36 protein-coding genes are annotated in these 45,150 nt (G+C 73.0%); 15 read left to right on the forward strand and 21 right to left on the reverse strand.

Annotation, left to right across the window (positions count from 1 at the left end; translation table 11 throughout):
• The 3 genes from DKL51_RS11470 to DKL51_RS11480 form a co-directional block, all read left to right on the forward strand.
• The coding region (locus tag DKL51_RS11470; RefSeq protein ID WP_124812028.1) for a ferritin-like domain-containing protein at positions 1–311 on the forward strand (311 nt) is incomplete at its 5' end.
• A gap of 86 nt (positions 312–397) precedes the next feature.
• Positions 398–892: a nitroreductase/quinone reductase family protein gene (locus tag DKL51_RS11475; RefSeq protein ID WP_109942686.1), complete on the forward strand. Its 495-nt coding sequence runs from the start codon at positions 398–400 to the stop codon at positions 890–892.
• Between the two features lie 62 nt (positions 893–954).
• Positions 955–1,692 carry a nucleotidyltransferase domain-containing protein gene (locus tag DKL51_RS11480; RefSeq protein WP_260428464.1) on the forward strand — a complete coding sequence of 246 codons (738 nt, stop codon included), beginning with the start codon at positions 955–957 and terminating at the stop codon, positions 1,690–1,692.
• Positions 1,693–1,795: 103 nt separating this feature from the next.
• Here the strand turns inward: DKL51_RS11480 and DKL51_RS11485 are convergent, their stop codons facing one another.
• A complete protein-coding gene (locus DKL51_RS11485; RefSeq protein WP_109942687.1) occupies positions 1,796–2,512 on the reverse strand; it encodes a VIT1/CCC1 transporter family protein in 717 nt (238 codons plus the stop codon).
• Complete coding sequence (gene map / locus DKL51_RS11490) at positions 2,509–3,366, reverse strand: type I methionyl aminopeptidase (RefSeq protein WP_109942688.1); 858 nt, start codon at positions 3,364–3,366, stop codon at positions 2,509–2,511. The genes DKL51_RS11485 and map overlap by 4 nt, the downstream gene beginning before the upstream one ends.
• Before the next feature lie 95 nt (positions 3,367–3,461).
• Between map and DKL51_RS11495 the strand changes: the two genes are divergently transcribed.
• Positions 3,462–3,776, forward strand: coding sequence for an STAS domain-containing protein (locus tag DKL51_RS11495; RefSeq protein WP_165823017.1), 315 nt, complete (start codon positions 3,462–3,464; stop codon positions 3,774–3,776).
• 18 nt (positions 3,777–3,794) lie between these two features.
• On the opposite strand, the gene DKL51_RS11500 is transcribed toward DKL51_RS11495, so the two are convergent.
• From DKL51_RS11500 to pcaF, 12 genes are all read right to left on the reverse strand, one after another.
• The gene (locus tag DKL51_RS11500) at positions 3,795–7,460 is read right to left on the reverse strand and encodes a SpoIIE family protein phosphatase (RefSeq protein WP_124812029.1); all 3,666 of its coding nucleotides are present in this window, start codon (positions 7,458–7,460) and stop codon (positions 3,795–3,797) included.
• Between the two features lie 258 nt (positions 7,461–7,718).
• On the reverse strand, positions 7,719–8,417 hold the full coding sequence (locus DKL51_RS11505) for a gamma-glutamyl-gamma-aminobutyrate hydrolase family protein (protein WP_109944715.1): 699 nt from the start codon (positions 8,415–8,417) through the stop codon (positions 7,719–7,721).
• Between the two features lie 55 nt (positions 8,418–8,472).
• Positions 8,473–9,240, reverse strand: a complete 768-nt coding sequence (locus tag DKL51_RS11510; protein WP_109944716.1) for a 3-oxoacyl-ACP reductase — start codon at positions 9,238–9,240, stop codon at positions 8,473–8,475.
• 5 nt (positions 9,241–9,245) lie between these two features.
• Positions 9,246–10,601, reverse strand: a complete 1,356-nt coding sequence (locus DKL51_RS11515; protein WP_109944717.1) for an aldehyde dehydrogenase family protein — start codon at positions 10,599–10,601, stop codon at positions 9,246–9,248.
• A gap of 105 nt (positions 10,602–10,706) precedes the next feature.
• Positions 10,707–12,071, reverse strand: a complete 1,365-nt coding sequence (locus DKL51_RS11520; RefSeq protein ID WP_124812030.1) for a glutamine synthetase family protein — start codon at positions 12,069–12,071, stop codon at positions 10,707–10,709.
• Positions 12,072–12,134: 63 nt separating this feature from the next.
• Complete coding sequence (locus DKL51_RS11525) at positions 12,135–12,953, reverse strand: FadR/GntR family transcriptional regulator (protein ID WP_124812031.1); 819 nt, start codon at positions 12,951–12,953, stop codon at positions 12,135–12,137.
• Between the two features lie 69 nt (positions 12,954–13,022).
• Positions 13,023–14,588, reverse strand: coding sequence for an amino acid permease (locus DKL51_RS11530; protein ID WP_124812032.1), 1,566 nt, complete (start codon positions 14,586–14,588; stop codon positions 13,023–13,025).
• Positions 14,589–14,954: 366 nt separating this feature from the next.
• On the reverse strand, positions 14,955–15,869 hold the full coding sequence (locus DKL51_RS11535) for a UbiA family prenyltransferase (protein WP_124812033.1): 915 nt from the start codon (positions 15,867–15,869) through the stop codon (positions 14,955–14,957).
• 135 nt (positions 15,870–16,004) lie between these two features.
• Positions 16,005–16,505, reverse strand: coding sequence for a DUF456 domain-containing protein (locus DKL51_RS11540; protein ID WP_109944722.1), 501 nt, complete (start codon positions 16,503–16,505; stop codon positions 16,005–16,007).
• A 79-nt stretch (positions 16,506–16,584) separates the two neighbouring features.
• Positions 16,585–18,753 (reverse strand): putative bifunctional diguanylate cyclase/phosphodiesterase, encoded by a 2,169-nt coding sequence (locus DKL51_RS11545; RefSeq protein ID WP_124812034.1) that lies wholly within the window; start codon positions 18,751–18,753, stop codon positions 16,585–16,587.
• Positions 18,754–18,759: 6 nt separating this feature from the next.
• A complete protein-coding gene (locus DKL51_RS11550; RefSeq protein WP_109944723.1) occupies positions 18,760–19,578 on the reverse strand; it encodes an SAM-dependent methyltransferase in 819 nt (272 codons plus the stop codon).
• A gap of 195 nt (positions 19,579–19,773) precedes the next feature.
• Complete coding sequence (gene pcaF, locus DKL51_RS11555; protein ID WP_109944724.1) at positions 19,774–20,979, reverse strand: 3-oxoadipyl-CoA thiolase; 1,206 nt, start codon at positions 20,977–20,979, stop codon at positions 19,774–19,776.
• 108 nt (positions 20,980–21,087) lie between these two features.
• Between pcaF and DKL51_RS11560 the strand changes: the two genes are divergently transcribed.
• A complete protein-coding gene (locus tag DKL51_RS11560) occupies positions 21,088–22,053 on the forward strand; it encodes a glutathione S-transferase family protein (protein ID WP_124812035.1) in 966 nt (321 codons plus the stop codon).
• A 98-nt stretch (positions 22,054–22,151) separates the two neighbouring features.
• Here DKL51_RS11560 and DKL51_RS11565 read toward each other — a convergent pair whose 3' ends face one another.
• From DKL51_RS11565 to DKL51_RS11580, 4 genes are read right to left on the reverse strand one after another with little or no spacing between them, the layout of a single operon-like run.
• Positions 22,152–22,541 (reverse strand): universal stress protein, encoded by a 390-nt coding sequence (locus tag DKL51_RS11565; RefSeq protein WP_109965207.1) that lies wholly within the window; start codon positions 22,539–22,541, stop codon positions 22,152–22,154.
• A complete protein-coding gene (locus DKL51_RS11570; protein ID WP_109965206.1) occupies positions 22,538–24,070 on the reverse strand; it encodes a tripartite tricarboxylate transporter permease in 1,533 nt (510 codons plus the stop codon). The genes DKL51_RS11565 and DKL51_RS11570 overlap by 4 nt, the downstream gene beginning before the upstream one ends.
• 8 nt (positions 24,071–24,078) lie before the next feature.
• On the reverse strand, positions 24,079–24,699 hold the full coding sequence (locus DKL51_RS11575; protein ID WP_109965205.1) for a tripartite tricarboxylate transporter TctB family protein: 621 nt from the start codon (positions 24,697–24,699) through the stop codon (positions 24,079–24,081).
• Positions 24,696–25,703 carry a Bug family tripartite tricarboxylate transporter substrate binding protein gene (locus DKL51_RS11580; RefSeq protein ID WP_109944729.1) on the reverse strand — a complete coding sequence of 336 codons (1,008 nt, stop codon included), beginning with the start codon at positions 25,701–25,703 and terminating at the stop codon, positions 24,696–24,698. Before DKL51_RS11580 ends, DKL51_RS11575 begins: the two co-directional genes overlap by 4 nt.
• 139 nt (positions 25,704–25,842) lie before the next feature.
• Between DKL51_RS11580 and DKL51_RS11585 the strand changes: the two genes are divergently transcribed.
• The 10 genes from DKL51_RS11585 (at position 25,843) to DKL51_RS11630 (ending at position 38,553) form a co-directional block, all read left to right on the forward strand.
• Positions 25,843–26,736 carry a LysR family transcriptional regulator gene (locus tag DKL51_RS11585; protein ID WP_109944730.1) on the forward strand — a complete coding sequence of 298 codons (894 nt, stop codon included), beginning with the start codon at positions 25,843–25,845 and terminating at the stop codon, positions 26,734–26,736.
• Between the two features lie 134 nt (positions 26,737–26,870).
• Positions 26,871–27,785 (forward strand): 5-dehydro-4-deoxyglucarate dehydratase, encoded by a 915-nt coding sequence (kdgD, locus tag DKL51_RS11590; protein ID WP_109944731.1) that lies wholly within the window; start codon positions 26,871–26,873, stop codon positions 27,783–27,785.
• 28 nt (positions 27,786–27,813) lie between these two features.
• Positions 27,814–29,145, forward strand: coding sequence for an enolase C-terminal domain-like protein (locus tag DKL51_RS11595; protein WP_109944732.1), 1,332 nt, complete (start codon positions 27,814–27,816; stop codon positions 29,143–29,145).
• Between the two features lie 27 nt (positions 29,146–29,172).
• Entirely contained in the window at positions 29,173–30,318 is a 1,146-nt protein-coding gene (locus DKL51_RS11600; protein WP_109944733.1) for an L-talarate/galactarate dehydratase, read from the forward strand.
• A 32-nt stretch (positions 30,319–30,350) separates the two neighbouring features.
• Complete coding sequence (locus DKL51_RS11605) at positions 30,351–31,865, forward strand: aldehyde dehydrogenase (NADP(+)) (protein ID WP_109944734.1); 1,515 nt, start codon at positions 30,351–30,353, stop codon at positions 31,863–31,865.
• 96 nt (positions 31,866–31,961) lie between these two features.
• Positions 31,962–32,888: an AEC family transporter gene (locus DKL51_RS11610; RefSeq protein ID WP_109944735.1), complete on the forward strand. Its 927-nt coding sequence runs from the start codon at positions 31,962–31,964 to the stop codon at positions 32,886–32,888.
• Positions 32,889–32,966: 78 nt separating this feature from the next.
• The gene (gene mqo, locus DKL51_RS11615; RefSeq protein ID WP_207783845.1) at positions 32,967–34,496 is read left to right on the forward strand and encodes a malate dehydrogenase (quinone); all 1,530 of its coding nucleotides are present in this window, start codon (positions 32,967–32,969) and stop codon (positions 34,494–34,496) included.
• Entirely contained in the window at positions 34,493–35,911 is a 1,419-nt protein-coding gene (locus DKL51_RS11620) for an FAD-binding oxidoreductase (RefSeq protein WP_124812036.1), read from the forward strand. The genes mqo and DKL51_RS11620 overlap by 4 nt, the downstream gene beginning before the upstream one ends.
• Before the next feature lie 209 nt (positions 35,912–36,120).
• On the forward strand, positions 36,121–37,422 hold the full coding sequence (locus tag DKL51_RS11625; RefSeq protein ID WP_185734777.1) for a dicarboxylate/amino acid:cation symporter: 1,302 nt from the start codon (positions 36,121–36,123) through the stop codon (positions 37,420–37,422).
• 63 nt (positions 37,423–37,485) lie between these two features.
• Positions 37,486–38,553, forward strand: coding sequence for an NADH:flavin oxidoreductase/NADH oxidase (locus DKL51_RS11630; protein ID WP_124812037.1), 1,068 nt, complete (start codon positions 37,486–37,488; stop codon positions 38,551–38,553).
• Between the two features lie 121 nt (positions 38,554–38,674).
• On the opposite strand, the gene DKL51_RS11635 is transcribed toward DKL51_RS11630, so the two are convergent.
• The 3 genes from DKL51_RS11635 to DKL51_RS11645 form a co-directional block, all read right to left on the reverse strand.
• The gene (locus DKL51_RS11635) at positions 38,675–42,175 is read right to left on the reverse strand and encodes an ABC transporter ATP-binding protein (protein WP_124812038.1); all 3,501 of its coding nucleotides are present in this window, start codon (positions 42,173–42,175) and stop codon (positions 38,675–38,677) included.
• A gap of 83 nt (positions 42,176–42,258) precedes the next feature.
• A complete protein-coding gene (locus tag DKL51_RS11640) occupies positions 42,259–42,852 on the reverse strand; it encodes a TetR/AcrR family transcriptional regulator (protein WP_124812039.1) in 594 nt (197 codons plus the stop codon).
• 89 nt (positions 42,853–42,941) lie between these two features.
• Entirely contained in the window at positions 42,942–45,092 is a 2,151-nt protein-coding gene (locus DKL51_RS11645; protein ID WP_124812040.1) for a YhgE/Pip domain-containing protein, read from the reverse strand.
• Positions 45,093–45,150 lie beyond the last annotated feature (58 nt).

Genomic DNA, 45,150 nt, shown 5'->3' on the forward strand with positions numbered 1-45,150 from the left:
GTCCGCGGGGACCTGCCCGCCGGGACGCCCTCATCCTCCAGCTCAGCAGCGGCGGCGGGCAGGTCCCCGCGGACCGGGCCCGCTACGCGCTGCCGTACCCGGTGGCCGACCGGGCCAGCGCGCTCAAGCTGGCGATCGAGATCGAGGAGCGGACGGCCGGGTTCTGGCGGGCGGCGCTGCCGCACACCACCGGCGCCGACCGGAACCGGGCGCTCGCCGCGCTGACCGACTGCGCGCTGCGGGCCACCCGGTGGCGGCGGACCGCCGGGGTGACCCCGCTCACCGTGCCCTTCCCCGGCCGACCCGCCTGAGCGACGGCGACACCTTGCGGGCACCCGCGTGTCGAGGGGGCCGATGAGGGGTGCCGCCGCGGCCCGGGAGACGGCAGACTGAGCGGGTGTCCGTCCTGGGAACCCTCACCCGCCGCCTCGGTCACCACAAGTGGTTCGGCGCCACCATGCGCCTGCTCGTCCCCGCCGACCGGCTGGTCGGCCGGCTCACCCGGGGCCGGGTGGTCGCGCTCGGGCTCGTGCCGTCCCTGGTCATCACCACCACCGGTCGCCGCTCCGGCAAGCCCCGCAGCAACCCCCTCCTGTACGTGCCGGACGGCGACGCGTACGTGGTGATCGGGTCGAACTGGGGGCAGCAGCACCAGCCCGGCTGGGCGATGAACCTGCTGGCCCAGCCGGCCGCCGAGGTGGACGTGAAGGGCCGCCGGATCCCGGTACGCGCCGAGGTGGCCACCGGCGCCGAACGAAAGCGGCTCTGGCAGTTGCTGGTCACCGAATGGCCCGCGTACCGGACGTACGTCGAGCGGGCCGGCAACCGGGACATCCGCATCTTCCGGCTGGTCCCGGTCGGCGAGCCGCCCACCGGGGACGACCGGTCCTGACCCGGGCGCGGCACGCCGGTGCCGGGCGGGGTCGTGGCTAGGGTGGAGCGCGGAGGTGGGCCGTGGACGGGAGCAGCCGCGAGCTGGAGACCGACCCGCACCTGGACGATCCACGATGGCGGGTCGCCGAACGGGTTGCCGCGGCGGCGCTCCGGCGGTTCCCGGCCGACATCCTCGCCGTCGCGGTGCACGGCCCGCTGGCCCACGGTGACGACGACGGCGGCGGGGACGCCGAGGTCGGGCTGCTGCTGGCCACCTACCGGGCGGGCGTCGGCCCGGTGCCGGCCACCCGGCGGGTGGACGGCGTACTGGTCGACCTCACCGTCGCCGGGGCGGACGACTACCTGCGGCAGACCCGTACGCTCACCCCGCTCTGGCCGTTGGCCGCCGACCGGTACGTCACCACGCGTGCCCTGCACGACCCGACCGGCTGGCTGCGGACGCTGCGCGACGAGCACCTGGCCCGGCTGGCCCGGGCCCGGCCCGCGGAGTTCAGCACCGCCGCCCGGCAGGCGTGGTACCGGGGCAGCGCGGCGCACTCCCGGGCCGCCCGCCTCGCCGAGTGGTACGAGACCGACCAGGCGCTGCTGATGCTCGGCGAGGCGCGATTGGCGGCGGCCACGGTGAACGGGCTGCTCACCCGCACCTACTTCCGCGATCCCGGGGACGCGGTCCGGCGGACCGGGCTGGCCGGCGCGGACATGACCGAGGTCGGCACGGTCCTCGCCCGCCAGGCCGAGGAACTGGCCGCCCGCGGCCGCCCCGTCGACGGCACGGTCGACGACCTGCTAGACGGCTGACCTCGGCCAGGGAGGCCCCTGTTGCACGGAAAGAGTGGCCATCCGACGCGGAATGGCCACTCTTTCCGGGAAAGTGCGCGCGAGACGCGGCGGCGGGGCGGCGTCAGCCGATGCCGCCCTGGATGCCGATCATGGCGCCGACCAGGTACGTCGCGCCGGCCGCCGCGGCGCCCAGCACCAGCTGCCGCAGCCCGCTCGACCACCAGGACCGGTAGGTGAACCGGGCGACGATCGCCCCGGCCACGAAGAGCCCCACCCCGCCGACGCCGAGCGCCAGCCAGAGGCTGGTGAAGCCGATCAGGTAGCTCAGCAGCGGGACCAGGGCACCCAGCGAGAAGCACAGGAACGACGAGATCGCCGCCGCCCACGGGCTGGGCTGCTCGTCCGGGTCGACGCCCAGCTCCTCGCGGACGTGCATTCGCAGGGCCTCCTCCGGGTTGCCCCGGACCGCCTCGGCGACCTGGATCGCCAGGTCTCGCGGCAGGCCCCGGGCGACCCACGCCTCGGCCAGCTCCCGGGCCTCCGCCTCGGGGTGCCGCTCCAGCTCACGGCGCTCCTTGGCCACCTCGGCGGCCACCTGCTCGTTGGACGACCGGACGCTGGTGTACTCCCCCAGGCCCATCGAGATGGCGCCGGCGACCAGGCCGGCCATGCCGGTCAGCACGACGCTCTTCGGTGACACGCCGCCACCGCCGACGCCCGCGATCAGGGCGATGTTGGTGACCAGTCCGTCCATCGCGCCGAACACGGCCGGCCGCAGCCAGCCGCCGGACACGTCGGCGTGGTGCGCCTCGCGCAGCGCAGCAGGGGTCTCGGTCACGGCAGCGTCAGGATCTCGTAGCCGTCGTCGGTCACGACGATCGTGTGCTCGAACTGGGCCGTCCACTTGCGGTCCTTGGTGACCACCGTCCAGCCGTCGTCCCACATGTCGTACTGGTAGGTGCCGAGGGTGATCATCGGCTCGATGGTGAACGTCATCCCCGGCTCCATCACCTCCGTCGGGCGGGGGCTGTCGTAGTGCGGCACGTAGAGGCCGCTGTGGAAGGACTCGCCGATGCCGTGGCCGGTGAAGTCGCGGACCACGCCGTAGCCGAACCGCTTGGCGTACGACTCGATGACCCGGCCGATCACGTTGATCTGCCGGCCCGGGGCGACCACCTTGATGCCCCGCATCATCGCCTCGTGGGTCCGCTCGACCAGCAGCCGGGCCTCCTCGCTCACCTCACCGACGCAGAAGGTGGCGTCGGTGTCCCCGTGCACCCCGTTGAGGTACGCGGTGACGTCGACGTTGATGATGTCGCCGTCCTGGAGCACGGTCGAGTCCGGGATGCCGTGGCAGATCACCTCGTTGAGGCTGGTGCAGCAGGACTTCGGGAAGCCCTTGTAGCCCAGGGTCGACGGGTAGGCCCCGTGGTCGCAGAGGAACTCGTGCACCACCTTGTCGATCTCGTCCGTGGTCACCCCCGGCTTGCAGTGCTCCCCGGCGAGCTGGGTGGCCTGGGCGGCGAGGCGGCCGGCGATCCGCATCTTCTCGATGGTCTCCGGCGTCTGCACGTGCGAGCCGCGCCACTCCTGTGGGCGCTTCTTGCCCACGTACTCCGGGCGGGGGATATCGGCAGGCACCGGTCGCCACGGGGAGAGCGTGCCTGGGGTCAGCGGCGCACGGACGGTCATGGTCACAGCCTATCGCCGAGGGCCCGGGTGACCCCTGCCACGGGCCGCTCGCGCTGGTTGTTGCCGCGCCCGGCCCGCTGTGCCATTGTGGCTCCGTGGATCAAGGGGGCGCACCTCCCGTCTTCTCCGCCACCGCGGAGGTCGACGGTGATCAGGTCCGCGTGGTGGTGACCGGCGAGGTCGACATGGCCACCGCCGACACGATGCTCCAGACCGCCCTCCGCGAGCCCGCCGCGCACGTGACGCTCGACCTCCGCGGGGTCACCTTCTTCGACTCGGCGGCCATCCACGCGCTGGTCCGGCTCGCCCAGCGCTTCCCCGACACGCTGACCGTGCTGCCGTCCCGGCAGGTCCACCGGGTGCTGGAGATCTCCGGACTCGGCGAGCAGGGCTGGCTCCGCCCGGCCTGACCCCGCCCGCCGGCCCGGTCAGTCCTGCAACTCCCGGCGCAGCGTCACCTCGGTGCCCTCCGCGGTACGGTTCACCGTCAGATCGCCGAGCGCCTTGATCAGCTTCAGTCCGCGGCCCCGGAAGCCCGAGCCGGTCGACTCCCGCCACTGCCCGCTGTCGCGAACCGTGGCCGTCACGGTGCGGTCCTCGATGGTCACCTCGACGCCGATCGTCGACTCGGCGGGCGACACCGGGTGCTCGATCGCGTTCGCGGCCGCCTCGGAGATCGCCACGGTCAGGTCGAACAGGTCGTTCTCGCCGACCCGGTGGGCGACCAGGAAGTCCTCCAGCCGCTTGCGGAGCACGCTGAGCCGGGTCGGGTCGGCCGGCAACCGCAGCGCGAACCGGTTCAGCTCGGTCGCCTCCAGGGCCAGCACCGCGACGTCGTCGTGGCGGGTCCGCCCGGCCACCCGCTCGACCACCGCGTCGACCAGGTCGGCGACGTGCTCACCCCGGGTCCTCGCATCCGCCCGGAGCTGGCCGAGCGCGGCGTCGATGCCGAGCTGGCGGTCCTCGATCAGACCGTCGGTGTACAGCAGCAACCGACCGCCGGGGGCCAGCTCGCCCTCGACGGTCCGGTACGACGCGTGCGGAATGGCGCCGACGGGCGGCCCGAGGGCTCGATCGTGCAGGAACGCCACGTCGTCTCCTCGGATCAGCAGTGGCGAGGGATGACCCGCGCTGGCGTACCGGAGCCGGCCCGTGCGCGGGGAGAACCAGATACAGACGACGGTGGCGAAGGAACCGCCCTCGGTGGAGCCGACCAGCCGGTTCAGCCGGGTCAGCGCCTGGCCGGGGTCGAAGCCCTCCAGGACGTACGCCCGCAGCGCGTTGCGCAGCTGACCCATCGCGGCGGCGGCCCGGACGCCCTTGCCGACCACGTCGCCGATCACCAGCACCAGCTCGTTGTCGACGGCGCCGATCACGTCGTACCAGTCGCCGCCGACCTCCACGTCGGCGCTGCCGGGCAGGTAGCGGCTGGCCACCACGGCGCCGGGCAGCTGCGGGAGGGCCCGCGGCAGCAGGCTGTGCTGGAGGGTGGTGGCGATCCGGTGCTCGGCCTCGTAGAGCTGGGCGTTCTCCAGCCGTACGCCCACCAGGCGGGCCAGCTCGGTCAGCGCGGCCTGTTCGGTGCCGTCGCCGTCCCGGCGCCAGACCCGCAGCTGGCCGAGCTGTTCGCCGTTGGTACCGGTGAGGGGCAGCACCACCGACGGCTCGGCGGGTGCCTCACCACCGGCGTCAACCTCGTACCGGGCCCCGGTGGCGGCGACCGCCACCCGGGCGGCCTCGGCCAGGCTGAGCGCGTGCCAAGCGGCGACCTGCACCACCTCGGCGGTGGACCGGGCGGTGTTGATCGCCACCGCCGCGTCGGCCAGCGCCCGGAGCCGGCGGATGATCTGGCCGCGCAGCTGGCCCAGCTCGACGTTGGCCCGGACCCGGGCGATGAGTTCCTGGCTGGAGAAGGGCTTGGTGAGGTAGTCGTCGGCGCCGACGGAGAGCCCGGCGACCGCCTCGGCCGAGCCGGCCCGGGCGGTCAGCAGCACGATCGGCACATGCCGGGTACGCGGGTTCCCGCGCAGCGCGGTGACCAGGCCGAAGCCGTCCAGCCGGGGCATCATCACGTCGGTCAGCACCAGGTCGAACGGGGTGTCCACGGCCAGCCGGAGCGCCTCCACGCCGTCCGGCACGGCGACCACCTCGTAGGAGGGGGCGAGCAGGCGGGTGACGTGCTCGCGCAGGTCGGCGTTGTCGTCGGCGACCAGGATCCGCCCGGCTCCCCCGACCGCCCCGGCCGGTTCGGGCAGGCCGGTCGGCGTCTCGACCTCGTCGGTCCAGAGGGCGGTCTCGGCGACGTAGAGCGAGGCCTGCTCCGGCTCGCTCAGCGGCACCGGCGCGAGGGTGGCGACCCGGTCGGCGGGCAGGTGGGCGTACCCGAAGGGCACGGTGACCGTGAACGTGCTGCCCTCGTCGACCCGGCTGTGCGCCGCCACGGTCCCGCCGTGCATCTCGACCAGCTCGCGGACCAGCGCGAGCCCGATCCCGGTGCCCTCGTGGCTGCGCGAACGGACGCCGGGCACCCGGTGGAACCGCTCGAAGATGTGCGGCAACTCCTCCGGGACGATGCCCACACCGGTGTCGCTGACCTCGAGCTGGGCGGCGCCGTCGACGGCCCGGATCCGGACCTGGATCTCGCCGTGGAAGGTGAATTTCACCGCGTTCGACACCAGGTTGAGGACGATCTTCTCCCACAGGTCCCGGTCGACGTGGACCGGCGCGGGCAGCGGCGGGCAGTCCACCACCAGGCGCAGGCCGGCCCGCTCGGTCGCCGAGCGGAAGGTGCTGGCCAGCCGGGAGGTGTAGTCGGCCAGGTCGGTGGGCTGGTAGCGGGCGGCCAGCCGGCCGGACTCCAGGCGGGAGAAGTCGAGGACGGTGTTGACCAGCTTGAGCAGGCGCAGCGCGTTGCGGTGCATCACGGTCAGCCGCTCGGTGTACGCCGAGGGCAGCTCCGGATCGGCGAGCAGATCCTCCAGCGGACCGAGCACGAGGGTCAGCGGGGTGCGGAACTCGTGGCTCACGTTGGCGAAGAAGTTGGTCTTGGCGCGGTCCAGCGCGGCGAGCTCGGCGGCCCGGGCGCGCTCCTGCTCGTACGCCCGCTGCTTGCTCGCCGCCCGGGAGATCTGGGCCGCGACCAGGTCGACGAAGTCCCGGTACTCGGCGGTGAGCGGGATTCGGCGGGCCAGCCCGACCACCAGCACGCCCACCGGTTCGTTGGTCGCGGTGATCGGCAGCACCAGAGCCTGGTCGGCCGCCTCCGGGGGCACCGTGCCGAGCAACTCCTCGACCGGCAGCGTGGCGACACCGGCTCCGCCCGCCAACCGGGCCAGCTCCTTTGGAAGCCGGCCCGCGACCCGGCCGGGGTCGACCCCGCTGCAGCCGGCCAATCCGGGGCTGCCGTCGGAGTCGTGCAGCCAGATCAGGCTGAACGGCACGTCGGCCCGGTGCCCGTCGAGCACCCGGGCCGTGACCCGGCCCAGCTCCAGGGTGCTCTGCACGTCGGCGAGCCGGCCGCCGAGCTCGGCCAGCGCGCGCAGCCGCCGCTCCCCGAGCACCCGGCCGGTGGTCTCGTTGACGAAGCAGAAGACGCCGTGGACCGTCCCGTCCGCGTCCCGGATCGGGTCGTACGAGACGTCGAAGTAGACGTCCTCCAGGAAGCCGTGCCGGTCGATCACGAAGGGGTGGTTCTCGCCCCGGTACGGCTCGCCGGTGCGGCGTACCCCGTCCAGCAGCGGCCCGAGGACGTCCCAGGTCTCCACCCAGTGCTCGCGGGCCGGCTGCCCGATCGCGGCCGGGTGCTTGTCCCCGATCGTCGGCCGGTAGGCGTCGTTGTAGAAGGCGCGGTGGTCCTCGCCCCAGAACATCGCGATCTGGGCGCGGGAGGAGAGCATCATGCTCACCGCGTAACCGAGAGCCGGCGGCCAGGTCTCCGGCCGGCCGAGCGGGCTGGCGGACCAGTCGAAGGCGCGCAGCCGCTCCCCCATCACGCCACCGGCGGCGAACGCCGCGGCCAGCATCGGTGGAAGCTCCGCCTCGCCGGTCCCCGAGGACGAGCCCCGCCCGCCCTCGCCCCCCTGGGCCGAGCTCATGCAGCCTCCCGCTCCGGCCATTCGTCGACTGCCGACGAAGATCCGCCGGTCGTCCCCGCCTACTACCCAGACGGACGAGCAACGTAACGCACACCTGCCGGCGGTCGCTGGTTACCTGGGCCTCATCCTGACGCAACCACCGGCGCCGGCGACTCCACCCGCCCGGCGCCGGCGCGGAACGCCGTGCAACCCACACGTTTCTCATCGTGACGGGACCGCCGGCCGCAACAGGGAGTGTCGTCGGCCACGGCCGGGGCGTCAGGCGCCACCAGCGGCCGCGGCCCGGACCAGGGCCGCCACCGGGCGGGGATCGGCGTCGTTCTCCGGATGCCACTGCACGCCCAGCACGAAGCGCCGCGCCGGGTCCTCCACCGCCTCCACCACCCCGTCGTCGGCCCACCCGGTGACGGTCAGGCCGCCCGGGTCGGCCACCGCCTGATGGTGGTACGAGTTGACCCGATCCACCCCGGCCATCACCGCGCCGGCCCGGCTACCCGCGGCGAAGCGCACCGGGTGCGCCCCGTACACGCCCGGCGCCGGCCGGTGCCCGTCGTGGCCGACCACGTCCGGCAGGTGCTGGTGCAGCGTGCCGCCGTAGGCGACCGCGAGCAGCTGCATGCCCCGGCACACCCCGAGCACCGGTAGGTCGGTCGCGAGCGCGGCGGTGAGCAGGGTCAGCTCCCCGGCATCCCGATCGGGGCGGCTCTCGGTACGCGGATCGGCCGGCTGGCCGTACCGACCCGGGTCGAGGTCGGCGCCGCCGGCCAGCAGCAGCCCGTCGAGCACCCCCAGCACGTCCGCGTCGAGGTCGTCCGGGGGCAGCACCACCGCCCGCCCGCCGGCGGCGGTCACCGCCCGGACGTACGCCTGGGGCACCAGCGTCGCCGGTACGTCCCGCCACACCGCCCAGCCGGCCGGCTCGACGTACGCGGTGATCCCGATCAGCGGCCGGCTCACAGGGCCGGCACCGTTCGCGACTGCGGGGCTCGCAAACCCGGCTCACTCCTCGCGCTCACAGGGGGGTCACGTACGCGCCGGTGATCCCGCCGTCCACCACGAACTGGGCGGCCGTCATGAACGACGCGTCGTCGCTGGCCAGGAAGGCCACCGCGGCGGCGATCTCCTCCGGCTGGCCGAACCGGCCCATCGGCACGTGCACCAGCCGGCGGGCGGCCCGCTCCGGGTCCTTGGCGAAGAGCTCCAGCAGCAGCGGGGTGGCGATCGGGCCCGGGCAGAGCGCGTTGACCCGGATGCCCTCCCGGGCGAACTGCACGCCCAGCTCCCGGGTCATCGCCAGCACCCCGCCCTTGCTCGCGGTGTACGCGATCTGCGAGGTGGCCGCCCCCATCAGCGCCACGAACGACGCGGTGTTGATGATCGAGCCCTTGCCCTGCCGGCGCATGTGCGGGATGACGTACTTGCAGCAGAGGTAGACGCTGGTGGTGTTGACCCGCAGCACCCGTTCCCAGGCGTCCAGCCCGGTCTCCAGGATCGAGTCGTCGTCCGGCGGCGAGATGCCGGCGTTGTTGAACGCCACGTCCACCCGCCCGTGCCGCTCCACGACCCCGTCGAAGAGGTCCCGCACGGCCGTCTCGTCGGCCACGTCGCAGGCGACGAAGTCCCCGCCCACCTCGTCGGCGGCCCGCTTGCCCGCCTCCGGGTCGATGTCGACGCAGACCACCCGGGCCCCCTCGGCGGCGAACCGTCGCCCCGTCGCCAGCCCGATCCCGCTGCCCGCCCCGGTCACCACGGCGATCCGGTCCTGAAGCCGACCCTGCACTCTGCTCACTCCTCTGTAGCGATGAAGACGTTCTTGACGTCGGTGAAGGCGTGCAACGCGTCCGGGCCGAGCTCACGGCCCAGGCCGGAGCGCTTCATCCCGCCGAACGGGGTCCAGTAGCGCACCGAGGAGTGCGAGTTGACGCTGAGGTTGCCGGACTCCACCGCCCGCGCCACCCGGACCGCCCGGCCGACGTCCCGGGTCCAGATAGAGCCGGAGAGGCCGTACTCGGTGTCGTTGGCCAGCCGGATCGCGTCCGCCTCGTCGTCGAACGGGAGCACCGAGACCACCGGACCGAAGATCTCCTCCCGCCAGTGCCGGTCGTCCGGCGAGTCGGCGAGCAGCACCGTCGGGGCGTACCAGAAGCCGGGGCCGTCGGGGCAGGAGCCGGTGAAGGCCACCTTCGCGCCGTCGACGTACCCGCCGACCCGGTCCCGGTGGCCGGCGGAGATCAGCGGGCCCATCTCGGCGGTGTCCCGGGCCGGATCCTCCACCCGGAAGCCGCGCACCGCCGGTTCGAGCAGTTCGAGGAAGCGGTCGTACACAGGTCGCTGGACCAGGATCCGGGACCGGGCACAGCAGTCCTGGCCGGCGTTGTCGAAGACCGCGTACGGCGCGGTGGCCGCCGCCTTCTCCAGGTCGGCGTCGGCGAAGACCAGGTTGGCCGACTTGCCGCCCAGCTCCAGGGTCACCCGCTTCACCTGCTCGGCGCAGCCGGCCATGATCCGGGTGCCGACCTCGGTGGAGCCGGTGAAGCAGACCTTGCGGACGGCCGGGTGGGTGACGAACCGCTCCCCCACCACGCTGCCCTTGCCGGGCAGCACGGTGAAGACGTCCGCCGGCAGGCCGGCCTCCCGGCCGAGTTCGGCCAGGCGCAGCGCGGTCAGCGGGGTGAGCTCGGCCGGCTTGAGCACGACGGTGTTGCCGGCGGCGAGCGCGGGGGCGAATCCCCAGCCGGCGATCGGCATCGGGAAGTTCCACGGCACGATCACGCCGACCACGCCGAGCGGCTCGTGGAAGGTGACATCCAGCCCGCCCGGCACGGGGATCTGCCGCCCGGTCAGCCGCTCGGGGGCGCCCGCGTAGTAGTCGAGGACGTCCCGGACGTTGCCCGCCTCCCAGCGCGCGTTGCCGATGGTGTGGCCGGCGTTGCGCACCTCGAGTTGCGCCAACTCCTCCAGATGCGCGTCCACCACGGCCGCGAACCGCCGCAACACCCGCGCCCGATCCCCGGGCGCCACGTTCCGCCACGTCTCGTGCGCCCGCGCCGCCCGCTCGATCGCCGCATCGGTCTCCGCGAGCGACGTCGCCGCCACGCTGGCCACGACCTCCCCGGTCGCCGGGTTGACCACCTCACTCACGCGCCCGTCCCCCTCTCCGCGATCTTGCAGTTCTGGTGCCGGCGTTCCATGCCTATCCGGGCATCTGGCCTCCCGCAAGTGCAAGATTGCGGCGACAGGGTGAGGTCAGAGGCGTTCGAAGCCACGGGTCAGTTCCCAGTCCGTCACGGCGGCGTCGAAGGCGGCGAGTTCGACCCTCGCCTGGTTGGCGTAGTGGGCGACGACCTCGTCGCCGAAGGCGTCCTTCGCCACCGTGGAGGACTCCCAGAGGGTCAGGGCGTCGCGCAGGGTGCCGGGAACGCGCTCGGCGGCCACGTCGGCGTACGCGTTGCCGGTGCACTCGTCGCCCAGCTCCAGCTCCCGTTCGATGCCGTGCACCGCCCCCGCCACCAGGGCCGCGATCGCCAGGTACGGGTTGACGTCCGCCCCGGGCACCCGGTTCTCCACCCGCATGCCCTGCCCGTGCCCGACGAGCCGCAGCGCGCAGGTGCGGTTGTCGGTGCCCCAGCGCAGCGCGGTCGGGGCGAACGAGCCGGGCTGGTACCGCTTGTAGGAGTTGATGTTCGGGGCGAAGAAGAGGCTCATCTCCCGCATGGTGTCGAGCAGCCCGGCGAGGACCCGCTGCCCGGTCACGCTCAGGTGCGCCGGCCCGTCTCCGAGCATCGCCGACCGGCCGTCCCGGTCCCGCAGCGAGAAATGGATGTGGCAGGAGTTGCCCTCCCGCGCGTTCGGCTTGGCCATGAAGGTGATCGCCATGCCCTCCTGGGCGGCGATCTCCTTGGCCCCGTTCTTGTAGATCGCGTGGTGGTCGGCGCAGGCGATCGCCTCGTCGTACCGGAAGGCGATCTCGTGCTGGCCCAGGTTGCACTCGCCCTTGGCGCTCTCCGGCGTCAGCCCCGCACCGGCCATCTCGGTGCGGATCCGGCGCAGCAGCGGCTCCACCCGGGCGGTGCCGAGCAGTGAGTAGTCCACGTTGTACTGGTTGGCCGGGGTGAGCTCGCGGTAGCCGCGCCGCCAGGCGTCCTCGTACGAGTTGCAGAAGAGGACGAACTCCAGTTCGGTGCCGGCGTACGCGGTCAGCCCGTGGGCGGCCAGCCGGTCGAGCTGCCGACGCAGGATCTGCCGGGGCGAGGCGACCACCGGGCCGGAGCCGTCCAGCCACTCCAGGTCGGCCAGGAGCATCGCGGTGCCCGGCTGCCAGGGCACCCGGCGCAGGGTGGCGAGGTCCGGTTTCATGGCGAAGTCGCCGTAGCCGCGTTCCCAGCTCGACATCGCGTACCCGTCGACGGTGTTCATGTCGACGTCCACCGCGAGCAGGTAGTTGCACCCCTCGCTGCCGTGCGCGACCACCTGGTCGAGGAAGTAGGGGGCGTGGAACCGCTTGCCCTGCAACCGGCCCTGCATGTCGACCAGGGCCAGCACCACCGTGTCGATCTCGCGCTCGGCGACGGCGACCCGGAGTTGTTCCAGCGTGAGCGGGGCTTTCCTCATCGGCGCGCCTCCATAAGAAAGGTCTACTACCGAACCATTGCATCGGTCAATGGTCGGCCCGGCTCACGCGAGCAGTCCGCGCAGCAGCTCCGCCGTGCCGTCGCAGTGCTCCTCCATCACCAACCGAGCGCCATTCGGGTCTCCCGCCAGGATCGCATCGATGATCCGAGTGTGCTGGGCGTCGGAGTGGTCGAGGTTGCGGGCGATCACCGGGATCGCGGCGAGGAGTCGGTCGAGGGTCAGCTGCACGTCGGCGATCGCCGCGGCCAACGACGGGGAGCCGCTGGCCGCCGCGACCGCCAGGTGCAGGCGGGAGTCGGCGACGCGACGGGTCACCGGATCACGGTCGCGGGAGGCGGCCAGTGCGCCGACGAGATGCTGCCGCTCGGTCGCGGACAGGCTGCGGTTGGCGGCCAGGGCGGCCGCGCCCGACTCCAGTACCCGCCGGAAATCCAGCGCGTCGGGCAACCTGTCGCCCATCTCGCGGGCCAACTCTCCCGCGTCGGGACTCCCGCCGCCGGCACCGCGAGCAGGCAGCGCCGAGAGGACGAACGTCCCGCCGGACCGCCCTCGGCGGGACTCCAGATACCCGGCGTCCCGTAAGGCCGCTATCGCCTCCCGTAGCGTCACCCGGCTGACCTGAAGTCGTTCGGCCAACTCGCGCTCGGCGGGCAGCCGCTCGCCGACCCGGACCATGCCCAGCTTGATCGCCTGGACGAGCCGGGCAACGGTGATCTCGAAGGCGTTGCCGCCGCGCACCGGACGCCACACCGGAAATGCCGGTACGGCTGTCGCGTTCGCGTCCGGTATCGATGCCGCCTCGCCGCTCGCCGCCCGAGCGGCGGCGACACCCGACTCGGCGGTCCCGGCATTGATCGGCATCGGCCGTCCTTTCTCCACCGTCCGGTCCGGGTGGCGGGTGCCCACCGGAGCACCCGCCACGCCGGCAACCTAGTCGGCGGTCGGCTCGGTGACGGGCTCGGCGCCCGCCGCCGGCCTGGGGATCACCGGATCCGGCACGTTGTGGCGGGGGCCGGTGAACCAGTGCCGCGCGCTCAGCATCCACCACAGCCAGGCCCCGCCGAGCACGACGCCGACCGCGACGATCGTGTAGTTGAAGGTGCTGGCGGTGACGGGGCTGCTGGTGGGCAGCACGAACAAAACGCAGATGATCACAACCCAGGCGATCGCGATCCACCCGACCGGCGCGCTCCACCGACCCAGGTTCCACACGCCGACCTGGAAGTCCGGCGTCCGCCGGCGCAGGAAGACCGGTGCCACGTACGCGATGTAGAGGCCGATCACCGCGATGGAGGTGGCCGCCAGGTAGGCGGTGGTGTTCCAGAGCGACGGCAGGACCAGCAGCGAGGAGCACACCACGCAGAGCCAGATGGAGTTCGTCGGCGTACCCGTGCGCGGGTTGACGCGCTTCCAGATTCGGGAGCCCGGCAGCGCGCCGTCCCGGCTGAACGCGTAGGCCATCCGAGAGTTCGCCGTGACCGAGGCCATGCCGCAGAAGAACTGGGCGACCACGCAGATGAAGAGCAGGAAGGTACCGAGGTCGTGGCCCACCGCGTCGATGAAGATCTGCGCCGGGGGCAGAGCCAGGTCGGTGGTCCGCTCCGCGTCGTAGTCCTGGATGGACCAGGTGATGGCGAACAGCAGCACGAATCCGGCGATGACCGACACCACCACCGACATCACGATGCCGCGCGGCGCGGACCGTGCGGCGTCGTGGGTCTCCTCCGCCACGTGTGCGCTGGCGTCGTAGCCGGTGTAGGTGTACTGCGCCATCAGCAGGCCGATGAGGACCGCGTACACCGCCGCGCTGCCGAAGGTGAATCCGGTCTCGTTGCGCACCTCGACGAAGACCTCGGAGATCGGCTTGTGCTGTTCCGGCACGATCGCCAGCACGGCCACGATGACCGCCACGCCGACCAGGTGCCACCAGGCGCTGATGTCCGACAGCACCCGCACCAGGTTGACGCCGAAGGTGTTGAGCAGACCGTGGGCGATGATGATCAGCAGGAAGATCAGGAAGGTCCGCCCTGCCGTCACCTCCATGTCGAAGGCGAGGCCGAGGAAGGCGGACGTCGTGATCGCCGCGCCGAAGTCGATCGCCGCGGTGACCGCCACCTCGCCGAGGAAGTTGAACCAGCCGACGAACCAGGCCCAGGCGGGCTTGTTCCGCTTGGCCAGCGCGGCGGCCCACCAGTAGAGGGCCCCGGCGGTGGGATAGACCGAGCAGATCTCGGCCATGGCCAGCGCCACGAAGATCACCATGACGCCGACGAAGAGCCAGCCCAGGGTGATCGCCAGCGGGCCGCCCGCCGTCATGGCGATGCCGTACGACGTGATGGCGCCGGCGAGGATGGAGATGATGGAGAACGAGACTGCGAAGTTGGAGAAGCCGGACAGCTTTCGACGCAGCTCCTGCTTGTATCCGAGCTGCGCGAGCCGTTCCTCGTCGGTGATGGGGGAATTCGGGGGTACGCCGTCCTGGATCGTTGAGCTCATCGGTGTCTCCCTTGGACCGCGGAGGGTGGAGACTGTGACCCGGGCCACTGTCTGACGGGATAATCGCGCCCACGCTCAACGAGGTCAATGGAGATCGACCGAAAATTCGATCAGGACCAGACCTTTAACCGATGTCCGCCGCGCTAAATGCGTTGCCGCACCCGTCGCCCCACCGCATCCTTGAGCCAGCGACCAGGCCCGATCGCGACGGGCCACCGCCGGGCGCTCGGCAACGCCCGGTCCGCGACGGCGCGGGGCGGCCAACCTCTCTCTCACTCGTACGGCGATCCGCCGTACCCTCCGGACGCCCCGCGCCGACGCCCCAGGCCAACGGCGCGACGCCGTCGGACGTGGCATCTTTTGCCGTCACGACCCTCTGCCGGCGGCGACGCAGGCCATCAGGAAGTCGGTCGCCGGCACGGCGAAGACCAGGCAGACGGCCGCCATCCGGGGGATCGACGGCCGCCGCGCGGCGACCGCGTAGACCGCGACCAGGAGCGGCGCCGCGATCGTCTGCGTCGTCCAGGACTCCCGCCGCACCAGCAGGTCCAGGTGACAGCAGGCCAGCCACGCCGCGGTGGCCCCGACCCAGAGGGCAAGCCCGACGCGGTGACAGAACCGCGGCGTCCAGCGCACCGCCGCCGTCGTGTCACCGGCCGCCTCGTCCGCGTCGACGTCCAGCACCGTCGTGGGCAGGTAGAGCGCGGCCGCCAGCAGCAGGCCCAGCACGGCCAGGACGACCGGGTAGTCAGCGATCGGCCGGTGCAGCGACCAGCCCGCCACCGGCGCGAGCACGCCCACCACGACGGCGTTGACCACGACGTCGGCCCCGGCGCGGGCCTTCAGCCGAATCGGTGGGGCGCTGTAGAGCCGGCCGAGCAGCAGCACGGCGGCGGTGCCCGCGCCGAAGACCGGCCCGATGGCCAGCGCGAGGACCATCGCCCCCACCGTGCACCCGGCGTGCCACCGGACCAGGTCGGTCTTGGTCAACACGCCGGTGACCAGCGGAGCCGTCGCCTTGCGCGGGTTGCGCCGGTCGCTGGGCAGGTCGTGCAGGTCGTTGACGGCGAGGACCGCACCCCAGACCAGCGGCCCGAGCACGACCAGCGCGGCGAGCGAGCGGGGAACCGCCTCGGCGGGCGGCAGCCAGCTCCGCGTCGCCAGAACGGCACCGAGATAGCCGGCGCCCCAGCCGAGCGGCCAGAACCAGGGTCGCGTCATCCGGACGAACGCCCAGGCCCGGGCCCGCTGCCGGGTGGTTGACCGAGTCAGGAGGACCATGACCCGACGCTAGGAATCCGGCGGACACCGGGCCTCCCACCTGCGGGTCGGTCGCCTCCCGCTCGGGAGGGAACCCGACGTGGTGGTCAGGGATGGTGTCGACGGAGGTGCCGCCGCGCCGGACGATGGCCGGGATCAGGTCAGCAGCAGGCCGGCGACCCAGAGGGCGGCGATCACCAGGCCGGCGAGGAACTCGACCAGCATGGACAGACCGGCCGCCTTGAGGGCCTGCACGGTGGCCGGCCAGGCGAGCTGGTTGCTGCCCAGCCGCAGCCGTTCGGCGCCCCACACCCCGCCGACGAAGCCGAGCAGCAGGCCGACCACCGGGATGACGAAGAACCCGACCAGCCCGAGCAGACCCCCGGCGAGCAGGGACGAGGTCGGCACCCCGGTACGTTTCAGGTTCCGCCCGGGCCAGAGGTACTTGACGACGGTGGCGCCGGCGGCGACCACGGTAGCGGCGGCGAGCACCGCCCAGCGGGCCGGGCCGGCACCGCCGAAGATCGCCCAGACCAGCACCCCGCCCCAGCAGAGCGGCAGCGCGGGCAGCCCGGGGACCACCACCCCGGCCAGCCCGGCCAGGATGGCCAGCGCGGCGACCACGGAGACCGCCGCCTGCGTGTCGGTCAGATCCATGCCGGCAACTCCCGATCGGTGCAGGCCCGACGCGTCGTCGGTCCGGTCATGCGACCGTCATGCCCCACGAGCGGCCCCCTCATGCCGCCGCCTCCCCTTTCGCGAGCCGGCCTCGGATTTGATCGGCCGGTACCGGCGGGCCGAACCAGCGCCCCTGCCCGGTGTCGCAGCGCAGCGCCCGGAGCCGTTCCGCCTGCACCCCGGTCTCCACCGCCTCGGCGGTCACCCAGAGCTCCAGCGCGTGCGCCAGCCGGACCAGCGCGTCGACGATCCGCTCGTCCCGGTGATCGGCGGCCGCGTCGACCCCGTCGGCCCGGATCCCCTCGACGAACGGTCCGGCCAGCTTGACGCAGTGGATCGGCAACCGGCGCAGGTACGCCAGGTTCGAGTACCCGGTGCCGAAGTCGTCGATGGCCAGCCGTACGCCGAGGTCGGCGAGCTGGTGCAGCGCCCGCAGCGGCTCCCCGGCGGTCCCCATGACGGCGCTCTCGGTCAGCTCCAGCTGGAGCAGGTCGGCGGGAAGGCCGGTGGTGCGCAGGCCCTCCGCCACCGTCTCGACGATCGCCGGGTCGTCGGCCTGCCGGGCGGCCAGGTTGACGCTGACCACCAGTCGGGTGTCCGGGCACGCCCGCCGCCAGCTCTCCGCGTCCCGGCACGCCTGCCGGAGCACCCACGCGCCGAGCCGGACGATCAACCCGGTTTCCTCGGCCAGGCCGATGAACCGGTCCGGCCCGATCAGCCCCAGCTCCGGGTGCTGCCAGCGGACCAGCGCCTCCACCGCCACCATCGCACCGTCCAGCAGCGACACGATGGGCTGGTAGTGCAGCACGAACTCGCCCCGGTCCAGCGCCGCGGGCAGCCCGGCGGCCAGGGCGGAACGGGCGATGTCGGCGGCGCTGCGCTCCGGGTCGTACACCGCCCACCGGCCGCGCCCCTCGGCCTTGGCCCAGTAGAGCGTCGTATCCGCGGCCTTCATCAGCTCCGACGCGCTGGTCTCCGCGGCCGGGCACTCCACGATGCCGATGCTGGCCGACACGGCGAGCTGCTGATCGCCGACGTGCACCGGGGCGGAGACGGCGGCCAGCGCCAGCTCGGCCACCTCCACCGCGTCGTCGATGCCGTCGCCGGAGTCGACCAGGATGACGAACTCGTCGCCGCCCATCCGGGCGACCAGGTGGCCGCGCCCGGCGACGCAGTCGGCGAGCCGCCGGCCGATCACGATCAGCAGCCGGTCACCGAGGTCGTGGCCGAGGCTGTCGTTGATCGCCTTGAAGCCGTCCAGGTCGAGGAAGCAGATCCCGACCCGCTGCTCCGGGCGGGCCGTCTCGAAGACGTGCCCCAGCGTCTCGAAGAAGAGCGTCCGGTTGGGCAGCCCGGTGAGCGGGTCGTGCAGCGCCTGGAAACGCAGCCGCTGCTGGAGTTCGTACCGCTCGGTGATGTCCTCGATCATCGCCACGGTGAACCGCGGCCGGCCGTCGTCGTACCGGATCAGCGAGACGGCCAGGTCGGTCCAGACGATGCTGCCGTCCTTGCGGTAGTAGCGCTTCTCCACCCGGGCGCGGTCGTGCTTGCCCTCGATCAGCTCCTGGTAGAGCTCCCACATGCCGGCCGCGTCGTCGGGGTGGAAGAGCGACGCCACGTTGATCTCGCGCAGCTCCTCCATGGTGTAGCCGAGCATGTCGGCGAAGGACTGGTTGACGTCGAGGATGGTCCCGTCGATGCCGGCGATCCCGATGCCGATCGCCGCGCCGATGAAGACCGCGCGGAACCGCGCCTCGCTGTCCCGCAACGCCTGCTCGACGGCGTCCCGGGCCTGCCAGGCCGAGCGCGCGATCCGCTCCTGCTGGCTGAACGTGCGGCCGCGCAGGGCCCGGGCGAAGCCGGCGGAGAGCGCGCCCTGCAACGCCGCCACCCGCTCCCGGGCGACCGGTGACGCCGCCCGGGCCGGCAGCACCTCGGGCAGAAAACGCTCGCCGAGCGCGCGTACCGACCAGTCCAGCACGCCGGGCTCGGTGAGGTGGGCCTCCACCAGCGCCCGCCCGACGTCCTCCCCCGGCTCGGCGGAGAACGTCCCGGCGAGCAGGCCCTGGGCCAGCCGTACGGTGTGCACGAGCAGCAGCCGCTCGGTCTCGGCCGCGCTCAACGGCACGAACCCGAGTCGGCGTACCACGCGGGCCCACTCGGCGGCGTACGCCTGGGCGCCGGACCGGCTGAAGTCGTCCCCGCTGGGCTCCGGGACGGCGGGCATGTCGGCTCAGCCAGCAGGCTCGTCGTACCGGGCGACGCCGCCGAAGGCCCCGAACCGCTCCGGGTGCTCGTCCACGTCGGAGGGCGAGTCGGGCCGCCAGAGCGGCATGTGCACCACGCCCGGTTCGAGGATGGTCCAGTCGCCGAAGAAGCTGCTGATCTCGGCGCGCGAGCGGAGCGTGATCTCGGTGGCGGTACGCGCCGAGAGCTTCTGCGCGTCGAGCATCTCCTGCGGCTGGTCCTCGAAGGTGGAGTGCGAGATGACCAGGTAGCTGCCCGGGGCGGCGGCGGCCCGCAGGGTGGCCAGGATGTCGCCCGGACGGTCGGCGTCCGGGATGAAGTGGACCACCCCGGCGAGCAGGATGCCGAGCGGCCGGTCGAAGTCGATCAGCCCGCTGGCCCGCGCCTGGTCCAGGATCAGCTTCGGCTCGCGCAGGTCGGCGTGGATGGCCGTGGCGCGGTCGTTGCCGGCGAGCAGCTCCCGGCTGTGCGCCACGGCGACCGGGTCGATGTCCACGTAGACGACCCGCGCCTCGGGGTTCGCCGCCTGGGCGACCTCGTGCACGTTGCCGACGGTCGGGATGCCCGAACCGATGTCGAGGAACTGGTCGATGCCGGCGTCCAGCAGCGCGCGCACGGCCCGGCGCAGGAACTCCCGGCCGGAGCGCATGGTGGCGGCCAGGTTCGGGGTCATGGCGGCGATCTGCTCGGCGAGCTGCCGGTCGATCTCGAAGTTGTGCGCCCCGCCGAGGAAGTAGTCGTAGACCCGGGCCGCGCTCGGCCGGCTCAGGTCGATCTCGGCGGGAAGTCCGTCCGGCGTCTGCATCGCTCGGTCCCCCAGGTCGTCGCCGCGGTGCGGGAGGGTGTGGGTCGCGTGCGGGCACGCGCAGGCGACACCGGCCGACCCGCGGATCGTGTGGTGCTGACTACTCTAGGCGCGTGCGGGCGGGTTCGGCAGATCCACTTTCGACGGAGCCGGCCGGTGGCCCGCCGTCGCCGGTCGACGGCAGGCCGACACCGGTCAGGCCGCCGACTCCAGCAGCAGCGACATGCCCTGGCCCACCCCGACGCACATGGTCGCCAGCGCCCGCCGGCCGCCCCGCCGGCGCAGCTCCAGCGCGGCGGTGAGCGCCAGCCGCGCTCCGCTGGCGCCCAGCGGGTGGCCGAGGGCGATCGCCCCGCCGTTCGGGTTGACGTGCTCGGCGTCCTCCGGCAGCCCCAGCTCGCGCAGCACGGCCACGGACTGAGCGGCGAACGCCTCGTTCAGCTCGATCACGTCGAGGTCGGCCAGGCCCAGGCCGTACCGGTCGAGCAGCTTGCGGGTGGCCGGCACCGGGCCCATGCCCATGATCCGCGGCGGTACGCCGGCCGCCGCCGCGCCGCCGATCCGCGCGAGGGGGGTGAGGTTGTACCGGGACACCGCGGCCTCGGAGGCGACCAGCAGCGCCACCGCGCCGTCGTTGACGCCGGAGGAGTTGCCCGCGGTCACCGTCCCGCCCTCGCGGAACGGGGTGGGCAGCGCGGCCAGCTTCTCCAGCGAGGTCTCCCGCGGGTGCTCGTCGACCTCGACCAGCTTCGTCTCGCGCCGCCCGGCGGGCACGGTCACCGGCACGATCTCCTCGGCGAACCGGCCGTCGGCCTGCGCCTTGGCGGCCCGCTGCTGGGAGCGGAGCGCGAACTCGTCCTGGGCGACCCGGTCGATGCCGTACTCGGCGGCGACGTTCTCCGCCGTCTCGGGCATCGAGTCGATGCCCCAGCCCTTCTTCATCAGCGGGTTGACCAGTCGCCACCCGATCGTGGTGTCGTACACCTCGGCGGTGCGGGAGAACGGCGTGGTCGCCTTCGGCATCACGAACGGGGCGCGGCTCATGCTCTCCACCCCGCCGGCGACCACCAGGTCGGCCTCGCCCGCGACGATGGAACGCGCGGCGGAGGCGAGGGCGTCCAGGCCGGAGCCGCAGAGCCGGTTGACCGTGCTGCCCGGCACCTCCTCCGGGAGCCCGCCGAGCAGCGCCGCCATCCGGGCCACGTTGCGGTTGTCCTCGCCGGCCTGGTTGGCGCAGCCGAGGATCACGTCGTCCGTCCGGGCCCAGTCCACCGAGGGGTGCCGGGCGACCAGTTCGCGGATCACGTGCGCGGCGAGGTCGTCGGGGCGTACCCCGGCGAGGGCGCCGGCGTACCGGCCGATCGGGGTGCGGATTCCGGCCACGAGGTATGCCACGGTCATCGGCGCTGTCCTTCGGGGGTGGGAAGGGGCTGGCGGGGTGGCGTCCGCCGGGTCGCGGGGACGCCCGGCAGCCAGAATATCCAGGCCGGAAACGGATAGGTTGACGGCATGGCCCGGGCCCAGTTCAGTGCAGAGAGCACCGGCAGCGGTGCGTTCGTCCGCCAGCCCAACCGGTTCACCGGTCGGGTCACCCCGCACTCCACGTCCCCGGAAGGCGGCGGCCCGGACGATCAGGACCGCTGGCCGCTGGAGGCGGGCCGGTACCGGTTGATCTGGTGCCGGGCCTGCCCGTGGGCGCACCGGGCCCGGATCGTCCGCAGCCTGCTCGGCCTGGAGGACGTGATCTCGCTCGGCACGGTCGACCCGATCCGGGACGAGCGGGGCTGGCGGTTCGCCCTCGACCCGGACGGCTTCGACCCGGTGCTCGGCATCGGCTTCCTCTCCGAGGCGTACCTGGCGACCGACCCGGACTACACCGGCCGGGTGACCGTGCCGGCGCTGGTGGACACCCGCACCGGGCGGGTGGTCACCAACGACTATCCGCAGCTCACGCTGGACTTCTCCACGGAGTGGCGGCGGTTCCACTCCCCCGGCGCGCCGGACCTGTACCCGGTCGAGCTGCGCCCGGAGATGGACGCGCTGATGGCCGAAATCCACCGGGACGTCAACAACGGCGTCTACCGGTGCGGCTTCGCCACCTCGCAGGAGGCGTACGACGAGGCGTACACGGCGCTCTTCGCCCGGCTGGACGCGCTGTCGGAACGGCTGTCGGGGCGACGCTACCTGATGGGCTCCTCGATCACCGAGGCGGACGTGCGGCTCTTCACCACGCTGGTCCGCTTCGACGTGGCGTACCACGGGCACTTCAAGTGCAACCGGCACAAGCTGACCGAGATGCCGGTTCTCTGGGCGTACGCCCGGGACCTGTTCCAGACCCCGGGCTTCGGCGAGACGGTCGACTTCGACCACATCAAGCGGCACTACTACGGCACCCACGAGGCGATCAACCCGACCCGGATCGTGCCGCTCGGTCCGGACACCTCGGGCTGGACGACGCCGCACGGGCGGGGCTGACCCTGCGGCGCACGGGCGCTCCCGGGTGCGTCGCACCCGAGTCGGCATATCCCCGGACAGCGAAAGGCCCCTCTTTCGCCGGCGCCGGACCGCCGGCGTCAGGGCTTGACGGCGAGGACGGGTCGGTCGGCGTCGAGCAGGATGCGCTGCGCCGCACTGCCCATGATCAGCTTGCCGACCGGTGAGCGGCGGCGCAGACCGATCACGATCACCGAGGCGTCGACCGTCTCGGCGACCCGCACGACCTCGTCGGCGAGCTCGCCGGCGTGCGGATCCTGGCGGACCTCGACGTCGACCCCGGCGGCTGTCGCACGCTGGACCAGCGCCTCCACCGTGGCGTCGCTCGCGACGGCCGCGCTGACCGGGGCACCCTCGCGCGGAGTGTTGAGGACCACCAGCGGTTCCTGTCGGCGGCCGGCCTCCTCGACGGCCGCCGTGAAGGCCGCGTTCCCTTCCGGCGTGGGGACGTAGGCGACGAGAACGGTCACACGAGCTCCTTGGTGGTGTCGTGGGATGCGGTATCGGGGTCGGGCACCGCCCGCCGGTGCCGAAGGGCTGCCCGGATCGGCGGGAGCAGGGCCACGAGCAGGAACACGACGAGCAGGGTCCCGGAGATCGGCCGGGTGAAGAAGCCGGTCGCGTCACCGTCGAAGATCAGCAGTGACCGGCGCAGCGAATCCTCCAGCAGCGAGCCCAGCACGAAGGCCAGCACCAGCGGGCCCGGGTCGAAGCCGGACTTCTTCATCAGGTACCCGAGGGCACCGAAGACGATCACCAGCACGATGTCGAAGACGTCGTTGTTCACCGTGTAGACGCCGACCAGCGTGATCAGCACCGTGATGGGCGCGAGGATCGTGGCGCGTACCCGCAGGATCTTCACGAACAGGCCGACGAGCGGGATGCTCATGATCAGCAACAGGATGTTGCCGATGTACATCGAGTTGACCACGCCCCAGAACAGCTCCGGTTCCTGGCTGACCAACTGCGGGCCGGGGCTGACGCCCTGGATCAGCAGCGCGCCGAAGATGACCGCCATCGTCGCGTTGGCCGGGATACCGAGCGTCAGCAGCGGGATGAACGACGACGTCGCGGCTGCGTTGTTCGCCGTCTCCGGCGCGGCGACGCCCTCGATGGCGCCCTTGCCGAACCGCTCGGGGTTCTTGGACCGCCGCTTCTCAAGCGCGTACGCGGCCAGCGAGGAGAGCGTGGCACCGCCGCCCGGCAGGATGCCCAGGACGAAGCCGAGGACGGATCCGCGGCCGATGGCGCCCGACGCCTCCCGGAGGTCCCTGCGGGACGGCCACACGTTGGCCACCGCCGTGGGCGCCTGGACCGCCCGGTGGCGCTCCTCGAGGTTGTAGAGGATCTCGCCGAGGCCGAACAGGCCCATGGCGATCGGGACGAAGTCCAGGCCGTCGGCGAGCGACAGGTTGTCGAAGGTGAACCGCTCCGCACCGGTGAAACTGTCCCGGCCGACCGTGGCCAGCAGCAGGCCGACGCAGGCGGCGATCAGCGCCTTCAACCGTCCACCGCTGCTCACCGTGGAGACCAGCAGGATGCCGAGCAGGGCGAGGGCCGTGTACTCGGGCGGGCCGAAGTCCAGCGCGAACCCCGCCACCAGGGGCGCGACCAGCGTGAGCGCGATGATCGAGACGGTGCCGCCGATGAACGAGCCGACGGCGGCGATGCCGAGGGCGCTGCCGGCCCGCCCCTGGCGGGCCATCGCATGGCCGTCGAAGACGGTCACCACCGAGGACGCCTCGCCGGGGAGCTTGAGGAGGACCGAGGTGATGGTGCCCCCGTACTGGGCTCCGTAGAAGATGCCGGCCAGCATGATGATCGCGGTCACCGGCTCGATGCCGAAGGTGACCGGAAGCAGGATCGCGATGGTCGCCGCGGGGCCGAGGCCGGGCAGGACGCCGATCAGCATGCCGATGACGACACCGATCAGGCAGTAGAGCAGGTTCGTCGGTTCGAGTACGACGCCGAAACCGTCGAGGACAGGGGCGAAGTCCACGGACCCTCCTAGAAGAGGTGCGGAATGGGGACGGAGAGGGCCGCCACGAAGATGAGGTAGAACGCCACCACCACGGCGAGGCTCGTGACGATCGACGTACGCCAGCCCTCCCGGCCGAGGAACCGCAACCAGACGAAGGTGAGCAGGGTCGCGGGGATCTCGAACCCGATGATCTGGATGACCGCGACGAACACCACCATGGTGGCCAGGCCGGCGAGGACCAGCCAGCTCGCCCCGGAGAAGCGCTCGGCGTCCGTCGTCCGCCTGGCCGCGGCGAGCAGGCCGAGGCCCAGCGCGACCAGCGCGGCGCTGACCAGCAACGGCCAGGTGCCGGACTCGGGGCTGCGGACGGTCCCGAGTCCGAGGCGGGTGGAGCCGACGAGCGCGGCGATACCGAGTGCGACGACAGCGGCGGCGGTGAGGACGTTGCTCAGCGGTCCGGCCGCGGGCGGCCGGCCCTCGTGCTCGGCCTCCTCCACCCGGTGGATCGCCTCCTCGAGGCTGAGTTCCTCGAGGGGAGTCGCCGGGCCGTCGGGCCCGCTGGACAGAACAGTCCCCGAGGGGGGCCCGGCGACCGGCTGGCCGCCGGGGCTCCCCTGGGTCGGCGCCCCACCGTGGGCAGCGGTCACTTCGCCCCGCCGAGGTTGATGCTGTACTTCTGGATCACGCCGCGGTACTTGTCCAGGTTTCCGGTCCACTGCTTGCGCAGCTCCTCGCCGTCGACCTCGTTCGGGGTGAGCTGGTTGTCCTCGTTGAACTTCTGGTACGCGTCGGCCTGGAAGGCCTTCTGGAACGAGGCGCGGAGGGCGTCGATGACCTCCTTCGGCGTGCCCTTCGGGGCGAAGATCGCCCGCGACTGCTGCACCGGCACGTCGTGGCCCGCCTCGACGGCGGTCGGGGTGTCGGGCAGGTACGACGGCCGCTTCTCGGCGAAGGTCACGATCGGGGTCAGCTTGCCGGCCTTGATCTGCTCGATGGCCTCACCGAGCTGGATCGAGCCGACGTCCACCTGGCCGCCGAGCACCGCGGTCAGCGTGGGCGACCCGCCGTCGAACGGGACGGCCTTGGCGTCGATGTCGGCCTGCGCGAACAGCAGCTCCTGGGAGAGCTGGCTGCCCGTGCCGACACCGGTGGTGCCGAAGGTGATCTGCCGCCCGGCCTTGGCCAGGTCGTCGACGGTCTTGAAGCCGGACTTGGGCGCCGTCACGAGTACGTAGTCGTCCTGGCTGATGCCGGTGACGATCTCGTAGTTGGCGATGTCGGGCGCCTGTCCCGGCGCGACGGCCAGCGGCGTGATGTAGGCCAGGCTGCCGTTGTAGACCATCAGGGTGTGCCCGTCGGCCTTCTCGCCGGCCAGCTCCTTGGCGGCCAGGGCGCCGTTCGCGCCGGGCTTGTTCTCCACGGTGACGGGGACACCGAGGTCGCCGGAGACCTGCTCGGCCAGCGCGCGGGCGATGAGGTCGGTGCTGCCGCCCGGGTCCTGGCCGACGAGGATCGTGATCGGGGACTTGCCCGGGAACTTCGCCTCGTCGCTGGATCCGGCGCCGACGTTTCCGCCACAGGCGGCGAGCGAGAGGGCCAGGGCGAACCCGGCACCCGCCGTCGCCCACCGGCGCACGCGGTTGATGCTCATGTCGTTCTCCTCTTAGCAGAGCCATGTTTCAGCAGTGGGCGCTGTGAGTGGGGTCACCGACGCCTGGATGACGGGAGCCTAGGAACCTCGGCTCATGCCTGTCCAAATCCAATGGAGCATCAATTGATACCTTCTTGACATGGCGTTCACGCTGGAGCAACTTCGCGGTTTCGTGGCCGTAGCCGACGAGCTGCACTTCGGCCGCGCGGCCGCCCGGCTGCAGATGACGCAGCCACCCCTGAGTCGTCAGATCCAGAAGCTCGAACGGGTGGTGGGTGCCCAGCTGCTGGAACGGGACAACCGCCGGGTCACCCTCACGGCGGCGGGCACGGCGTTCCTGGTCGAGGCCCGCCGCCTGCTCATTCTCGCCGACTCGGCACCGGAGCTGGCCCGGCGGGTCTCGTCCGGGGCCAGCGGCGTGGTCCGGATCGGCTTCACGGCCGCGTCGGCGTACGGGGTCCTCGGAGAGCTGCTCAACGACCTGAGCCGCGAGCTGCCCGACGTCGACGTCGACCTGACCGAGATGGTGACCCGCGAGCAGGTGGCCGGCCTACTCAAGGAGGAGGTCGACCTCGGGCTGGCCCGTCCGCCCTTCGACGAGGAGGCCTTCGGCTCGCGGCTGCTGCACCGGGAGGCGCTGCTCGTCGCCGCGCCCGTGGGTCACCGGCTGCTCGACCTGGGCCGGCCGGCGACGGCGGCGGACCTGGCGGGCGAGCCCGTCGTCATGCACTCGCCGACCAAGGCCAAGTACTTCTACGACCTGGTCGCGGGCGTCGTACCGATCGCCGCCGAGAACACCGTGCACACCGTGAGTCAGGTGCTCACCATGCTCTGGCTCGTGGCAGCCGGTCGTGGAGTCGCGTTCGTTCCCGCGTCCGCCGCCCGCCTGCCCATCGAGGGGGTGGGGTTCGTCCGGCTGGAGACACCCACACCCGAGCCGGTCGAGCTCCACCTGCTGTGGGCCAGGAGCTCGAAGAACCCGGCCCTGTGGCGGGCGCTCGCCGTGCTGGAGCAGCGAGACACGGTCTTGTGATACCTGGCAGGTATCGCTCAATGCGGAAGTGCTCTTGGACATGCATCGTCGGCGGTTCTTACCGTGACCCCGACCAACGTCCGCGCCGTCGCTCACCGCGGCGCGGACCCGCCGGACCCAAGGACACGATCACCGTGACGCTGCTGCCCCCGGACGTTCTCGCTGACCGGCTGAAGTCGGGCCTGCTCTCCTTCCCGGTCACCCACTTCGACGCCGACCTGCAGTTCGACGAGGCCCGGTACCGCGAGCACCTGGCCTGGCAGGCCAGCTTCGGCGTCGCCGGCCTGTTCGCCGCCGGCGGCACCGGCGAGGGTTTCTCCCTCACCTCGGCCGAGCTGGACCGCGTCGTGCGGGTGGCCGTCGACGAGGTGGCCGGCCGGGTTCCCGTCATCGCACCGGCCACCGGAGGCACCGCCGTCTCCGTCGCCCAGGCGCAGGCCGCCCAGGCCGCCGGCGCCGACGGCGTGCTGCTGTTCCCGCCGTACCTCACCGAGGCGAGCCAGAAGGGCCTGGTTGAGCACATCAGTGCCGTATGCCGGGCGACCGACCTGGGCGTCATCGTCTACAGCCGCGCGAACGCCGTGCTCACCGACGTCACCGTCGCCGAGATCGCCGACCGCAACCCCAACCTGATCGGCCTCAAGGACGGCGTCGGCGACATCGAGCAGATGACCCGCACCTACGCCCGGGTCGGTGACCGGCTGATCTACGTGGGTGGGCTGCCGACCGCCGAGACGTTCGCGCTGCCGCTGCTCCAGCTCGGCGTGAGCACGTACTCCTCCGCGCTGTACAACTTCCTGCCGGAGTTCGCGCTCCGGTTCTACGCCGCCGTACGCGCCCAGGACCGGCCGGCGGTCTACCAGATGCTCACCGACTTCGTGATCCCGTACCTGGAGATCCGCGACCGTTCCAAGGGCTACGCGGTCTCCATCATCAAGGCCGGCCTGACCGCGGTCGGGCGCAACGGGGGCCGGGTCCGACCCCCGCTGTCGGACCTGACCGAGACCGAGCTCGCCGAGCTGACCACCCTGGTCGAGAAGATCTCCTGACCAGCCCATCGCAACCGAGAGGACAGGGATGACCGGCCGCACCCCGACCGTGGCCCGTGTCGAGGCGGTGCCCGTCGCCGGGTACGACAGCATGCTGCTCAACCTCAGCGGCGCGCACGGGCCCTTCTTCACCCGCAACATCGCCATCGTCACCGACAGCGAGGGGCGGATCGGCGTCGGCGAGGTGCCGGGCGGCGAGGCGATCCGCCGGACCATCTCGGACGCCGGCGAGCTGCTCACCGGGCAGCCGGTCGCCCAGTTCGGCCGGCTGCTGCGCGCGGTGGCCGACCAGTTCGCCGACCGCGACGCCGGCGGGCGCGGGCTGCAGACCTTCGACCTGCGCACCACTGTCCACGCGGTGACCGCGCTGGAGTCGGCGCTGCTCGACCTGCTGGGTCAGCACCTCGGCGTGCCGGTGGCGGAGCTCCTAGGCGACGGGCAGCAGCGGGACACCGTCCCGATGCTCGGCTACCTCTTCTACATCGGTGACCGCCGCTCCACCGACCTGCCCTACCGCACCGAGGCCGAACCGGCCGACGACTGGGAGCGGCTGCGCCGGGAACCGGCGCTGACCCCCGACGCGGTCGTGGCGCTCGCCGAGGCGGCGCAGGCCCGCTACGGGTTCACCGACTTCAAGCTCAAGGGCGGCGTGTTCGCCGGCGAGCAGGAGGTCGCCGCGGTCCGCGCCCTCGCCGAGCGGTTCCCGCAGGCCCGGATCACGCTCGACCCGAACGGCGGCTGGCTGCTCGCCGAGGCCGTCGAACTCTGCCGCGACCTGCACGGGGTGCTCGCCTACGCCGAGGACCCGGTGGGCGCCGAGGGCGGATTCTCGGGCCGCGAGGTGATGGCGGAGTTCCGGCGGGCCACCGGGCTGCCGACGGCCACCAACATGATCGCCACGGACTGGCGCCAGCTCGCCCACGCGGTCCGGTCGAACGCGGTCGACATCCCGCTCGCCGATCCGCACTTCTGGACGATGCGCGGCTCGGTCCGCGTCGCCCAGCTCTGCCACGACTTCAACCTCACCTGGGGTTCCCACTCCAACAACCACTTCGACATCTCGCTGGCGATGTTCACCCAGGTCGGCGCGGCCGCACCGGGCGAGATCACCGCGCTGGACACGCACTGGATCTGGCAGGACGGGCAGGCGCTCACCCGCGCGCCGCTGCAGATCCGGGACGGGCGGATCGCCGTACCCACCGCACCCGGGCTCGGCGTGGAGCTGGACCGCGACGCGCTGGCGGCGGCGCACGAGCTGTACCTGGAGCACGGCCTCGGCGCCCGGGACGACGCGGTGGCGATGCAGTACCTCGTCCCCGGCTGGGCGTTCGACCCCAAGCGCCCCTGCCTGGTCCGCTGACCCGCTGCTTTCTGACGAAGGAGAGACATGACCACCGCCCCCGCAGTCCTCGACCGGATCGACTCGGTGACCCTCTCGTCCGTCACCCTCCCGCTGCCCACCGGGATCAGTGACGCGAAGGTCCTCACCGGCCGGCAGCGGCCGATGACGGAGGTCGCGTTCCTCTTCGCCGAGATCCGTACCGAGGCCGGGCTCGAGGGCGTCGGCTTCAGCTACTCGAAGCGGGCCGGCGGGCCGGCGCAGTTCGCACACGCCCGGGAGGTGGCCCCGGACCTGATCGGCGAGGACCCAAGCGACATCGGCCGCCTCTGGACGAAGCTCGTCTGGTCCGGCGCGTCGGTGGGGCGCAGCGGGGCCGCCACCCAGGCCCTCGCGGCGATCGACGTCGCGCTCTGGGATCTCAAGGCGAAGCGCGCCGGGTTGCCGCTGGCCAAGCTGCTGGGTGCGTACCGCGACTCGGTCCGCTGCTACAACACCTCGGGCGGCTTCCTGCACGAGTCGATCGAGCAGGTGCTGGAGAACGCGACCCGCACCCTCGAGTCCGGCGTGGGCGGTATCAAGATCAAGGTGGGTCAGCCGGACTCGGCGGAGGACCTGCGCCGGGTGCGCAAGGTGCGGGAACACCTCGGTGACGGCGTTCCGTTCATGGTCGACGCCAACCAGCAGTGGGACCGGCCGACCGCCATGCGGCTCGGCCGGTCCCTGGAGGAGTTCGGCCTGGTCTGGATCGAGGAGCCGCTGGACGCGTACGACGCGGAGGGGCACGCGCAGCTCGCCCGGTCGCTGGACACCGCCGTGGCGACGGGCGAGATGCTGACCAGCGTCGCGGAGCACTACGAGCTGATCCGCGTCGGCGCGGTGGACATCCTCCAGCCCGACGCCCCCCGCATCGGCGGCATCACCCAGTTCCTGAAGCTCGCCACGCTGGCCGACCACAGCAACCTGCAGCTGGCTCCGCACTTCGCGATGGAGATCCACGTGCACCTGGCGGCCGCGTACCCGCACGAGCCGTGGGTGGAGCACTTCGACTGGCTGTACCCGCTGTTCAACGAGCGCCTGGAGACCCGCGGCGGGCGCATGTACATCTCGGACCGGCCGGGTCTGGGCATCACCCTCAGCGAGCAGGCCCGCGCCTGGACCGTGGACCGGGTGGAGATCGCCGCGCCCCGCTGAACCACCCATCGCCAGCACTGGAGGAACCCCTGATGGCCGCAGTCCTCAGCATCGACCCCCGCACCGGTGAGGCGGTCGAGGAGGTCGCGCAGGAGACGACCACCACCGAGGTGGACCGGCTCTGCGCCGCCGCCCTCGCCGCAGCCCCCGGCCTGGAAGCGCTCGGCCGGGGCGGACGGGCGGCGTTGCTGCGCGCGCTCGCGGACGCGCTCGAAGCCCGGCGGGAGGACGTCGTCGCCGTCGCGGACCGGGAGACCGCGCTGGGCCCGACCCGGCTGAACGGGGAACTCACCCGCACCTGCTACCAGCTGCGCCTGTTCGCCGAGGTCCTGGACGAGGGCAGCTACCTCGAGGCGACCATCGACCACGCCGGCGACACCCCGATGGGCCCCCGCCCCGACCTGCGCCGGATGCTCGTGCCGATCGGCCCGGTCGCCGTGTTCGGCGCCAGCAACTTCCCGCTGGCCTTCTCCGTACCCGGCGGCGACACCGCCTCGGCGCTCGCGGCCGGCTGCCCGGTCGTCGTCAAGGCGCACGGGTCCCACCCCGCCACGTCGCAGCTGGTCTTCGACGTCCTCGAGGCGGCGGCGCGCAAGGCCGGCGCCCCGGACGGCACGCTCGGCCTGGTCCACGGCGTACCGGCCGGTGCCGACCTCGTCGCACACCCGGCGATCCGCGCCGTCGGCTTCACCGGCTCGGTCAGCGGCGGCCGCGCGCTGCTGGAGATCATCGAACAGCGCCCCGACCCGGTGCCGTTCTTCGGTGAGCTGAGCAGCCTCAACCCGGTCGTCGTCACGCCGCAGGCGGCCGCCGAGCGCGGCACGACGATCGGCACCGAACTCGTCGGCTCCTTCACCCTCGGCGGCGGACAGTTCTGCACCAAGCCCGGCCTGGTGTTCGTGCCGGCCGGCCCCGACGGCGACTCGGTGGTCGACGCCATGGCCGGGGCGGTCGGGTCGACGGCGGCGCCGGTGCTGCTCAACGAGGGCATCGCCACCGCGTACGGCCGCATCGCCGGCGGTCTCGCCGACGCGCCGGGCGTCGAGGTGCTGGCCCGTGGGGCGGAGCCGGACGGGACCGGCTTCCAAGCGGCGCCGCTGCTGCTGGTGACGTCGGCGCGGGAGCTGCCGGAGCAGGTCACCGAGGAATGCTTCGGGCCGGTCTCGGTGGTGGCCCGCTACGACGGTCCGGTCGAGCTGTTCGGCGCCCTGGCGGCCATGCCCTCGTCGCTGACCGCGACGGTGCTGCGGGGCCAGGGCGAGACGGAGCTGCCGCTGGCGGTCTCCGAGGCGTTGCGCCCGCGGGCCGGCCGGCTGATCTACGACGCCTACCCGACGGGCGTGGCCGTCTCCTGGGCCCAGCACCACGGTGGACCGTGGCCGTCGACCAACTCGCAGCACACCTCGGTCGGCACGACCGCGATCCGGCGGTTCCTGCGCCCGGTGACCTGGCAGGGGGCGCCCGCCGACCTGCTGCCGCCGGAGTTGACCGACGACTACCGCGACATCCCGCGGCGCATCGACGGCGTCCTGGAACTGCCTCGATGACCAGGAGTTCCGCGCCGGCGCCGTCGGTCGCCCACGGGCGACCGGCGGCCGGGCCCGCCCCGGTGCGGTGAGCCGCGCAGCGGCGGGCACGGCCGGGTGAACGGGGTCATCGGCGGCTTCGCCGCCCTGGTCGCGGTGATCGCCGTCGGCTGGGTCGTCGGCAGGACGGGCACGTTGGGTCCGGACGCCGGTGGGGTGCTTTCACGGTTGTCCTACTTCGTGGCCACGCCCGCCCTGCTGCTGCTCACGCTCGCGAAGGCGGACCCGGCGGCGCTGCTGTCGGCCGCCCTCGTGGCGACCGCGGGGAGCGCGATGCTCAGCGCGCTGCTGTACGTGGCGGTGGCCCGGTGGCGCTGGCGGCCGTCGCCCGCCCGGCTGGCGACCGGTGCGCTCGCCTCGTCGTACGTCAACGCGGGCAACCTGGGCGTCCCCATCTCGGTGTACGTCCTCGGCGACGCGTCGTTCGTGGCGCCGGTGCTGCTGTTCCAGGTGCTGGTCATGGCCCCGGTGGGGCTGGCCGTGCTCGCCGGCTCGCACACCGCGGGCGAGGCCCGGCCGGGCTGGCGGCTGCTCACCCAGCCGCTCCGCACGCCGGTGGTGGTGGGCTGCGGCCTGGGCGTGCTGGTCGCGGCAACCGGCGTGGACCTGCCGTCGCTGGTGCGGGAACCGGTCGAGCTCACCGCCGCGCTGGCGGTTCCGGCGGCGTTGCTCGCGTACGGCATGAGCCTGCACGGCGCGCCCCGCCCTGCGTCCGGTGACCGAGCGCCCCGGGTGTGGCTGGCCGTGGCGCTCAAGACCCTTGCCCAGCCCGCCCTGGCCTACGCGCTCGGTCGGTGGGTCGCCGGCCTCTCGGGGGTGGCGTTGCTGGCGGTCACCGTCACCTCGGCCCTGCCGACCGCACAGAACGTGTTCGTCTACGCCTCGTCCTACGACCGGGACACGCTGGTGGCGCGGGACGTTGTGCTGCTCAGCACCGTGCTGTCCGCTCCGGTGCTGGTCGGGATCGCCGTGCTGCTCGGCTGAGTGAGATGTCGTACGGGTATCGCCCCATGCCCGGCCGGACTTGGACAGGCATCGTCGGGGGCTCCTAGCGTGGAGGACGTGATCGTGGCGAGGAGCGGCCCGAGCGAGGACTGGGACGTCGTCCTCATCGGCGGCGGGATCATGAGCGCGACCCTCGGCGTCCTGCTCAGTGAGGTGCAGCCGGACTGGCGGATCGCCGTGGTCGAACGGCTCGACGAGGCCGGCCTGGAAAGTTCGCACGCGTGGAACAACGCCGGCACCGGCCACGCCGGGCTCTGCGAGTTCAACTACACGCCGCGGCGGCCGGACGGCACCGTGGACGTGTCGAGCGCCGTGCGCATCGGCGAGCAGTTCGTCGCCTCGCTGCTGTTCTGGGCCCGGCTCGTGGAGCGGGGGGCGCTCGGGCTGCCGGAGGCGTTCATCCGCTCGATCCCGCACCTCGGCCTCGGCCGCGGTACGGACGGTGTGGCGTACCTGCGGGCGCGGTGGGAGGCCCTGCGGGACCATCCGCTCTTCTCCGACCAGGAGTTCAGTGCCGACCCCGACGTCCTCGCCGGCTGGCTGCCGCTGATGTTCCACGGCCGGGCCGGGAACGAGCCGGTCGCGGTCACCCGCTCGGCGCAGGGCACCGACGTCGACTTCGGCGTCCTCACCCGGCAGCTGCTGTCGGCGCTAGACCGACGGGGCGGGGTCGTGCACACGCGCCAGGAGGTCACCTCCCTACGCCGGGACGGGGAGAGCTGGGTGGTGCGGGTCCGCGACCGCAGGACGGGGAGTCGCCGGCGGCTGCGGACCCCGTACGTCTTCGTCGGGGCCGGGGGTGGGACGCTGCCGTTGCTGCAGTCGGCCCGGGTGCCGGAGATCCGGCGGTACAGCGCCTTCCCGATCAGTGGCCAGTTCCTGCGGACCGACCGGCCTGAGCTGGTGGCGGCCCACCGGGGAAAGGTGTACGGGCATGCTGCTCCGGGCACGCCGCCGATCTCGGTGCCGCATCTCGACCTGCGGGTGGTCGACGGGCGCGAGGCGCTGCTCTTCGGACCGTTCGCGGCCTTCTCGCCCCGTTTCCTCACCCGGGGCCGGCTGACCGACCTGCTGCGGTCGGTCCGGCCCAGCAACCTCCCCGTCCTGTTGGCGGCGGCCCGGGACAACCGCTCGCTGGTCGCCTACCTGCTCCGGCAGGTGACCCAGTCCCCCGCCGCCCGGATGGCCGCGCTGCGCCGGTTCGTGCCGTCGGCGCGGGCGGACGGCTGGACGCTCATGACGGCCGGACAACGCGTTCAGGTGCTCAAGAAGACCGGGGGCCGGGGCACACTGGTCGGCTTCGGCACCGAGATCGTCACCTCGGCGGGGGGCTCGCTGGCCGCCCTGCTCGGCGCCTCCCCCGGCGCCTCGACCGCCGTGTCGACGATGCTCGACGTGCTCGCGGCGAGCTTTCCCGAGCGCATGCCGGAGTGGACGGAGCGGCTGGACCGGCTCGCGCCATCGACGCAGGCGATGCGGCAGTTCGACCCCGACCGGCTCCGCGACGCGGTGACGCAGGCCCGCCGGGTGCTCGGCCTGGTGCCGGTGCAGACCACGGTCCACCAGAAGGGAGCAGCAGCCTCGTGACCGCGGACCTCATCGGCCGGCTGCGGGAGGTGGTCGGGCCCGCCGGCGTGCTGAGCGACCCGGCGGATCTGGCGGGCTACCTCAGCGACTGGCGCAACGCGTACACCGGGACCGCCGCGGCCGTGGTGCGGCCCGGCAGCACCGAGGAGGTCGCCGGCGTCGTCGCCCGATGTTGCGAAGCGGGGGTCGTGGTGGTGCCGCAGGGCGGCAACACGGGGCTGTGCGGCGGGGCCGTCCCGGACTCGTCCGGCCGTCAGGTGGTGCTCTCCCTGACCCGCATGCGACGCATCCGCGACCTCGACGCCGCCAACCAGACCGTCACCGTGGAGGCCGGTGCGGTGCTGCGGTCGGTGCAGGAGGCCGCAGCCGCCGCCGGCCTGCTCTTCCCGCTCTCCCTGGGCGCGGAGGGAAGCTGCACGATCGGCGGCAACCTGGCCACCAACGCGGGCGGGACCGGCGTGCTGCGCTACGGAACGATGCGCGACCTGACCCTCGGGCTGGAGGTGGTGCTCCCCGACGGGCGGATCTGGAACGGGCTGCGCGGGCTGCGGAAGGACAACACCGGCTACGACCTCAAGCAGGTGTTCATCGGCGCGGAGGGCACGCTGGGGGTGATCACCGCCGCCGTGCTGAAGCTCTTTCCCGCCGTGCGGAGCCGGGCGACCGCGTGGGCGGCGCTGCCGGACCCGCAGGCGGCGGTCGACCTGATCGGCGTCCTCCGGGAACTCGCCGGCGACCGACTGACCGGCTTGGAGCTGATGTCCCGGCGCAGCGTGGAGTTCGTGCTGCGCCATTCGGCGGGCGCGCGCGACCCGTTCGGCGACCCCCACCCCTGGTACGCGCTCGTGGAGCTGAGCGACACCCTGCCCGTCGCCGGTCTCGACGCGGTGATCGAGTCGGCGCTCGGGGAGGCGTTCGAGCGGGGCGTGGTGCTGGACGCGGTCGTCGCCTCGAGCTCCGCGCAGGCCGCCGCGCTCTGGGGCCTGCGCGAAGGCATCTCCGTGGCGCAGAACCACGAGGGACCCAGCCTCAAGCACGACGTGAGCGTGCCGATCAGTCGGATCCCGGCGTTCGTGGAACGCACCGACCGGGCACTGGAGGCGGCCGTCCCGGGCATCCGGATCGTGACGTACGGCCACATCGGCGACGGGAATCTGCACTACAACCTCAGCAAGCCGGTGGGTGGCGACGACGACGAGTTCCGGGCGCGAGCCGGTGCCCTCGCCCGGGTCATCTACGACTCGACCTGTGCGTTCGACGGCAGCATCAGCGCGGAGCACGGGCTGGGCCAGTCGAAGCGGGAGATCGTCGCCGACTACAAGGACAGTCACGAGCTGGACCTGATGCGGGGACTCAAGCAGCTGTTCGATCCGCGGGGGCTGATGAACCCCGGAAAGGTGCTGCCGGGGCTGTAAGGAGCGTCACGCCGGTCGATCCTTCCACCTGTGCGTCGGCTGGGAGTACCGTCGCCAGGCGATGACCAACGTCTGGTACCTCACCGTTCGCCTGTATGTCGACCTCCGACTGCAGGCCAGCGGCGTCTGTCCGGCGCAGCCTCGTTCCTGACGCTGCCCCGTACCGACCGCTTCCGACAGACCTTGGACACATCCTCATGGCTTCCGCCCTGCGCAAGATCCCCTTTTCCGTGCAGATCCTGCTCGGCCTCGTGCTCGGCGTGGCGCTCGGCTTCCTCGCCCGCGCCAACGACCTCGCCTGGCTGACCAGCACCCTCGACACCGTCGGCCACCTCTTCGTCCAGCTGCTCAAGCTGGCCGTACCGCCGCTGGTGTTCACCGCGATCGTGGTCAGCGTGGTCAGCCTGCGCGGCGTCGCCAACGCCGCCCGGCTGGCGGTGAAGACGCTGCTCTGGTTCGGCATCACCGCCCTGATCGCGGTCAGCATCGGCATCGGCCTCGGCCTGCTCACCGACCCCGGCAAGGGCGTCACCCTCGACCTGTCCGGCGCGGCCGCGCCGAAGAAGACCGGCTCCTGGACCGACTTCCTCACCGGCATCGTGCCGACCAACCCGGTCGGCGCGTTCGTCGAGGGCAACGTGCTGCAGATCGTCTTCCTCGCCCTGGTGGTCGGCGCCGCCGCGCTGCTCATCGGCGAGGCCGCCGAGCCGTTCGTGGCGCTCAACCGCTCGCTGCTCGCCATCGTGCAGAAGGCGCTCTGGTGGGTGATCCGGCTCGCCCCGATCGGCACGCTCGGCCTGATCGGCAACGCCGTCGCCTCGTACGGCTGGGACCTGCTCGCCCCGCTCGCGAAGTTCACCACCGCCGTGTACGTCGGCTGCGCGATCGTGCTCTTCGTCGTGTACCCGGTGCTGCTGGTGGCGGCCGGCCGGCTCAACCCGCTGCGCTTCTTCGCCGGCGCCTGGCCGGCCATCGAGCTGGCCTTCGTCTCCCGCTCCTCGGTGGGCACCATGCCGGTGACCCAGCGCTCCGTCGAGCGGCTCGGCGTTCCCCGCGAGTACGCCTCCTTCGCGGTGCCGTTCGGCGCCACCACGAAGATGGACGGCTGCGCGGCGGTCTACCCGGCCCTGGCCGCGATCTTCGTGGCGCAGGTCTTCGGCATCCACCTGGGCGTCACCGACTACCTGCTGATCGCCTTCGTCTCCGTGGTCGGCTCGGCCGCGACCGCCGGCCTGACCGGCGCGATCGTGATGCTCACCCTGACCCTGAGCACGCTGGGCCTGCCGCTGGCCGGCGCCGGCCTGCTGCTGGCGATCGACCCGATCCTGGACATGATCCGGACCGCCACCAACGTGGCCGGCCAGGCCGTCGTGCCGACCATCGTCGCCGCCCGCGAGGGCACCCTCGACCGGTCCGCGTACGACTCGGCCGGCAAGCGTGACCTGGTCGACGCCGACGAGACCGAGCGGCCGACCCGGTCCGCCGACGAGCTGGCTCCCGTCCCCGCCTGACACCGCTGAAAGAGGAGGGCCCCACGCCTGGGCCCTCCTCTTTCGCTGGAGGAGGATCACCACATGAGTGCCCTGTTCACCCCGCTCACCCTGCGCGGCGTCACGCTCCCCAACCGGATCGCCATGGCTCCGATGTGCCAGTACAGCGCCGGTCCGGACGGCCTGCCCACCGACTGGCACCGGATCCACCTCGGCTCCCGGGCGGTCGGCGGCGCCGGGCTGATCATCACCGAGGCCACCGCGGTGGTGCCCGAAGGTCGGATCAGCCCGCAGGACACCGGGCTCTGGTCCGACGCGCACGTCGACGCGTGGCGACCGATCACCGCGTTCATCGCCGCGCAGGGCGCGGTGCCGGCCGTGCAGCTCGCGCACGCCGGGTTCAAGGCGTCCACGTACCGGCCCTGGGCCTCCCGTCGCGGCGGCGTGCCGGACGCGGAGGGCGGCTGGACGCCGGTTAGCCCCGGCACCGAGCCGTTCCTCCCCGACTACCGCCGGCCCAGCGCGCTGGACGAGGCCGGGATCGCGGCCGTGGTGGAGGCGTTCGCGGTCGCCGCCACCCGCGCGCTCGACGCCGGCTTCGCCGCCGTGGAGATCCACGCCGCGCACGGCTACCTGCTGCACGAATTCCTCTCCCCGCTGACCAACCACCGCCAGGACGGCTACGGCGGCGACCGGGCCGGACGGATGCGGCTCACCCTGGAGGTGGCCCGGGCGGTCCGGGCCGCGGTCGGCGAGTCGGTGCCGGTGCTGATCCGGATCTCCGCCACCGACTGGGTCGACGGCGGCTGGACGGTCGAGGACAGCGTGGTGCTCGCCGGCGAGCTGGCCGCCGCCGGGGTGGACCTGGTCGACGCCTCGTCCGGCGGCGCGGCGGCCCGGGCCAGCGTCCCGGTCGGCCCCGGCTACCAGGTGCCGCTGGCCACCCGGATCCGGCGGGACGCCGGCGTGCTCACCGGCGCGGTGGGCCTGATCGTCGAGCCGGAGCAGGCCGAGCAGATCGTCGCCGGCGGCGAGGCCGACCTGGTGCTGCTGGGCCGGGAACTGCTCCGCGACCCGTACTGGCCCCGCCGGGCCGCCGCCAAGCTGAGCGCCGAGCCCGGCTGGCCGGACCAGTACCTCCGCGCCTTCTAACCCCCCGCCCGGCCCGCCGGTCGGCGTTGATCATGGAGTTGGCGGCACGATCTGCCCGTGTTGCCCCCGCCAACTCCATGATCACCGGGCAGAGGCGGCGGGGCGGGGCCGGCGGGGCGGCTCAGCCCGCCAGGTGGGCCCAGCGCTCCTCCAGGTCGCGCCACGGGCCCTGCGCGGCCACCGTCCCGTCCACCAGCACCACCACATGGTCCGCACGGACCAGCGCGGCCCGCTTGGACGTCGACCCGACCACGGTCACCCCGTGCTCGCGCAGCGCCGACCAGAGCGCGAGCTCGGTGGTGACGTCCAGCGCGGACGACACGTCGTCGGCGATCAGCAGCTCGGTACGCGGGGCCAGCGCCCGGGCCAGCGCCAGCCGCTGGAGCTGCCCGCCCGAGAGCCGGGTCCCCTTGTGCCCGATGAGCAGCCCGAGCCCGCCGCCCGCCGCGGCCAGGTCGTGCTCCAGCTGGGCGGTGGAGACCGCACCAGCGGCGTCCACGTCGTGTCCGAGGGCGATGTTGTCGGCCACCGTGCCGGAGAGCACCCGGGGCAGTTGGCCCACGTACCCGACCTGGTTGGGGCGGAGGAACAGCTCCGGCTCGGTGACCGGCTCACCGTTCCAGCGCAGGGCGCCGGCGTGGTGGACGATCCCCGCGAGGGCCCGCAGCAGCGATGACTTGCCCGAGCCGACCGGCCCCACGACCAGCACCAGCTGTCCCCGTTCGACGGTCAGGTCGACGTCCCGGACGGCCAGCGTCCCGTCGGTGTGCAGCGCCCCGAAGCCGGCCAGGTCCAGCCGGCGCAGCGGGTGCCGCGGTGGCGGCTCCGGCGCGGGCGCGGTCCCGGCGGCCAGGTCCACCCCGGGCACCGACGCCGAGTAGCGGCCGATCCCCGTCATCGCCACCGTCCGCCGGGTCCACACCCGGGCCGACGGGTAGTGCGAGACCAGCGAGGCGGTGGTCCAGGCGAACCAGCGGGCCGCGCCGAGGGTGGAGACCGCCACCAGCGTGGCGCCGGCGGAGAGGCCACCGGCCAGGTAGAGCGCCCACGCCCCGATCGGCAGCAGCCCGCTCACCACCGACGGCGTGGATCGCGCCCACACCTGCATGGCGATCTCCCGGCGCTGCCGGTCGCTGCGGACCGTGTCCAGCGCGGCGAGATGGTCCAGCACCGGACGGGTGGCGCCGGCCAGCTTGACCGTACGGGCCGCGGAGAGCGAGGAGACCAGCGCGGTGGCGAACGCGGCCCGGGCCTTGACGGTGCCGCCGGCGGTCCGCTCCAGCCGCGGCCCGAACAGCGTCGCCGCCAGCCCGGAGACCAGCATCGTCCCGACGAAGAAGAGCGCCGGTACGAAGCTGCCGGTCACCGCGGTCATGGTGATCACGATCGCCAGCGAGATGAACTGGTCCATCAGGTTGTCGGCCAGCTGCACCACCCGGTCGGTGTCGCCGCCCTGGGCGACCACCTCAGCCGGGGTGTGGCCGCTGACCCGGCGCGGACCGGTCTGCCCGTGCACCAGGCGCAGGCTGATCCGCAGCATCTGCCGGATCCACCACTGCGGGAACCACAGGTTGGTCAGGTAGGGCAGCGGCAGGACGACCAGCAGCGCGGCCGCGATGCCGAGCGCCGGCAACCACGGGCTGCCGCCGTCGACCACCTCGGCCCAGAGCCACGGCAGCACCGCGCCGTCCAGCCCGAGCAGGGTCATCACGATGAAGATGCCGACCGAGACCAGCCCGTACCGCGGGTCGTTGGTGCCCAGCCGCAGGATCTCCCGCAGGGTCCGCGCGGGCGGCGGCGCGGGCAGCGGCGGCGGATCGGTCTTCGGTACGGCCACCGCGGCCGGCCGGGTCACCTCGACCGGCGCCGCCTCCGGCCCGATGTCGTCCCACGGCTCCCGCGGCCCGGGCAGCAGGTCAACCCCGCCCCGGGCGGCGCCGGCCGAGGCGTACGCGCTGGCGTGGCTGCTGGCCAGCAGCTCCGCGAAGCGGGCCGACTCGCGCAGCGGACCGGCCTCCAGCACCTCACCGTCGGCCATCATCACCACCTCGTCGCAGCGGCGCACCGACGAGAGCCGGTGGGCGATGACGATGCCGATCCGGTCGTCGAGCAGCCGTTCGGTGGCCTGCCGGACCCGGGTCTCGGTGACCGGGTCCAGCCGGGCGGTGGCCTCGTCGAGGATCACCACGTGCGGGTCGCGCACCAGGATCCGGGCGAACGCCACCAGTTGTTCCTGCCCGGCGGAGAGGACGTGCCCGCCCTCGCCGAGCTTCGTGTGCACGCCGTCGGGCAGCTCGGCGATCCAGCCGGCCAGCCCCAGCTCCTCCAGCGCCCGGGTGGCGTCGTCGAGCAGGTCGGGGTCGAAGAGCGCGACGTTCTCGGCGAGCGTGCCGGCCAGGATCTCGGTGCGCTGCGGCACCACGGCGATCCACCGGCGCAGCGCCTCGACGTCCAGATCCACCAGGTCGGTGTCGCCGAGGAAGACTGTGCCGCGTGGCACGTCCACCGCCCGGGTGAGCACCTTGGCCAGCGTCGACTTGCCGGAGCCGGTGCGGCCGACCAGGGCGTACGACCGGCCCCGGGCGAAGGTGAGCCGGATGTCGCGCAGCGCCGGCCCCCGGTCGTCGCCGCCGGACGGGTAGCGGAAGGTGAGCCCGCGGACGGTCAGGTCACCATCGGCCGGGGCGGCCCCGCCGGCCGGTTCCTGCCAGGCGTCCTGGAGCAGCTGCACCCGGGCCCAGGCGCCGAGCGCGTACTGGAGGTGCGGCACCCAGCGGGCGATGTGCTCGACGGTGGCGCCGAACGCGAGGGCGAGCAGCCAGATGGCGGTCAGCCGGGCGGCGTCGATCCGGCCGCCGGCCAGCGCCCACGCACCGGCGAGCACCACGGTGGCGATGCCGACCCGGATGGCGCCGGCGGAGATGGCGGTGACCCGGGCGGACATCCGGAACACCCGGCCACCCCGGGCGATCACCTCGGCGGCCCGTCGGGCGTAGAGGCGCAGCACGTACGGCCGGGCGAGGGTGGTGCGGACGTCGTCCTGGCCGTGCACCGCCTCCTCCATCACCGCGGCGAGATCCGACCAGGCCTCCTCCTCGGCCATCCGGGCCGGCGCGATCCGGGCGGTGGGGCGGCGCAGCACCCCGCCGAGGAGCGCGGTCAACAGGATCATCCCGACGCCCGCCGGCCACCAGACGATCAGGGCGCTGACCGTGGCGAGCAGGCAGACGGCGAGGCCCTGAACCAGCCGGACGCCGGTGTTCCGCATCTCGGCGGCGACCTGGTAGACGTCGTTGTCGATGCGGTCGAGCAGCTCGCCGACCGGGGTGGTCTCCAGGGTGGGCAGGTCCTGTCCGAGCGCCACCCGGCAGAGCCGGCGGCGGACGTCGGCGGACCAGTCGGCGGTGAGGCCGGCCATCAGCAGCCCGACCAGCAGGTCCGTGACCACGGCGGCGGCCAGCGCCACGGCCAGCGCGGTGAACCAGCCGGTGGACCGGTGCACCAGCACGGGACCGGCCAGCGCCGAGGCAGCCGCCTGACCGCCGGCGCCGAGCACGATCAGCAGGACCACCACGGCCATGCGGCGGGGCGCGGTCGCCCACAGGTCACGGAGCAGGCGCATCGGACATCCCCCGGCAGTCGATGGCGGAAGTCCCAGCCTGCTCTGTGCCCCCGGGGCCACTCAACGCATTTACGCCGTGCCGGTCAGGTCTGGGCGACCCGGCGGACGATGCCGAGCAGCGCCTCCTGCACGTCGTCGATCGGCCGGTCGGGCTGGAAGACCAGCCAGTCCACGGCCACCACCAGCCCGACGCCGAACAGCGCCGAGCTGGCGGTCCGGACGTCCAGGTCGGCCGGGAGGTCGCCGCTGGCCACCCCGGCCCGCACGGTCTCCGCGATCACCTCGATCGCCTCGCCGCGGAGCAGCCGCAGGGTCTGCTGCCACTCCCGGTTCGTCCGCCACATCTCCGACAGCAGCAGCTGGGCGAAGGCCCGGTAGCGGCGGATGTACTCCAGCTCGGTCCGGACCAGGGCGGCCAGCGCCTCCCGCGGCGGCAGCCCGGCCACCGCGGCCCGGAAGTCGGCGGTGAGCAGGCCGATGCCGTGCCGCAGCAGCTCCTCGAAGAGCACCGTCTTGGACTCGAAGTTGTAGTAGACGGTGCCCTTGGCCACCCCGGCCCGGGCCGCGATGTCGTCCACACTGGTGGCGGAGAAGCCCTGCTCGGCGATGAGTTCCACCGCCGCCACGAAGAGGCGCTGGCGGGTGTCCTCCCGCCGCCGCGACCGTCCGTCCGTCACTGGTCCTCCCCGTCGACCCGTCCGGCACGCGCCGGTGGGCCGGCCCGTGCCGGCGTCCGGTGTCAGCACTGTGCGGCCCATCAGCATCCTCACATGGTCAGTTCGGGGTGGAGCTTGGCCGGGGTGAGCCGGCGGGACCGGCGCGCCGCGCCGATGGTCAGCACCATCGCGCCCACGCCGAACGCGGCGAGGACGACCGCACCGGTGACCACCGGCCCGGCCGGCCCGCCGTTGATGGTGTGCCGGAGCCCGGCCACCACGTACGTCATCGGCAGCCACGGGTGGATCGCCTGGAAGAAGCCCGGTGAGGTCTGCACCGGGTAGGTGCCGCCGGAGGAGGTGAGCTGGAGCATCAGCAGGGCCAGCGCGGCCAGCCGGCCGGCGGGGCCGAGCGCCACGCCGAGCAGCTGCATGATCGCGGTGAACGAGAGCGAGGTCAGCACCAGCAGCCCGAGGGTGGCCACCGGGTGCACCGAATCCAGGCCGAGCACCAGGGTGACCACGGTGAAGAGCACCCCGGATTGGGCCAGCCCGATGGCCGCGGCGGGCAGCCAGCCGGCGAGTGCCACCCGCCAGCCGGGCGCGTCGGACATGACGTGCCGCCGGTTGACCGGGCGGAGCAGCATGTACGTGATCATCGCGCCGACCCAGAGCGCCAGGGCCAGGAAGTACGGGGCGAAGCCGACGCCGTACGAGCCCGCGGGGTGCTGCGCGTGGCGGATCAGGCCGACCGGGTCGCCGAGAATCTTGGAGCGGCTGTCCGCGTCGTGGTAGCCGGGCAGCTTCTCCGCCCCGGCGGCGAGCCCGTCGGCGAGGTCGCCGGCACCACCCTCGAGCGTGGTCAGTCCGGCGGCGAGCCGGTGGCTGCCGCTGCTGAGCTGGGCCAGGCCGCCGTCGAGCTGGCGCGCGCCGGTGGCGAGCCGGTAGAGCCCGCCACGGAGCTGGTCGGCGCCGTCGGCGGCGTCGCCGAGCCCGTCGCGGAGCCGGGCGCTGCCGTCGGCGAGGGTGGTCAGTCCGTTGGCGAGCTGGTCCACCTTGGCCCGGGCGGCGGCCACGTCGTCGGCCAGGTGCGGCGCGTCGGCGGCGATCTTCCGGGCGGTGGCGGCCACCTCGGTCATCTGCTTCTTCAGCGCGGCCAGGTCGGTGTCGTCGAGGGTGGACCGGACGGCCTTGGCGGCGGTGACCGCCTGGTCGGCGGCCTGCTGTGCGGCGATCACGCTCGGGTCGTCGGCCAGTTCGGGGTGGGCCGCGACGAGCGCGTCGAGCCGGTCGCGGACCTTCTCCGCCTGGGTCACCGCCTCGTCCGCCCTGGCCGGCAGGGCGTCGATGCCGTCGGCGAGCGACTGCGCGCCGTCGGCGATAGCGGTGGCGGAGCGCTGGATCGTCTGCGCGTTGTCCCGCAGCAGCGGCTCGATGCTGTCGGCGGCGCCGTCGACCCGGTTGGCGACGGCCCGGGTGGCGGTGGCCGCCTGTGCGGTGCCGTCGGCGATCTGCGCCGCGCCGGTCTGGAGCTGGTCGAGCCCATTGGCGAGCTTGTCCGCGCCCTGGGCGGATCGGTCGAGCCCGTTGGCGAGCTGCCCGGCGCCGTTCTCGGCGTCGTCCAACCCGTTGGCGATCTTTCCGGCGCCGTCCTGGGAGGTGCCGAGCCCGTCGGCGATCTTCCCGGCCCCGTCGGCGGCCCGGCCGGTCTCGGCCTTGGCGTCGGTGAAGCCGATCAGCATCTTGTCGAAGTACGACCCGGCGGCGCTCTCCGCGGCGGCGGCCCGGATCTCGCTGAACGCGGAGCGGGCGAGCAGGCCGGAGAGGTAGTTGGTGGCGTCGTCGTTGACCACCTTCAGCTCGCCGCGGCGGGCCGGCTGGTCCGGGTCGGGGCTGGCGGCGAGGCTGGCGGAGAAGTCCGCCGGGATGGAGAAGACCAGGTGGTAGCGGCCGCTGCGCAGACCGGCGGTGGCGTCGGCCGGGTCGGTGACCGTCCAGCCGAAGACCTTGCGGTCGAGCAGTTCGTCGGTGAGGTCCTGACCGGCGTGCACCTCGGTGCCGTCGCCGGCCTTGGCCGGCCGGTCGGCGTTGACCAGGGCCACCGGGATGCGGTTTAGGTTCCCGTACGGGTCCCAGAAGGCGTAGAGGTAGAGGGCTCCGTAGAGGAGCGGGATGACGGTGAGGACGGCGAGCGCGGCGCGCGGCAGCCGGCCCCGGGTCATCCGGCGCAGCTCGAAGAGCGCGAGACGAATGACACTCATGCGGTCACCTCGGGGGTCTGGTCCTGCGCCGCCGACCGGGGGGCGACGAGGGCGGGGA

It is taken from the genome of Micromonospora globispora, from assembly GCF_003857015.1.
In the GTDB taxonomy this organism is placed as follows: Bacteria; Actinomycetota; Actinomycetes; order Mycobacteriales; family Micromonosporaceae; genus Micromonospora; species Micromonospora globispora.

Coding starts and splice junctions, on each gene's coding strand:
- DKL51_RS11605 (WP_109944734.1), top strand. CDS start 30,351: ATGGCCGCAGTCCTCAGCATCGACCCCCGCACCGGTGAGGCGGTCGAG.
- DKL51_RS11560 (WP_124812035.1), top strand. CDS start 21,088: ATGGCCCGGGCCCAGTTCAGTGCAGAGAGCACCGGCAGCGGTGCGTTC.
- DKL51_RS11600 (WP_109944733.1), top strand. CDS start 29,173: ATGACCACCGCCCCCGCAGTCCTCGACCGGATCGACTCGGTGACCCTC.
- map (WP_109942688.1), bottom strand. CDS start 3,366: ATGACCGTCCGTGCGCCGCTGACCCCAGGCACGCTCTCCCCGTGGCGA.
- DKL51_RS11630 (WP_124812037.1), top strand. CDS start 37,486: ATGAGTGCCCTGTTCACCCCGCTCACCCTGCGCGGCGTCACGCTCCCC.
- DKL51_RS11545 (WP_124812034.1), bottom strand. CDS start 18,753: ATGCCCGCCGTCCCGGAGCCCAGCGGGGACGACTTCAGCCGGTCCGGC.
- pcaF (WP_109944724.1), bottom strand. CDS start 20,979: ATGACCGTGGCATACCTCGTGGCCGGAATCCGCACCCCGATCGGCCGG.
- DKL51_RS11585 (WP_109944730.1), top strand. CDS start 25,843: ATGGCGTTCACGCTGGAGCAACTTCGCGGTTTCGTGGCCGTAGCCGAC.
- DKL51_RS11535 (WP_124812033.1), bottom strand. CDS start 15,869: ATGGTCCTCCTGACTCGGTCAACCACCCGGCAGCGGGCCCGGGCCTGG.
- DKL51_RS11580 (WP_109944729.1), bottom strand. CDS start 25,703: ATGAGCATCAACCGCGTGCGCCGGTGGGCGACGGCGGGTGCCGGGTTC.
- DKL51_RS11540 (WP_109944722.1), bottom strand. CDS start 16,505: ATGGATCTGACCGACACGCAGGCGGCGGTCTCCGTGGTCGCCGCGCTG.
- DKL51_RS11595 (WP_109944732.1), top strand. CDS start 27,814: ATGACCGGCCGCACCCCGACCGTGGCCCGTGTCGAGGCGGTGCCCGTC.
- DKL51_RS11530 (WP_124812032.1), bottom strand. CDS start 14,588: ATGAGCTCAACGATCCAGGACGGCGTACCCCCGAATTCCCCCATCACC.
- DKL51_RS11550 (WP_109944723.1), bottom strand. CDS start 19,578: ATGCAGACGCCGGACGGACTTCCCGCCGAGATCGACCTGAGCCGGCCG.
- DKL51_RS11520 (WP_124812030.1), bottom strand. CDS start 12,071: ATGAGGAAAGCCCCGCTCACGCTGGAACAACTCCGGGTCGCCGTCGCC.
- DKL51_RS11645 (WP_124812040.1), bottom strand. CDS start 45,092: ATGAGTGTCATTCGTCTCGCGCTCTTCGAGCTGCGCCGGATGACCCGG.
- DKL51_RS11525 (WP_124812031.1), bottom strand. CDS start 12,953: ATGCCGATCAATGCCGGGACCGCCGAGTCGGGTGTCGCCGCCGCTCGG.
- DKL51_RS11500 (WP_124812029.1), bottom strand. CDS start 7,460: ATGAGCTCGGCCCAGGGGGGCGAGGGCGGGCGGGGCTCGTCCTCGGGG.
- DKL51_RS11635 (WP_124812038.1), bottom strand. CDS start 42,175: ATGCGCCTGCTCCGTGACCTGTGGGCGACCGCGCCCCGCCGCATGGCC.